Origin of the sequence: Ruminococcus sp. AF17-12, from assembly GCF_003479245.1 — a bacterium.
GTDB classification, from domain to species: Bacteria; Bacillota; Clostridia; order Lachnospirales; family Lachnospiraceae; genus Blautia_A; species Blautia_A fusiformis.
Genome location: NZ_QUGY01000002.1, coordinates 1 through 57,671 on the forward strand (window position 1 = coordinate 1; position 57,671 = coordinate 57,671).

The following is a 57,671-nucleotide window of genomic DNA, read 5'->3' on the forward strand; positions in this document are numbered from 1 at the left end:
AAAATGGAATAGCCGTTCCGCAGTAGCGGAACTGGCATTCCGTTTAAGCATAATTTGCAATTAGTCCAAATCTGGCAAGCATGGAGTCTGTCAGAAAGGCTTTTAAAGAGGCAACTGAAAAATATGGATGTGTCGACATACTGGTAAATAATGCAGGGATTTCAGAAAACACCTCATTTATGGATTATACAGAGGAGACTTTTGATAAAGTCATGGATCTAAATGTAAAAGGAGTATTTAATACTACTCGTGTAGCAGCAGAATGTATGGTGGCAAGAGGCAAGGGGGTCATTCTCTCAACTTCTTCCATGGTGAGTATTTCGGGACAGCCAAGTGGGTTTGCTTATCCGGCATCGAAGTTTGCAGTAAACGGATTGACTGTATCATTAGCAAGAGAACTAGGACCTAAAGGTATTCGTGTTAATGCTGTTGCACCTGGAATTACAGAAACTGATATGATGAAGGCCGTGCCAAAGGAAGTTATCGAACCTATGATTGAAAGAATTCCATTGCGTCGTCTTGGACAGCCAGAAGATATTGCCAACGCGTTTGTGTTTCTTGCTTCAGATGAGGCGAGTTACATTACAGGTGTTATATTAAGTGTAGATGGTATGGCAAGAAGTTAAGTTAATGAGGTATGGTGATGTAATCACGGAAAATAAATGAAATTAAGACTATAATAAATCTACAAAAAGAGAAAGATAAGGAGGACTGTAAAATGTCTGCTATTAATATCAATAAAAATAATTTTCAGAACGAAGTACTGAATTCCGATAAACCCGTTCTTTTAGATTTTTGGGCATCTTGGTGTGCGCCTTGCCGTATGGTAGTACCTATTGTAGAGGAGATTGCAAGTGAGCGTAGAGATATTAAAGTTGGAAAGATTAATGTAGATGAAGAGCCTGAACTGGCAAATAAGTTCAGTATTATGAGCATTCCAACTTTAGTGGTTATGAAGAATGGGAAGATTGTACAGCAGGTTTCAGGGGCGAGACCTAAGAATGCGATTTTAGAAATGCTTTAGGGGGGGTGTGCTAATGGGATTTTTTGATCTCTTTAAACAGTCGAATATTAATCAAGGCATAGAAGAATATAAAAGGACTGATGATGCAGTTCTGCTGGATGTACGTACACCGCAGGAATATCAGGAAGGACATATACCAGAAAGTAAAAATGTGCCGTTGCAGCAACTTGACAATATTGCTTCTGTAGCGAAGAATAAGGATATCCCACTGTTTGTATACTGTTATTCCGGTTCACGAAGCCGCCAGGCAACTGGGATACTGCAACGAATGGGATATTCTAAAGTAAATAATATCGGTGGCATTGTAGCTTACTCAGGAAAGGTGGAAAAATAAGATGAAGGTAATAATTGTAGGAGGTGTAGCCGGAGGAGCTACAGCCGCAGCAAGAATACGCAGACTGAATGAACATGCTGAAATTACTGTGTTTGAAAGATCCGGATACATATCCTATGCAAATTGTGGACTTCCATATTATATTGGAGACGTGATCACAGACCCGGAAGAACTTACACTACAGACACCAGAGAGTTTTTTTAAACGCTTCCGTATTAACATGAAAATTCATCATGAAGTTATCTCCATACATCCGGAACGTAAAACGGTTTCAGTGAAAAATTTAGAGAATGGTGAGATATTTGAAGAAAAATATGATAAGCTGATCCTCTCTCCAGGTGCAAAGCCAACACAGCCGAGACTTCCCGGAGTAGGTATTGATAAACTTTTTACACTTCGTACTGTAGAAGACACTTTTCGGATAAAGGAATATATAAATAAGAATCATCCAAAATCGGCTGTATTGGCAGGTGGTGGTTTTATTGGTCTGGAACTGGCAGAAAATTTGAGGGAGCTTGGCATGGATGTTACGATTGTCCAGCGGCCTAAGCAGCTGATGAACCCTTTTGACCCGGATATGGCATCCATGATCCATAATGAAATGAGAAAACATGGGATAAAACTGGTACTGGGCTATACAGTAGAAGGATTTAAAGAAAAAGACACCGGAGTGGAGGTCCTGTTGAAAGATAATCCATCCCTTCAGGCTGATATGGTAGTTCTGGCAATCGGAGTCACACCAGACACAGTATTAGCAAAAGAAGCCGGTCTGGAACTTGGCATCAAGGAAAGTATTGTAGTGAATGACAGAATGGAAACCTCTGTACCGGATATTTATGCTGCAGGTGATGCAGTTCAGGTAAAACATTATGTTACGGGTAATGATGCGCTGATTTCTTTGGCAGGACCAGCCAATAAACAGGGCAGAATCATCGCTGATAATATTTGTGGCGGTGATAGTCGTTACCTGGGCAGTCAGGGAAGCTCCGTTATAAAAGTGTTTGATATGACAGCAGCCACTACAGGTATCAATGAAACCAATGCCAAAAAGTCAGGATTAGAGGTAGATACAGTAATTCTTTCTCCTATGAGTCATGCCGGTTACTATCCTGGTGGAAAAGTGATGACCATGAAGGTGGTTTTTGAAAAAGAGACCTATCGTTTGCTTGGTGCTCAGATTATTGGATATGAAGGAGTTGATAAACGTATTGATGTGCTGGCAACAGCAATTCATGCAGGGCTGAAGGCAACCCAGCTGAAGGATTTGGATCTCGCATATGCACCGCCTTATTCCTCTGCCAAGGATCCTGTAAATATGGCAGGATTCATGATAGACAATATAGCAAAAGGTACCTTAAAACAATGGCATCTGGAAGATATGGATAAGATTTCTAGAGATAAAAGTGTTGTGTTGCTGGATGTGAGAACTGTAGGTGAATTTAACAGGGGGCATATGGATGGATTCAAAAACATTCCTGTAGATGAACTGAGGGAACGTATCAATGAAGTTGAGAAGGGAAAGCCTGTTTACCTGATATGCCAGAGTGGGCTACGCAGTTATATTGCAAGCCGTATTTTGGAAGGAAATGGATATGAAACATACAACTTTTCAGGTGGATTCCGCTTTTATGATGCAGTGGCTAATGACCATGCACTGATTGAAAGATCATATGCATGTGGTATGGATTATTAGAAATAAATAAAATATTTTTATAGTTTGATTGTAATATAAAAAGATCCCCCATTTATTAGAATGACTTCCATAATTCTGATAAATGGAGGATTCTTCTTTATATGTTACAGAAAAACAATTTTATGACCTTTGGAGTGTTTCCAGTCTTTTTGGATCAAGGATTGTGATTTTGCCGCGGGAGAGTTTGACGAGACCCTCGCCTTGAAAGTATCGAAGCATTCGAGTGATAACTTCCCTGTGGGAACCAAGATGATTAGCAATCGTCTCATGAGTGATTTTCAGCTCGTTTGTTCCTTCGATAGAGGTCTCTTCTAAAAGAAATGAAGCAACACGCTTATCCAAACTCTTCCACATGATTTGTTCAATCAGCCACATGACATCAGAAAAACGGGTGGCCATTAACTCATTGGTATAGTTTGCGACGGGAGCAGATTCCTTCATAATGTCCTTATAGATTTCAGCAGGGATGATCCAAAGATCAGTATCTTTTTCTGCTTCAATGGTTACTTCAAATTGAATGGAGCGTATGATACATGAGGCGGATAAAAGACACATATCCATATCGAACAGACGGTAAAGTGTAATCTCCCGTCCTTCATCTGAAAGTATGTAAGTTCGAAGCTGCCCGGATTTAACCAGTAATAATCCAGTACAGTCCAGGTTTCCATTGTGAATGATTGTCCCTTTTTTTACATACTGTGTGATTAAATTGTCTGAAATTATTTTTTTCTGTGTTGTATTTAAGTCATTCCATAGTGGAAAACAATTTTCGAAGTTCATAACCGTTATCTCCTTTACGAACATAGTATACTTGCTTTTTTTAGATGCGTCAATTATGTAACTGGCATATGCCATAAATAGAAATAAAAAGAAGTGTAATAAAGTAAATTATCTTTTCTGTGATATCATCACAGAAGCAAGATCTTTTATGCGATATATTAAGTTCAAATAGGAGAAGGAGTTGAAAAATATGACATCTATAAATATAAATAAAGAAAAGTTTGGACAATTAATTCATAAGGAAAAACCGGTTTTGGTTGATTTCTGGGCACCGTGGTGTGGTTATTGCCGTAGAATTGGAGCGGCTTATGAAAAAATAAGTGAAGAATACAGCGATATTCTTATTGCTGGAAAAGTAAATATTGATGAAGAACCACAGATTGCAGAAGCTGAAAAGATTGAGATAATTCCTACGCTGGTTTTATATCGGGATGGAAAGGCAATAGATTCTATTGTTGCACCTGAATCAAAAATAATGATAGAGAATTTTATTAATGAAGCATTGGAAAAATAAAAGGAGGACTGCTGTATGAATGAAAATCATGTTTACGATATGATTATCGTGGGTGGAGGACCTGGAGGGTATACTTCAGCATTATACGCAGCCAGAGCAGGACTTGATACAATTGTTATAGAAAAATTATCTGCAGGTGGTCAGATGTCATTGACCTGGCAGATTGATAACTATCCTGGTTTTGAAAATGGAATTGACGGATTTTCATTGGCAGAGAAAATGCAAAAACAGGCGGAAAAATTTGGCGCTAAAAGTGAATATGCTGAAGTTTATAATATGGATTTAACAGGAAAGCTTAAGAGAGTAGAAACTAGTTCGGGAATTTATATTGGGAAAACAGTAGTGATTGCTACTGGAGCAAATCCAAGAGAACTTGGTCTTGCTAAAGAAAAAGAATTGATAGGTCATGGGGTTGCTTATTGTGCCTCCTGTGATGGTATGTTTTATAAAGATAAGATCGTGGTGGTTGTTGGTGGTGGAAATTCTGCTGTATCAGATGCTGTTCTTTTAAGTCGAATTGCTAAGAAAGTCATCATTGTTCATCGAAGAGATACATTACGTGCAACGAAAATCTACCATGACCAGCTGATGAAAACTGAAAATATAGAGTTTCGATGGAACAATACAGTAAATGAACTGATTTATGGAGAACGATTGACTGGTGTGCGGTTGAAAGATACAGTTACAGGAGAAGAAAACATTATAGAATGTGACGGCCTGTTTGTGAGTATAGGAAGAAAACCGACAACAGATTTTTTAGATAATCAGATAGAACTGGATAATAAAGGATATATTGTGGCAGGTGAAAACACTGAAACGAGTATTCCGGGTGTTTATGCTGTAGGAGATGTCAGAACAAAGTTACTTCGTCAGATAGTAACAGCAGTGGCAGATGGTGCTATGGCAGTACATATGGCAGAAGAGTATGTGGAGAAATAACAATCAGAATTTAATTGTTTAAGAAATTGTTCTTTGGTTAATGGCATTTTTATGTATCCTCTAGTTTTACTAAAATTCAATATGTATTATGTATATAAATAACAGATAATCAGGTATTATCCTTCAGCTATTTGAAAAAATATATATCTACTGCAACTGTTCCGTAATATCTATAGTTTAAAAATGTACAAGAAGCTCGGTTGTCTTATTTGGGACGATTAAGAGGAAGAAATAAACACTATATAATAAAACAATTACATATGAGATGGAATTTTCTATAAGGACACAGGAATCTGGCAGTTCTTAGTGTTACCAAATCCTTCTGTCGTACAGGCTTCATAAAAGGAACTAATATGCGACACTATTGCAATCGAGGTAATATTGACATAGAATTCCATGTATTATAGAATGGTATCTGTAAAAAGAAGGCATGAAGAAAGCAGCTTTAAACGGGCTGCTTTTTTTGTGTCTTCTTTTGTCTTTCCTGAGTACCGGAGGAGTTTTCTGGATGGAGCAGAGAAGACAAAAAATAAATAAGAACAGGAGGAAATATATGGAGGATACCAAAAAAACAGTTTTGGCGGGAAACGGGGAAAAAGATGTTCCGCGTGCAGTCTACGATGGTGTTTTGACAATCGATGTAGACGCGCAGGTTGAAAGCATGGAGGAACAGGAAGAAGCCAGATGGCATCAGCTTTTGAATGCACATCGTACCAGAAAGATTCTGACGGGCCAGCTCGGGGGCATTGAAAAACTGGAGAGTGGATGGATGGTTGCTGTTACATACTTTAATGGCTTCCGGATTATTATCCCAATGAATGAAATGATGATCAACCTTCAGGGAGACGGGCGTGAAAACGCGGATACCTTAAACCGTCAGGTCCGTATTGCTAACAACATGCTCGGCTGTGATATTGATTTCATCATCAAAGATCTGGATAACAAGAGCCGGAGCGTTGTAGCATCCAGAAAAGATGCAATGCTTAAAAAGAGACAGACTTTTTACCTTGGGGAAGATACAGAAAAACCAATGCTCTATGAAGGCAGGATCGTAGAAGCAAGGGTGATCGCGGTAGCTCCCAAAGCAGTCCGCCTGGAAGTCTTTGGTGTAGAAGTATCTGTCCGGGCCAGAGACATGGCCTGGGAGTGGATGGTAGATGCCGGAGAAAAATTCCAGGTAGGTGATCTGGTGCTAGTCATGGTCAATAAGGTGGAAGCAAGCTCTGTTGACCAGATCATTATAGAAGTGGATGCAAAGAGTCCGACAGCCAATATCAATAAAGATAACCTCCGGAAATGCCATAAACAGGGAAAATATACAGGGATCATTACGGAAGTCTATAAGGGAACCTATTTTATCCGCCTTGATATCGGAGTCAATGCCGTGGCACATTCCTGCAATATGTCCGCACTTCCGGGAAAGAAAGATAAGATCGGATTTGTGGTGACCCGCATCAACGACAACTATGAAGTGGCAGAAGGCATTATCACAAGGCTTATCAAAAGAGCTTCCTGAAAATGTTTTTATGATTTTCAAAGAATTCTGTTGACACAGAAAAAGGGATTTCTTTAACATCGGAGATAAAGATGGAAAGGAGTGACGTCAGATGGCAAAAAAGAAGAGAAAACAGATGCGGGAAACCTTGTACTGTCCATATTGCAAAAGACCCGGGGTACTTAGGCCTGCAGCCTATGTCTATGGGGATAACAACCTGGATCCGGAGAAATACCTGTATGTATGCAGCGGCTATCCTTCCTGTGATTCATACATTGGGGCACACAAAAAAAGTATGCGTCCCATGGGAACCATGGCTGACAGCAATCTGCGTAATAAGCGGATCGAAGCACACAGAGCTTTGGATGCAATCTGGAAAAATGGTTATATGACCAAACATAGCACGTATATCTGGCTTCAGAACCGTTTGAATCTCCGGGAAAAGGACACACATATCGGGAAATTTTCTTATTACCTGTGTGAACAGACCATCCGGGAATGTACAGACTATATAAAAAGCCGAGAGGAAAAAAAGAAATCCCCGGATAAAATAAGCGTGGCATGACGGAAAGGATGGATGCCCTTGAGACTACAGGCGACAGAAGATGATGTATATCATCTGATGGACCTTAAAGAACAGTATTTTATTATGACAGCAATATGCAGTGTGGCAGAGGGAATCAGCGCATACTTTTTCATATACCAGAAAAGATGCTGGGATCTTGTATATTTGTGTACTGCACTGACGCTTGCGATAATCCTGCTTCTTCGTCAGGCCATAAAAATCAGCCGGAGGATCATGGAGGCAGAAAACTGTTATATGGCACTTGAAGAGGACAGCCTGGCAGTCTGCCAGCCGGAAAAAAACGGAAAATATGAGTCCTGCAGGATCTTTTACGATGAGATGGATAAGATCGTAGAAGGAACCAGACGGGGAATTCCGGAATTTTATATCGTGATCCGAAAAGAAGGGAAAGAACAGAAAAGCTTTTTCCTTTTGGATGAAGAAGAACAGGAACGGGATGTTTTCTGTGTACGATCCTTTGGCTTTGACAATCAGGGATTTATGGAGTTTTATCGGAAACTCAGGTGGATCGTACCGGGAAGAACAAGGATTATCGGGACCAAAACACAGGAAGTATGGAAACTGCGGCGGCCGAATATCGGAATCTGTACGGCAGCAGGCATGCTTTTGGGGTATGTACTTCCAAAACTCCTGGAAATGATGTATGGGTAACAAGTTATATGAAAGAAAACAGATCAGAAGCAGAGATTAGAAAGAGTGAAAATGACAAGGAGGAAATGTCATGAGATGGTATACAGCAATCGGAATGAAAAAAGATGATGCAGATGGAAGGTTTTGTGTCTGGGTAGATGGGGAAGAAAAAGTACTTACAGAAATGGAAACTATTTTGTGGGCTGCGCTCACCTGGTCTTTCTGTGAAGAGGATAAGGTCCACTCCCAGATGCATCGTCTTCTTGTATTTAGTCTTGGAGAAAAACAGGCACAGGAATGGGCGGACAAAGAGGATTTTCAGTTTTGCCTGAACCGTCTGGTAAAGCGGGGCCTGGTTGTGCTGACAGAAGGATGTACCAGAGAGGAAGCTGTATACAGCATTATCAGCCGGTCAGTCATGGCTCCCATGGCCTTTTCACGGACAGAACGCATGAAGCATTTTATGGAAGCCCTTTCCATGGGAAAAGGACTGAAGTTTTCACTGAGGGCTTTTAAAAAGCCGCTGCTTACAGAAGAGGAATACCAGCTACTTTCCTATCTTCAAAGAGAAGGGGATGTTTCCTGCCACCTGAAATGTTTAAAAGAAGAGGCAAAAAGCAGGGAACCCAATTTAACAGATTCCCTCCAGGAACAGATACAACGGGAATTTATAAGCCGTGTAGCGCAGCTTTACTATAAGAAACAGCTTGTGATCGACAACATAAGAAGGGAGGACTGCCTTGAAGCAAACGGAACATCCGTATTGGCACAGGCTGTATAGATGCTTGGAAGATTTTGGAACACGTTATCAGAATATACCGGATTTTTTTAAGGACAGGATCCAGCGATATGGTATCCTGTCTCTTTTTATCCTGCTTTTCGGATCATTTATGGGAACATGGATGAAAGACAAAACTTTTATTTTCTGGTCTTTCCTGCTTGGGATTATCGGGTTTATAAGAACATATCTTATTTTCTGCACCGCGGATAAAAAGACCTATGAAATCGTGGAAGGGCTGGTAACCGGGATAGACGGGAAAAATCCCTTTGCAAGATTACGGAAGATCCGGGTAAGTGATCCGGCCGGCCGGCAGAGTGAACTTTTGCTGGATAAAAACGTAAAAGTTTTGGAGGGAAAACGTTACCGGTTTTATTTTGGCATAAATGAAAAGAAGCTGGTAGGAATCCGCCGGGTGGATGCAGCACTCAATAACGGGACTTTTTTGGGAAACGAAGAAATATAAGAGGAAGAGATCCATTTTATAGCAGGGAGGGGAGCACCAGGCATGGTTCGATTCCATGCTGCCCTGTTTCCGCAAAAGACTATTGCGGGAAATACAGCAAAGGAGAGAAGGATATGTCAGAAACACTACAGGGAACCGTGAAATGGTTCAGCGCACAGAAAGGATACGGCTTTATCACCGGTGAAGACGGGATTGATTATTTCGCCCACTTTTCAGAGATCCAGATGGATGGATACCGGAAATTAAGCGGTGGCCAGCCGGTCCTTTTTGAAGCAGGGACGGATGCCAACGGGCGAAGCCTTGCCAAAAATATTTCCACGGCGGATCCAAACGCTGAGTAAGACGTTTTCATAGTGCATGTACAGATTACCTATTCCCCTCAGATACATGCACTTATGCAGACGGATGAAACAGACAGGCGGTATCATGCCGCCTGTCACAACATGTAGCAGAATAATAAAGACAACTCACGCAATAACACAATATATAGTTAAAATTAATTGACAACCACAAAATGTTGTGGTAGTCTTTAAATGAAAAATAATTTAACAGTCTATAAAAGACTGTGGTTATTCTTTAGTTCCGGACATTCCGGAAGAAACACTTTGGGGCGGTCTTGCCCTTAATGAGAAAAATGGATATGCAAAATATAAGGAAGATGCAAGAAGGAAAGAAGATTCTTTTTGTGTCTTTTTTTATTGCATAAAAAGCAGAAAGGAGGAGCACGAATGAAACTGTCAGTTAAGGAAACTGCAAAAAGAAATACCTTAAGAACATCAAAAAAAGAAAACACATTGTAAAATCAGGAGGGTCGATTATGGAGACAATTAAATGGGAAAACGCAAATGCACTGGAAATTGGAATGCTTATGGAGATGGCAGAAGACGGCTATGTATTTTGCATCGAAGATGGAAAGATACAGGCTGTTGAAGTCCGGATTTTCAGCTAGCATGGAAAGGCGGACATTATGTATTATAAAGATGACTTTTATAAGGAGTTCCGGACAGAAAAGGAACTGTGCGAGTATCTGGAAGAGATAGACAGCCGGGCAGAATGGATCCGGATCACCAGTAAGAAATTAAAGGTGGCAGCTGCAGGAGAGGAAACCTGTACAGAGGTTCAGGGCATTTCCCTGGAAGCACTGGAAAAAGATACCTTATCTCATTCCAGGCTGGTTCTTATCCTGCCCGAGAGGATCTGTTATATAGGAAATTCAGCAATCAAATCGTTGAAAGGACGGGCCAGGATTGATGGCAAAGCCCTGGCAGATGTCGATAAGAAAACACTGGCAGAGATCTTGAATAAATGCCTGAAGGTTGCAAGAGGAAGAGCACTGATCCGTTTCTGTGAAGGAAAAATAAGGGCAGTCCTGTCTGGTGATGAAAAAGATTATGCCATCATATCCATGCCGGATATGTACATGGTTACCTCGGCATATATCCATGGGGACTATGAGAAGGCAACGTTTTTAAACGGCTATGCAGATCATTATTCTGTTACGGCGTCCTGGCAGCTGGAAGATACGAAACTTACAGATGTTTATAAGGAACTGATGCAGAATTATGGAAGAAAGACTGATAAGGACATAAAAGCAGTTGTACGGATCACTACGTCAGACGTCGGTGTGTCCGGAGCGAATATTTTTTATTCCCTGCAGGAGCCGACAAGAAATGTGATCCTTGGCAATGCCCTGAAGGTTACGCACAAAAACTGTAAAGGAATGGAAGATTTCACGGAAAACATAGAGTCGATCTTTGATTACTACCGGGAAGTCTTAAAAGGGGTCATGCGGCTGTGTGATATCTGGATCGAGCATCCGGCAAATGCCATGGCAGGGATCATGAAGCAGGCGGGATTTGGAAAAAAACTGCTTGCAGAAACCGTGGAGCAGTTTAAGGCTACTACTGGGACTGAGCCATGCAGCGCATACGAAATCTACTGCGGGATCTGTGAATCCATTACCATTGCAAGGCAGGAAAAGACGAATGAGAGAGGCCTTTTAGCTCTGGAAGAAAAAATTGCCGGCTGTGTGTCAAAACGCTGGCATGAATATGATATTCCTGGCACTGTAAAATACTAACAGGATTTAAAAGAATGGAGACAGCATGGACTGTCTTTTTTTGATGGGAGGAAAACATGAAGGTTACGAATGGAAAAGATGTGGCAAGGCTGCTGGTAGATGAATACTTGAACTGCCATCCCACCGGACACAAAAAATTTATGGAGTCCATGGCAAAAGAGCAGCAGGAAATAAAAGACAATTACACTTATCTTGGGTTTGCCTGGCTAAAAGGTCTTTCAGAGGTCAGATATTACGACCTTCGAAACGAAGCATCGAAACTGATGGCCGATGATCTGTGCCTGCATGTAAAGGAACAGCCAGAGAGGGTGCGCCTGGTGTATGACGGCGCAGAGGAAATGGAGATCAATCCTTCAGATGAAGAGCAGATGGCAAAAATGTTTACCTGCTACCTGCTTGCAGGAAGTATGGACGGATATGGGGAATTTGTGGATTATGCCCTTGATACCCACCGGACACTGCAGCAGAACCTGACACGTTTTTTTGTGGAATGGTTTGCAAAAGCAGAAAAAGGCTCTGCATTTTTAAAACGGGCAAAGATGGTGTATTCCAGGTATTCCCTGCCATATATCTAAATTACGGAGGTATGTGATGGATAGAAAACTTCCGGACTGGTTAAAAGAGAGCAGGGAGGCAGAAAAACTGATCGCATGGCTGAAATCGCCGGATTGTGAAGTAAAAGAATTTTCCGGACAGCTGTTTATAAAGGCAAGATATGGAAACTGTTTCTTTTTCTTTGACTGTTTAAAGGAAAACAGAAAAACAGACCGGAACTGGTGTGCCGTGATCCACATGCCGGAGTATTCCCTTTATGAAGCAGAAGATCTTTTTCTGAAGCCGATCGGGATACCGGATGATTTTGGTTTTCCTGTGCGTGAGGATCTGATCCCGAAACTGGAAACACAGATAAGCCGCATTGGAAAGAAACTTATCCGGGAACAATGGGATGAACTTTTGTTAAAAGGCGGGTATGCAGCTGCACAGATGATCCCGGAGATCAGCAGGGTTTATATCCAGCTAAATGCAGACCGTTTTATTAAAAAAGGAAAGCGGCCGGAGGATCTGATCTATCAGCCGCAGTTTCATTTTGCGGATATGAAGTGGGAATTTTCTGACTGGATGTTTTTGGAATATTTAAGCAACCCACAGCGGGCAGCAGAGCTTTTCGCCCAGAAGTGGCTGCTTGAAAAACTTCCGGAGATCTCAAAAAAGAAGATCTGTATCGGATGTATCCGGGAGGAAATGGAAGAAATGTTAAAAAAGACTGGGACAGGGCCGGAGGTAAGCCTTCCGCGTTCTGCTTAGTATAAAAAATGAAAAAATCAGGAGGAAACGAATAATATGGGTAAATACAATTACATGAATCTGAACCAGAAGATGATCAGGATTAGAAAAAAGGTGCCGAAGCTGATCCGCAAACGGTACAGTGAGGACGTTACTTATGATTTTGTAAAACTGGATGATATTTATGAATGCCTGACACCGGCCCTTAATAAATACGGGGTCGATTTTGACATCTTAAGTGAAAGGCCGACACAGATGGACGAACAGGGCAATTCCGTGTTTTTAAAGGAAATGGGAGCGCTCTGGAGATATGAGGCTGACCTGGAGCTGTGCTGGACCAATGCAGACCGTCCGGGAGACAAGGTACGGAGCTTTTTGCATGTCATTGGAACCAATGAAGCACCGGATAAAGCAAAAGGTGCGGCATGGACGTATGGCCTGAAGTATTATTTCTTAAATAAATTCAACATCATGCAGGCATCTGGAATAGACGATCCGGACATGCGTGGGACGGAAAAAGAAGAAATGCCGAAGCAGGAAGCTTCCGTAAAACCGGAAAAACCGGAAAAGAAACAGGAAAAGGCAGAAAGAAAAGAAACCGCAGCAAAGCAGGAGCAAACGGAACCGGTCAGGGAAAAGAAAACGGACCGTAAAAAACTGCGTGATGGAAATGCCATATCAGAAAGTCCTGTAAAAGTGGAATATGCAGTGACGGATACAGAAGAAAACCTTCCTGGACAGATGACTTTTGGAATGGAAGAAAGTGAAAGCGGACTGGAAGAATTTTCCGATGAAGAAACCAAAGCGGAAGATCCGGTTCAGACCGAGGAAATCTCCGTAGATGAGGAAATTACTGCCGAGACGGATGCAGACGGTTTCCGTGCAGTAAAAAAAACGGATGAAGTTCCATTTGATGAAGATGATGAGATTTCTTTTGATGCAGAAGAAGAGGAAGAAACACCAGAAGAGACTGCAGAGGAAGTGTTGGAGGATATGGCTCACGAAGAGGATGCAGAGGATGAAGTGAAATGGGCAGAAAAGGTTATCTGCAATTTTGGTGTCTATGCCGGAACCCCTCTTGGGGAAATGATGCAGGATGCCAGAGGTTACCAGACGATCAAATGGCTGGTACAGCGTTACAAAGGCCAGAATCAGGAAATACAGAAAGCTGCGAAGATTCTTTTGGATCATGAAAAGGAAATGCAAAAAGCAGCCTGAAAACAGAGAAATAGTTTGAGATGGCTCCGGGAACGGGGCCATCTTTTATGAAAAGGAGGAAGGCATGTATGCCAGAGAATCGTTTACGATCGCAGAAGTAGCAGATCTTTTGTCAATCCGAAGACTGAGTGATTCTTACCAGGACGAATTTCCGGTGGAATGTCCTTTTTGCGGGGATTTAAGAGGAAAATGCAGTTTTTGCATCCGCAAAAATGGAGAACTGAAGAATGTTTACCATTGCTATCATTGCGGGGCAGCCGGAAACATGCTGACACTGTATGCGGAACTATCCGGCATTTACGGGAGAAACCGGTATAAAGAAGCCTACCGGGAGATAAAGCAGGCACTTTCTTTTTCTGGAAAGGATAAAAGACAGCAGTCCACGACACAAAATGGGTTCGCTTCTATCGTTTCTAAAAAGAAACGCATTTCCCTTACGGAAGAGGAATGGGATTACCGGGACCATGTATATAAGGAAATGCTCACTTTTCTTAAGCTTAAGGAAACACACCGGAGGAACCTTCTCCTGCGTGGGCTGACGTTAAATGAGGTCAGACAGATGGAAGAACGAGGTTTTTTAAGTACGGATGAGGAGAATTCCGTGACCATTGCCAGAAAGCTCTTAAAAAAGGGATTTCGCCTGGATGGGGTTCCTGGATTTTTCATCAACCGGGATGGTGACTGGGAAGCTGCTTTTTATAGGAAGAATAACGGGTATCTTTGCCCGGTCCGGGATGGGAAGGAACGGATCATAGGATTCCAGATCCGGCTGGATGTTCCTTTAAAAGAACGGAAGTACCTCTGGTTTACCAGCAGCGGCTTAGAAAAAGGCACATCAAGCGGCAGCCCGGCAGGAATGTTTGGGAAAATAAAGGATGGCACGGTTTACGTAACGGAAGGGATCTTAAAGGCAGAGATCGCATGGATGTGTACAGGAAATCCTTATATCGGAGTCCCTGGAGTTTCCAATCATAAAGGACTGGAAACTGTCTTGCGAAAACTGAAAGAGCAGGGGTTAAAAAGAGTTTACGAATGTTACGACATGGATAAAATGATGGAATTGTCCTGTAAGCACGATGAAAAAAGTGCGTGCCGGCAATGTGAACATGGAATTTATCTGTATCATGGAGAATGCCCCAGAAAGCGCAGAAAGCGGGACATGATCCGAAAAGGCTGTATAAAACTATATGAGATCTGTGAGGAACTGAATGTATCCTGCAAAAGAGTCACCTGGGATACCGATGCATCCGGTACCTGGATGGAACACTACAAAGGCGTGGATGACTGGATCCTTCAAAAAGAGGAAAAAGGACACAGGAAGACGGCATAAAATGTTTGGTCAGATAAAAGGGAAACTGGAATTTTTTTCAGTTTCCTTTTTATCTGGCTGAAAAAGCCGGAAGAAAGGAGAAAGCGATGCAGATAAGAGACGGACCAAAAGAAAACTGCAGGGAAAAAAGCGATCATGAAAGGAGAACGTGCACTTGGAAAAAAACTGGAAGAAAAGATGGATGGCGGGTGCGATGGCTTTTGCTCTGTGCTGCACTACGCTCTTGCAGACGGGAGCTTCTGCAGTATCCGCCGCTGAGGTGGGAGGCGTTTCCGCACAGAGCGAGACGCAGATCGAGGTACAGACAGAAACACAGACAGAAACGCAGACGGAGAAAAGCGAGGAGGAACTGATCGAGGAAACCGTTGCTGATCCGGAACTTGCGCTTATGGTTACCGAAGGGGAAGCCTTTGATATCCAGAATGATTTTACAGGACTGAAACTCTCTGACGGAGACCATGTGGAACTGAAAAAAGCAGCAATGGAAGACGGGACTGTATTTGATTATAACCATGCGGGGACCTATAAATGCGTATATCTTGTTACGCCCGCATCCGGGGAAGCCTATCTGGTTGCCAGAAACATCACGGTGACACCAAGGGAAGCAGAAACAGACGGATCCAATGGCGGCCAGGAACAGGAAAGCGGCGATGACGAACCGGAGGCAGACCCCGTCCTCCCGACCATAAGCCCGGAAGATGCCCCGGAAACTCAGGAAGAGCCGGAAGAAACGGAGGAACCAGAAGAAGAGGAAGCAGAAGGATTTTCCGATGAGGAAACAGAGGATGGAAGCCATCAGGTTGACATTGTACAGGGAAATGAATTCAATATTGAACTGGACCACGAGGACGGACGTTACCAGACGGGGGAGACGGTCAACTTTTCCGGTGATATCCCGCAGGGAAGCCTGATCGCAGTGGGAACAAGTCTTGTCGAAGCAAACCAGACAGAGAATACCGAAGATCTTCTGTATGCAGAAGTAAGCTACGATGAGGGAACAAATTCCTTCAGCTTTGAGATGCCGGAAGATGATGTTGCATTAAGTGTGCTATATGACCAGGCTGAGGGCGGTATTAGTACCGTGGCAGCTTCCGATGGAGACTTGTGGGATGATTCAACAGACATTGAAGCTAATACCTATTACTATTATTCAGATGGAAAACTGCATCCTTTTGATTCTGTTATGGGACAGGGCGGAAATGATTCCTATAAGTATATCCGTTACAAAGCAGGCGGAAAGACTTATACCGTCTATGCATACTGCATGCAGCACAGTAAACAGTCCCCGCCAAGTGGAACGACTTATAAAAATATGGTCGAACTGGATGAAGGCGGCGATGACCGTTATTTAAGGAAGGCCATGTTTTACGGATATGGCGGTCCCGGATGGGGCGGCACATTCAACGGCTATAATATCAAATCCATCATGGAAAAATACGGCTGTTCCTCCGAGACCCGTGCAATGCAGCATTATCTGGTCGATTATTTATATGACGGGGAATCCGGATTTGGCGGCTCCCTTTCGACAACTGCCAAAAACATGTTAAAAGAGATCAAGGCAGCCCTTGCAAAGATGCCGGATCCAACGACCATGGAACTGACACCAGGGCTCAGTGCTTCTGCAAATGGAAACCAGAGCCCGACCTTTACATGGAAGGCAAATGCAGCTTTTGTGATCACGGTCCATCTGGAAAACGGGGTCTCCCTTGTAAATGAGACGACAGGGAAAACCGGGACCGGAAATGTGAGCGTAAAGGGCGGTGAAAAATTCCATCTGGAAGCAACCACCCAGAATATTGGAAGCCTGAAAGGAAAATATGCGATCACATCCAACTATCCGCTTAATTTCCATGCCATGCTCTTAAAGCTGGCGAACAGCCAGGATATCGGATTTGGATATTATACAGATACACTGGAGCTGAACCTGGAGGTAGACTGGCCGGATGAAGCAACGGTCAAGATCATCAAAAAAGATAAGGGAAGCAACGCGCTCCTTGCAGGTGCCGTTTACGGCATCTATGCAGATGAAGCCTGCACGAAACTTATCAAAAAAATGCCGGCAACAAATGCAAAAGGGGAATCCGAAGTAAAGATCACCAAAACACAGGATACCGTTTACCTTCGTGAGATTTCAGGCCCGTCCGGATACGTGCTGGATACGAAAGCCTATGGGGTAAAGCTGGTCGTAGGGCAGACCGCTTCCAAGAACTTAACGGATAAAGAGCAAAAGGGTGCACTCACCATTTATAAAGAAGGAGAAGTGCTTACCGGAGCGACCGTCACGGAAAATGGTGTGACATTTACCTACGAAAAACGGAAATTGAAAGGAGCCGTTTACAGTGTTTATGCAGGTGCAGATATCAAGGCGGCAGATGGCACCCTCATCTATAAAAAAGGTGCACTTGTCAAGGATAATCTGGTTACCGGAGATGACGGAAGCGTTACGTTAAAAGACCTCTATCTTGGCACCTACACAGTAACCGAGACGAAGGCTCCGGATAATTATGTATGTAAAGGAGAGTCCAAGACTATTGAGCTTGTGTATGCAGGCCAGACCGTAGAAGTGCAGACTGGCAGTGCAACATTTTTAAATGAACGCCAGAAGGCAGCAGTCCGTGTGGAAAAACAGGACGAAGAGACCAAAAATCCGCTTTCCGGAGGTATTTACGGGCTGTATGCAGCAGAAGATATCAAAGTTGATGGTAAGACCGTTGTTCCCAAAGGAACACTGATTGAAAAAGCAACGACCGGAGCCGATGGAAAAGCTTCTTATAAAGCGGAACTTCCGATCAATTACAGCTACAGCATCCGGGAGATCCAGGCACCGGAACTTTACCTTAGAAACAGTGAGGATACTTACACCTTCACTTTTAAGTTTACCAATGATAAGGAAGAAAAGGTAAACTTTAGCCATACCTTTACAAATAAGCGTGTAAATGCAACGATCGACCTGGTAAAAGAAGACAGCGAGACAGGAAACAGCGCACAGGGAGATGCAGTATTTGAAGGAGCCATTTACGGGCTCTATGCAAGAGAAGACATTAACCATCCGGATGGCAGGAGCGGAGTCCTTTATAAAAAGGACGAGCAGGTAGCTACCCTGACGACCGATAAAGAGGGAAAAGCAAGCGTAAGCAATCTGTATCTTGGAAAGTATTATTTGAAGGAGATCACGCCTCCAGTAGGTTATCTTCTGGACGAAGAGGAGCATGATGTAAACTGTGACTACGAAGGAGACCAGGTAGAGACGGTAAAACGAAATACCGTTTCCAAAGAAGACGTGATCAAACAGCCCTTCCAGCTGATCAAAGCAGCGGATAATGATAAGACCGATGCGGATCTTTTAAAAGGTGCCGGATTCTCTGCTTATCTGATCAGCAGCCTGACTGTAAAAGACGATGGAAGCTATGACTTTACAAATGCGACCCCGATCGTTCTTACGGAAGACGGAAAAACAGAAATGTTTACCGATGAACGCGGCTATGCGTGCAGCATCCCGATCCCTTATGGACGCTACATTGTCCGTGAGACTACAACACCGCATAATTTTATGCCGGTAGATGATTTTATCGTAACCGTAACTGAGAACAGCACCACACCGCAGGTGTGGAGAGTCCTTTTGGACGATGAGTTCAAAGCAAAGCTTAAGATCGTGAAACAGGATGACGAGACCAAACTGCCGGTCCTCCTTGCCAATACAGAATTCAAAGTGTACGACCTGGATGCGAAAAAGTATGTGGAACAGGTAACGACCTATCCAAATACGGTTGTCCATAAATCCTATTTTACGGACGAAAATGGTTACCTGATCCTTCCGGAATCCTTAAAATGTGGAAATTACAGGATCGAGGAAGTGAGCGCGCCGGATGGCTACACCCAGAATACCCAGTATGTGGAGATCAAAGTTGACAAAAATACAGCTTATCAGATGGATTCTGTCAGCGGGGATGCCATCATTACCGTGACCTATGAAAACCATCCGGTCAAGGGCAAACTGGTGATCCATAAATCCGGTGAAACCTTAAAATCCTTTAAAAAGGATTTTGTATACGAAGAAACTTCCCTGGAAGGGGCAGAATTTGAAATCTACGCAGCAGAAGATATTTTCACACCGGATCATCAGGTGGACGAGCAGGGAAACCGTCACGTGATCTATGCAAAGGATACCCTGGTAAAAACAGTGACCACCGATAAGAATGGAGAAGCTGTGATCAAAGACCTTCCGCTTGGAAAATACCGTGTGAAAGAAACAAAAACACCGGCCGGATTTGTCTTAAATCCAGACAGTCAGGAAGTATCCTTTATCTATAAGGATCAGAACACACCGGAGATCGAAGAAAAACTGGAATTTTCCAATGAACGCCAGAAAGTAGAGCTAAGTGTGGAAAAACAGGATGCCGAGACCGGAAAGGCTTTAAAAGGTGCAACCTTTGGATTATACAATAAAGAAGCAATTTCTTCCGGCGACAAGGTGATCGTAAAAGCAGATACACTGCTTCAGGAGATCACAAGCAACGAAAAAGGTAAGGCAGCGTTTACGCTGGATCTTCCGCTTGGCAGATACTATGTGAAAGAACTGCAGGCGCCGGCGGGTTATGTATCTTCCGATGAGATCCTGGAATTTGATGCCACATACCAGGGCCAGGACGTAAAAACGATCAAATTAAAATCCGTGAAGAAAAACCAGCCGACAACGGTAGAAGTAACAAAAGCAGATATCACGACCGGAACAGAACTTGACGGGGCTTCCATGAGTGTACTGGATAAGGATGGCAACGTGATCGATTCCTGGACATCCGTAAAAGATTCCCCACATGTGATCAAGCGACTTCAGGTTGGAAAAACTTACATTCTGCGTGAAGAGCTTGCACCATATGGCTACTTACGTGCAACAGACGTAGAGTTTACGATCTCTGATACTGCAGAAGTACAGAAAGTCAAAATGGAAGATGAAGTCCCGGTAGCAAGACTTCTGGTAAACAAGAAAGGGGAATTCTTAGACAGCGTATCCCTTCTTGACAATGCAAAAGGCATGATCGAGCACCTGTTCAACTATGTGACTGGAAACCTGACTGATGTAACCTTCAATGTTTACGCGGCAGAAGCCATCCGTGCAGCAGACGGGGTAAGTGCAGATTATTATGCGGCAGATGAACTGGTCGGCTCCATTACAACAGATGGAAATGGCATCGCCCAGATGGATAACCTCCCGCTTGGACGCTATTACATCGTGGAAAAAGAGACCTCACATGGCTACGTTCTGGATAATGAACCAAGATATGTGGATCTTACATACCGTGACCAGGATACACCTCTGGTTACTTATAGTGCCGACTGGCAGAATGCGCGCCAGAGGGTACAGGTGGAAGTCCTGAAAAAAGAAAAGGACAGTGACAAAGTACTTTCCGGGGCAATCTTTGGCCTCTATGCAGCAGACGACATCGTATCTTCTAAAGGAAAAGTACTCCTTGCGAAAGACACCCTGATCGAACTGAAGACCACAGATGAGGATGGAAAGATCCAGTTTGTTGCAGATCTCCCGGTTGATAGCAGGTACTACATTAAGGAACTTGCCGCCCCGGATGGCTATGTGACAGATCAGGAACCGCAGGAATTCACTTTTGAGTACCAGGGCAGTGGAACCAGTGTTGCAGAGTATGCGTTCACCTTTGAAGATGAGCAGACTACGGTAGAACTTTCCAAAGCAGACCTAACGGACAAAAAAGAACTTCCGGGAGCATCCTTAAAGGTAACAGATGAGGATGGGAATACGGTGGATGAATGGGTATCCAAAGAGGAAGCACATATCATCAAGGGTCTTATCGTAGGAAAGAAATACAAGATGACAGAAACAAAGCCGGCAGATGGTTATGTGACTGCGGAAAGTATTGAATTTACCGTCGAAAACACAAAAGAAGTACAGAAACACCAGATGCTTGATGATGTGACCAAAGTGGAAATCAGCAAGAAAGACATTGCGGATTCCAGTGAGGTACCGGGAGCAAAACTGATCATCCTAGATAAAGATGGAAAGAAAGTTGAAAGCTGGACGTCCACGGATAAACCGCATATGGTCGAAAAACTTCCGGTAGGCAAATATACCCTTCGTGAAGAGCAGGCCCCGGATGGATACCTCATTGCGGAAGATGTGAAATTTACGGTAAAAGATACTGGAAAAGTCCAGAAAGTCAAAATGAAGGACGCACATCCGTATGGAAAACTGGTCATCAAAAAGACCGATTCCACCAGTAAGGCAGCCCTTCCAGGAGCAGAATTTGAACTGCGTGAAAAGGAAAACGGAAAAGTCGTAGAAAAACTGGTAACGGATAAGACCGGAACAGCGACAAGCGGCAAGATTCCGATTGCTACTTATAAAAATGGAAAAGTAGAGAAAACCGTGGAATATATCCTGGTAGAGACCAAAGCACCAAATGGTTATGAATTAAGCAACAAAAAAGAAGAGATCCGCTTTGAATACAAAGACGGAAAAACCAAAGTGATCGAGATCGTAAAAGAGATCAAAAACACCAAATCCCCTTCCGGCAGCACACCGACAGGAAACAGCCCGAAAACAGGGGACAGCACCAACATCTGGCTTCCGATCCTTCTGGCAGTCCTTTCTGCCTGCGGCATTGGCGGCGTGATCTGGTATAAGAAGAAAAAAGGAAATTAAGGAATACGGTTCAGGGCTGCTCGATTTACCGGCAGCCCTTTTTCCAGGAAGAATAATCGGAGGTTTGTATGAGACACATAAAAGAAATCATGATCGTGGCAGTCTGCCTGATGGTACTCAGCTTTTGCGTATGTACCGGTCTTGGCATTTACTTTATGTACCGGGAAGGTGTGCAGGAATATGAAGACCTGCGTACATACGTCAAGGAAACAGATGAGGATGACCACACAGAAGGAACAGACGGAAGCGATGGGAAACAGACCGTGGTTGATTTTAGAGCATTAAAAAAGATCAATCCGGATATCGTTGCATGGATCCGGATCCCGGATACCAGCATTGATTACCCGGTAGTCCAGGGAAATGATGACTCCTATTACCTGACACATACTTTTAAAAAGGCAGAACATGTGGCAGGGGCCATTTTCCTGGATTCCGATAACAATGCCGATTTTTCTGATGACAAGAACATCATTTATGGCCACAATATGAAAGATGGCAGCATGTTCCACGGACTCCGGAATTTCCTTGACGATGAATTCTTAAAAGAACACCATATCCTCTATCTGTATCTTCCGGATGAAGGGGTATGGATCTTTGTGATCGTAAAATGCGAGTATACAGCGGCAGATGGAGATGCTTTCTTACTTGGAACGCAGGAGGAAGTTCCAACGCTTCTGCTTTCTACCTGTGGAACAGATGCCTCCAAACGTCTGGCCGTATGGTGTGAAAGGCAGGAAGAGAAAGGTGGGCAGATAGGATATTCTGACGAGGAAGCAGAAGTACAGGAAGCCGGAGATGATCTTGCTTTCTTAGATGGGGAGTTTGTGGAAAACGAAACCCATGATTTTATTTAAAAGTTTGCAGAAATTTAATGGATAATTTCTAAAAAATATAACATTTTAATTTTCAGGTCTTTCTGGATGGACAGGAACAATAATAGTCTATCCGGGAGGACCTTTTTTTTATTGCAAGAATGGCGTAAAATGGCACTTTTGATGGAAATACGATTGCAGAAAAATGAAAAAAGAAATATTAGTTCTGACTATCATGTCCAGTATGCCGCAAATCATTTGGAGAAGGCGAAGGACGTGTTTATGAAAGCGATGAAGATCCTCTGGATTTATATAGCCCAGTGGAAGGAAAAATAGAAATTAAACTGAGATGATAAAAAAATATAGAAAAAAGAATTGACAATTGTATTCTACAGTTGTAGAATACAATTAACTTCTACAGATGTAGAAAATAAAATTCTAGGAGAATCCACGATGAAGACAAAATTTATGACACTTATGACGGTAGCAACACTTGGGATTTTTTCAGCTGCAACGGTTATGGCAGCAGGAAATAACGATTTCTATACACAGCCGCCGGCTGGATCTGAATGGGAAAAAGCAGATACGGAAGGTACCTATGCAAGCTATACGAACGGAAATGATTATGTAAATATCTATAAATATTCACTGGAGGATGTCAAAACAGGGATTGCCAAATGCAATGACACATACGATGCCTGCTATCAGACAATTTATTCAGAGGGAAACAGCCTGTATATGGCAGTGGGATATGCAAAAGATGCAGATGACATCAGTGACGTCAGAAAATTTGTAGAATATATTTCGTATCCTGGAAATCCTTCACTTACCAGACAGGAGAATGAAAACCAGACCGATGATTCTTCTGATGATTCTGATAAGGCAACTACAGATACTGCCAGTCAGAAGTCAGGAGGAGATTCAGATTCCTCCGATACAGAAGAAAATGCTTCTGCAAAATCCTCGGACAGCAATGATGATTCCGATATCCTTTCTACCTCACCAATGACATTAGTTGACAGTGATGGAAATACCATTGAGATTAATTACATTCTTCACAAAGATTATTCTTGTGAATATCGTGGAGATGATGGAATGAACTATACCGATAATGGGGATGAGACTTATACCGACGAAAATGGAAATACCTACTCATCTCTGAATGATGATACTCATCATCTGGGACATACGTTGGAACAGCATGACCTTCAGGATGCAAACGGTAATACTGTGACGGTTACGGAAACTACAAATGGTGATTATTATTTCCAGGACGAAAATGGTACAGGATTTACGGACAATGGAGACGGGACATGGAGTGATGAAAATGGCAGCAGTTATACAGAAATAGACTGATAGTGGTCAGTAGCTGCAGGAATGGCAAGGGCATTTGCAAATTGTGCAAAAGCCCTTGCCATTTCCGTGAACCGTGGTAAAATAGAGTTATTCCTACATTTGTAGAAAATATGTAACAGGAGGTATGAAAAAGTGAAAAAAACTTACCAGAGACTTCCGGAATCAGAGCTGGATATTATGCTCGTTCTTTGGAATAATACTCCGCCGATGACCAGACCGGAGATTGAGAAAGTGATCACTATGAAGAAAAAACTTGCATCAACAACAATTTTGTCATTGCTGACCAGATTGGAGAACAAAAATTTCGTGGAAGTGACGAAACAGGGAAAAATGAATCTGTATACACCCCTGGTTTCGCAGTCAGATTATCAGGCACATGAAAGCCAGAGTGTTCTTGAGAAACTTTATGGGAATTCACTAAAAAAGTTTGTAACTTCACTTTATCATGGAAAGAAGATCAGCTCGGAAGAAGTCCAGGATCTCAGTGAATTTCTTAAGAACCTGGAGGACAGGGAGGAATAGCGAATTATGGAGGTTTTCATTCTACACATTCTGAAACTGAATGTTATTGCAGCAGTAGTAATTTTACTGGTAAAAGTGCTTGCGACTCTGTTTAAAGGACGTGTATCAGCGAGATGGAAGTACCTTATCTGGCTGTTGATTACGATAAGCCTTTGTGTTCCGGTGCGCCTTCCGGCGAATCTGGCACTGGTGGATTTCAAAGTACTTAGAAGCAGTCAACAGAATACGCAAAGCCCGAAGATAACGGATTACGCAGTCAGACCAGAGGAAAGTCAGAAGATAACAGAAAACGTATCATCTGCGAGCAAAGACATGAAAAATCTGACAGAAATCCCGGAACAAAAGAGAACTGTCAGGTACGAATCAGATAAATGGCTGGGAATTGTGGCTTTGATTTTTGCTGCTGTCTGGCTGAGCGTAGCGGTACTTAAACTGACGGGAGAATTGCTGGCATATTATTTTTCTATAAGGAATCTGGAACGGATGAGTCTGCAGGTAAGTGATACGGTGAGTATTCAGATGTACCGTGCAGCGTGTCAAAAGAAGCACGTACGCAGAATACCGGAACTCAGGCAAAACGCAGGTCTTACCACACCGCTTCTTGCAGGACTTTTACATACAAAATTGTATCTACCAGCAACCGGGTATTCAGCAGAAGAAAGAAAACTTATCTTTTACCATGAACTTACACATTATTGCCATCGGGATCTCTGGTATAAGATGCTCCTTCGAATCTGTGCATCGATATACTGGTTCAATCCCTTTCTTCTTATCATGCTGAAAGAAGCGGATAAGGATATTGAGAATCTGTGTGATACAGCAGTTGTTCGCAGAGTTAATAAAAAGGAACATAAATTATATCGACAGCTGCTTCTCAGGACAGTAGCCATGGAAAATCAGATTCCATATGTGACAGCAAGTCTTAATGACAGCGAAATGGTGTTTAAAGATCGGATTCTGTATATGGTGAACATTCGGAAACTCCGCAAAGGAATTCTTCCGGGAATTCTTGTGACGCTGCTGCTTGCAGGCGGTAATCTGGTATTTAATGTCTCTGCCGGGACAGATACAGTTTCAGTAGAGACGGAGAAGTCTGGTATTGAAAAAAATGCAGATCCAGAGAAAAATAATGTACCGGATTATGCACCATTTTCTGAAATGGTAACTATGCAGAAAGCTGCTGAAACCCAGGACGAAGGAGGAGTGACAGAGAATACAGATACAGAGGATTCTGTAGACGAAGAGGAAAAAGCAGATGCGGAAACAAACGATGAACCTGCCATGGAAAACAGCGGACAGGTAAGTGAAACGACCGATGATGGAATTACCTCTGACAACAACGGGTCTGTTTCATCTTATGAAAATCTGCCAGCAGGCGTACCATATACCAGTGGATTCAGTACTACTTCCGGTGTAGCATCAATTGTAGCACCGGGTGGAGGAGATGAAGAATCCAGAGTTCTTTACGATAACGGAGATGGGACCTATTCTGATTATTATGGGAGCCGATACAGTTATCAGGGAGATGGAAACTGGGCAGATGCCAATGGAAATTCATATCGTACCTGGAATGACGAAGGTTATCATTTCGGAAACCAACTGGAACAGCATGAACTCCAGGGCAGTAACGGTACTGTTAATGTAATAGAAACAACAAACGGAGATTATTATTATTGTGACGCAGATGGGGTCGGATACACAGACAATGGTGACGGCACCTGGACGGATGAGAATGGGAACATCTATACAGAATAAAGGATTTGTCCGATCGATGCATATTCAAATGATATTATTTCAGAAGAGGTATTGTATATGACCTACAATTTAGTAGAAATTCAGAAAAGACAGGAATCTACTGACAAATTTGTTCAGAAAGTTGGTAAAACTTTATGGCATTACACTTCTTTTCCAGCCTTGGATGGAATTTTAAGGAAAAAAAAGATTTGGTTTGGCAGCGCAACGAATGTGAATGATGCAAAAGAAGTGATTGGGTTTATTGATAACCTGAAGCAGAACATTGAGAACGGTCTTACCCAAAACAATATAAAACCCAAATGTGATGTTGATAAAATATTTAAAGAAATATATGACAGAACATCGCAAAAACACCTTTTTATGTTCTGTTTGTCACAGGCATTAGACGATGCAGCTCAATGGGACCGCTATGCCGATCATGGACGTGGTGTTGCAATAGAATTCAATACCGAAGCATTGCACAACCTGTTATATTATCATGGGATGATCATTGGCGAACAGTATTATACTCAGGAGACCAGGGATCATGAATTATACAAATTATTGTCTTCATATATTTCCACTGGAATTCTGGAAGGATTTTCCAACTTAGATGGATTCATTGATAATTTAGCATTATGTGCCCTTATTCACAAACATCCTACATTTACTGCTGAAAAGGAAATCCGAATCGCACCATATTTTGTAACGGACAACGATCCTCATATCGAATACAAAACATTCAATATAATAAAAGAGTTCTACATTTTAGATTTACAAAAAGTCTTAGAAACAGAAAATATGCACAGGGAAGATATTATCAATTCAATTATTATCGGACCACGTTCATCCCAGAATCCAAAAGATTTGGAAAACTACTGCAGACATCTTGGGTTGCATAAACTGGCTCAAAATATAAAAGTATCTGATTGTCCATTGCGTTAATAGATAAGAGGTTCCACTTACAGTGTGGAATCTCTTTTTCTGTCGAAACTCATTTAATGATTTTTGTTGTTGTCGGTTGCTTCATATAGTACACTGTCGTTATAATTATTAACCGGCAATGGAAAGAATGAGGAAATCGTATTGGATACCACAGATTACACTTCATGTGCAGAGATCGAAGAAGCAAAGAAAGCGTTTTTCGAAACCAAAAGGAATCGAAAAACGCTTTTTCATATATGACATATAAAAAAATGGGATCATAAACGATAGCATATTATTTGCGAATATCTACTAGTCCCTTTTTCAGTATATATTCAGAGAACTCATATGAAGCTCCGTCTCCAGTCACATTCAGATACAGATTTTTGAGGTCGCTTTCATTTACGATCCAGGCCATGTTCAGCTGTACACTTTCGCCTGGTTTTATAGAGGAAATGTAGTTTCCACCATTGCCATAATTTTCAGAGACACTATAATATACCATTCCTCCAGTCTTTGCCACGCCGTCCCAGCTAATGTAGTCATAGCCATCGCCGGCCTGTTCTGTTGGAATGTAAAGCTGTACTTTTCCATTTTCCTTAGTCAGGGTCAGTAAAGCACCAAGATAAAGCATATGGTCGATTTCCTCATTTGAATGATTGGTATAGGTAACTGTAACATAGACCAGTTTCTGATTCACTTCCTCTGACTTCACAATTTCATCCAGGGAATCGATTCCGTCGCCAGATTTCACATAATTCAATGTGTTTGTAGCTAGCTTTCCATCAGCATCAATGGCTTTCGCCCATTCTTGTGGTATTTTGTCCGGATCGAGAAGCTGAAGATCATCAGAAATTTGAACAGAATCTACCTTTACAGAAATCGTTTTTTCCAGATATTCACCATTTGTGTTTTCACCAATCACATCCAGATCAAAGGTGTCACCAATTTGGTAAATGGGTAGTTTTTTCTCATTTACAGAAGTACTTATTTCATCATTATCATCTTCTGTCTTTTCAGATATCATCTCTCCGCTCCATGTAGGTAATCCGGCGGTCTTTACCATAGTCGTGTTTCCCTCAATCACCAGATTTTCTGCAACTTTTATGGCTTCATCCTTTGACACATCATCTCCGATGTAGATCATAAGCACACGATATAAATCCGGGCAGATAATATAAATTCTCTGGTTAAGAGCCCCGTTTTCGGTAATGCTATTATATTTGAGATATATCCCCTGGTATTTTCCAAATGTACGCTCTTCACTATCAATAACATTCTGATCCTGTACTACCTGTCCCAGATCATTTTTATCCAACAGGACAAATGAAAAACTGAACCCGCCAGTCATGTCATGCTCAGGATATTGGAGATGGTACTCGTCAATCCAGCTCATGCCCTCCGGAACATATTTAGTAGACAGATCTACCTCTGGGACCTCATCTGGAAGTACGGTCTTCTTTGCTGCATCACCAGCATCAATTTTGACTGAAACACCATAAGAACCCTGTTTTTCCAAAAACCAGTGATACAGATTTACTCCTGCATATACTGCCGTGGAAACTGCCAGCACACACGCAGCTGCCACTGCGGCAACTTTCGGAGCTGTCCATCGTTTTCTTCTTCGCAGATTCGCCACTTTATTATCCGCCAGCTGCTTTGCCACCTCATTTTGAATCATATTATGGATAAAATCCGGTGTTTCGGGAATATCGTTTTTCATATCTTCTAATCTCATATTGACACCTCCTGTAATTCCTGCCTTAATTTTCCTCTTGCCCTTGCAAGTCTCTTTTGAACGGCACCTTCCGATATTTCAAGGATCTGGGCGATTTCTTTTACACTGAAATCTTCTATATAGTATAGAATAACGGGTAAACGCAGTTCCTCTTTTAAGGAATTTACGGCTGTATATAATTCACTGTAATTCTTTGTTTTTTCTAATTCCGGTTCCTGTCTGTCAGCTAGATTTTCCAATGGGATAAATTTACTGGATTTACGCACAAGACTGTAACATTCGTTGATTAAGATACGGATTAACCAGGTCCGGGCATAGTTATCGTTTTTTAATGTGCCGACGTTGGAAAAAGCCTTCACAATTGTTTCTTGAATAGCATCTGCACAGTCATAGTCACTAAATAAAATTGTTTTTGCAGTTGAGTATAATTGTCTTTCTGAATCTAGGATCAGAGATCCAAGTTGTTCCTTTGTCATTTAAACACCACCTTTTTTTTGCCAGCCAGCATTTTCTTTACATCTATTAGACGTGCAGAAATCAAAAATATCCCTAATAATTTATTCTTTTTCTTATAAATGGACAAGTTCGTGGTTTTGCACAAAAAAATGTCTACTTTCGATAGTATTCCATAATAAAAGCAATAAAACAAGCATTTGCAAAGGGACATTGTTATAATTAAATTTGTTCATGGGTGTTATTTGTGATTACTTTCATGCTAATATGCTAATGTGCATTATCATATTAGCATGAAAAAAAATTAGGAAAATCTTAATAATTTCTCATGTAATCCATTGTGAATTTAGATGCTGTATTTGTTATACTTAATCGAGTACAAGCAAAAAGGAGAGTTGAAAATATGTCTGAAAAGATATTGATTATAGATGACGAGCAAGATATAGCGGATCTGTTGGAGGTCTACTTGAAAAACGAAAATTACATCGTTTATAAATTTTATTGCGCAACGGATGCCATGTCGTGTATTGAAAGCGGCGACATTGATCTTGCCATTCTGGATATTATGCTCCCGGATATGAACGGTTTTTCACTTTGCCAGCTTATCCGAAAGAAATACACTTATCCAATCATCATGCTAACGGCTAAAATTGAGGAAACGGATAAAATAACGGGGCTGACATTGGGAGCGGACGATTATGTGACAAAACCTTTTCGCCCACTTGAAGTAATTGCCAGAGTGAAAGCGCAGTTAAGACGTTACAAGAAATATTCGCCCAGTATCATCACAGAGAAAGTTAAGCAAGCAGTTCAAAGACAAAACAGCAGTAAATGATGTCAATCTGACATTGACTCCCGGCGTTTGGGGACTTTTGGGGGCGAATGGTGCAGGGAAAACCACGCTCATGCGCATGATTGCTGATATTATGACACCAACCAGCGGAGCAGTTTACTATGACGGAAAAAACATTCGAGAGTTAGGTGAAGTCTACCGAAGCAAGTTTGGCTTTCTGCCGCAGGATTTTGGGTATCACCGGGATTTTACGGTCAAAGATTATTTGGAGTATATAGCTGCGCTGAAAGATATTCCCACAAGGGCAACTACCAAAAAGATCAATCATTTGTTGGACATTCTTTCGCTCTCCGATGTGAAAAAGAAAAAAATCTCCAATCTGTCAGGTGGCATGAAGCGTCGTGTTGGTATTGCGCAGGCTATGTTGAACGACCCGGAGATACTTGTCATGGACGAACCGACAGCAGGACTCGATCCCGGAGAGCGCGTGCGTCTGCGGAATTTCATTTCCGAGTTTTCGCATGATCGAATCGTGTTGATTTCCACCCATATCGTATCTGACATAGAATATATTTCTACGCGCAACGCAATTATGAAAGCCGGAGAAATTGTTGATGTCGGAACTACCGCAGAACTTGTCAAGCAGATTGAGGGCAAGGTTTGGAATTGCACAATTCCGGCCTCAAAGCTGCCGGAATGTGAAATGCGGCTGCACATTATCAATCAGCGAGGCGAAGATCACAATCAGGTTTCTATTCGTTATCTGTCCGAACACTCGGAAATTGATGGATCTGTTACAACGGAGCCACGATTGGAAGATCTGTATCTGTGGTTGTTTCCGCAGACAGACTTGGAAAAGGAGGAGAGATAATATGCGACTCTTTAGACTTGAAATAAAACGTATTTTGAAGTCACGGCGCACCCTGATTATACTTGCAATCGCACTTTTGCTTTCCGTAGCCATGGCATACCTGCCTATTTCATTTGAGGGTATTAACCGTCCAAACGAAGATGGCACGGTTACAGAATTAGACGGCTTGGCAGCGATCAAGTACAAACAAGATTTATATAAAACATCCGCTGGTGAAGTGACCCCGGATAGGATCAAATCGGCTTTGGAAACTTATCAAAGCTGCGTTCGAGAATATGGGCCAGTCGAGGAAGAGGGCTTTCCTCTGGCTGTATTTATTGAAAAAATCGTCCCGTTCCGTCACTTGCTGATGGGTCTGCCCGAAGCGTTTGCTGATCCATTAACAGGCATTGGTGCTGATTTAATGGATATTGACCCGAATGACATTGACGGAGCCTATTATGAAAAGTGCGCAGAACATTTACAGGATGTCATGCGGAATGAGCAAAGAGAAAACGAAACCGCACAACAGAAAGCTCTTGAAAAATATTCAGAACTTGATACGCCATTTTATCTTCATTCTGGAATTTCTAAAGATGCATTTGATTATATTGAGTTTTATATTTTGTTCCTTGCTATTTTGTGTGTGGCAATCGCAGCTCCTACTTTTGCCGGAGAATATCAAACGGGCGGTGACTGCATCCTGCGAACCACCAAATACGGGCGTAAACAATTAGCAATTACCAAAATTCTGGCAGCATTTACACTTTTCGTTGTTACTTTCCTTGTCGGGATCACGGTACACATTCTGATTTTAGATGCAGCGTTCGGGACGGATTGCTTAAAAACATCGTTTCAGATGCGATACTCTATCATTAACCTGCCAAACATCAATCTGGGGCAGTTGCAGATCATTCTCGCAGCAGCGGGCTTACTTTCTGTATTAGCAACGGTTAGCTGTACGTTGTTCCTGTCTGCAAAATGTAAAGACACATTGACAGTTTTGCTGATCTCTATTGTAGTTCTTCTCATGCCGTTTTTTGCTTATGTGGCGATGGGAGCAACATGGCTCTCTACCATACTTCCATCTGCCGGAATTGGTATGCAGAACAATTTCCTTTGTCAGCTTGCAAATTTCAATTATCTGAATATCGGTGGGATGAGTTTCTGGACACCGCATATTATTTTGCTTTCGGCAGGAATTGAATTATTTGTGTTTACATTCTTGGCGATTCATTCCTATTGCAGACATCAGGTAGCATAAAAGAAGTTCAAAATAGAACGAATTGATTATCTGCCGCACGACGGCAAAAGAAAAAGCAGACAATTTGGAACGACGGCTTTGATTTTCAGAGCCAGCGTTTCTTTGTGGCAACACAAACCTATGATGAATTTTCTGGAAATATTGTAGTTAATAGCATTGTTTATGCGTTGAAAATATCTGAAAAATTGATGATAGTAGAAATATAATATTAAAATAAAAAATAATATAAAAAATTGTTTTACTATAGAAAAATATATAGTATAATACAACCATAAGAAGTGATAAAAAAATAACAAGTTGACCTAGCCAAACATAATAAGTTTTACTGTTGTGTTTGGCTTTTTTTATTTGATAGCCAGAGTGGGAAGTGAGGTGTCTACAATGATAATCTGTGTTATCTTTGATTTGGGAATGGCAGTGATTATGTTTTTATTTGGAATCAGTTTTGTAAAATCAAATGGAAAGGCCGCTGCATTTTTGTCTGGCTATAATATGAAATCTACGGAAGAACGAAAACAGTATGATGAAAAAGAAATGTGCAGAGTATATGGAAATCGGATGATGTGGATGGCACTGCCATTTGTAGCCGGTGCAGCCATAGATTTATTATACAGTGGAATCGGATGTTTTGCAGCGTGTGTAATATGGACCGTTCAATTTGTTTTATTGATGAAAGAACGTATGAAACGAGAAAAAATAGAAAAGAACATTTAGGCAAAAATTATATTCGAAAGAAGATATACAAGCTATCCAGGAACAGGATAATTCTCGGGAACAAGAGGAACTTTAATTACTTAAAGGAGATGACGTGAATATGAGATGTCCATATTGTGAAGGAAAAATGCGAAAGGGTCAGTTGCATGCGGTTGGCGCAGGGGCAGGACTGGAGTGGAAAGAAGGCTCTGAGAGTTTGCGGTTAAATACGGATCCAGAGTTGGCAGCAAGGATATCTGGAGACCGCATAGCTGCCTATAATTGTGATTTTTGCAGAAAGATTATTGTCTCTTACGAATATTGAGATTTTCAATTCTTTGAATTGTAATGACCGTAACGGGAAAGGATAAAAAGAGATAATAGAAAAATATCCAGAGGGCGAGGAAGGCCGGACATTTGGCTCTCTCGTATATGAGGAAGAAATGTATTCTATTGGAATTCCTACGGTTTTGTATAAGGAACTTCTGCTAATAGCAGAAGGTAAGGAAGAAAATTTACTGGAAAAACTTCTTGAAAAAATTTCTTCTAAGGAAACATATTTACTAGATATCGTTCCAGATGAGGCACTGTTATGGATGGTATAAGCAGCAGGAAATTAACATGGGGAATTTGCATCGTTGGAATTGCGATTGCGATAATAAGCTTCTTTTTCTTACCGGAGATTATTCCCGTTCACTTTGCTGGGAATGGAGTCGCAGATGACTTTGGCAATAAGATAGAAATTTTTTTAATGCCGATACTCCTTCTGGCTGTTACAATCTTGAGTGGTATAAAAAGTATAAAGTATGTTCTGATGCATTCGAAGACTTGGCTAACAGTTGGTCAATATAACCTGATGATTGATTGTGTTTTAGGAATTATATTGATCGCAGAAATTTTTATGATTTATGCTTCGTTTGTTTAAAGGCTGATCTATAAATAAAGAAGCAGATATATGGCAGTTTCTGGTTCATTGGGCAGGCTGTTTTATATCAAAGTGTGAAGAGGAGCTGGTTCATGATGAAAAAAGTAATTCCAATTATTTTATTTACGGTATCAGCAATATTGCTTTCTGCATGTGGCAGAAAAGAAGAACTGTACGAGATTCCTGACCTGTCACAGTACAAGACAGATTATGTAGGAGATTCTTCGAATGTTATAAATATTGTAAGTGGGCAAGAGTATCCGGAAGGATATTCTTATGATAGCATACAGATACAGTCTGAAACGAAGCCTTATGGATTAACAGTATTTCTAAAAGTTGAGCCGTCTGCAGTTAAGATTGAAGATGAATTGCAAGTTAATGCGGATATGACATTTGATTTGATTGGTAATTTGGAAACACTTGATTATAAAATAGCGGATAGCAAGGAAATCATTGCATCGTATGAACGGTAGATCATTCAGTGGTTAATATTTTGTCTGCTATTATGTAGTAAGAAAAATAGGAAAGCGAAATATATATTTGGAGGACAGCAATGAGAAAATGCGAAAAGTGTGGAACAGTCATGAGAGCGGATTTAAGACTTAAAGTTAATGGCGGTGGCTATGGGATCGTTGTAGATGTAGATGAAAAACAAAAAACGACAACTATAGATGATGTTAAAGTTGCAGTCTGTCCAGAGTGTGGACATACAGAAATGTATTTAGAGGATTTAACTAAATTGAAGTAAAATTAGATATGATTGAAACAGGATAAAAAATTTTGATGGAATGCTTGTGGAGAAAATAAATATGAAAAAACTTAATTATACAGAAGATTTATTGAGAGTTATCTTCTTTTGGATAGGAACATTCTTTCTTGTTTCCGGTATCTTAAGTTTTCTTGGGATATTAAAACCAGCAGTAAACTCAGGTATTCAGAATCCAGATATGTTGGGAACTGTGTTTTCTATAACGGGGGTGCTTTTGTGTATAATAAGTGCTGCTCTTGGAATTTATACTGCAAAGCTTGATAAATTACATTTACAATTAATCGAAAATGGTACAAAAGTGAAGGGCTTGGTAGAAAAAGTATATTTGCAAAAATACACAAGATATAGAAGACAGATTCCATACAGGATTCTATATAGTTTTACATATCATGATAAAGTGTATTATCATAAAAGCCGTTTGGTATGGGAAAAGCCGGATCTTAAGAAAGGCGACTTGATTACCGTATATGTAAATAATCTTGGTAAATCAACAGTTTATAATTGCAATGAAGCGGTCTGATATCTAGCCTCTATATTTCGGAAAAATACTGCACGATTTGTGGTTTACAGAAGAGCAGCTTCAAAGAATGCTGAGGATGAAAAATGCAAATCCATCAGATGTATGGAAATTCAGAGATTATTAATTGGACAAATTGAAAGCTGAAAGGAAAACTGCCTATCCGTTTTCAGCATTGGCGGATCCGTCTGCTAATAAGTGGTTTAAAAATCAAAAAACGTGGTAAGAGTATTTTCATAATTCTGTTCAATTTTGTCTATGTTTTCGAGAATCCTGTTCATGTACAAATGCAACTAAATTAGAGTATAATAAGGGAAACCATTGAAACTGGGTTTCCGTAAAGGACATTCCTGTGATGGCAGGAATGTCCTTTACATATAGCGGTAAATTCTGAAGTAGTTGGCATAGAAGTTCATGAGGTAGTTGACGTATGCTTTAAATCTTTTCATTTCGTTTTCCTCCTTTCTTTATCTTACAAGCACATTATAATATCAGAAGACGTCTATTACTTGCCAAATGGGAAGAAAAAGTAGACAAAACTTGCAGGAGATTAATTGGAATGTACTGGTAAGAGCATCACAGACATTTGCCTGGATGCAGGAGTTGAGAGCCAAAGGACATTTAACCGGGTATCTCGTGAAAGATATAAAGTAACGTCAAGGGAATACCGGAATTTTTATCGTGAACAACATATAAGTCAGACCCAGGATGAAATATCTGGAATGGAGAAATAGGATGGCATTTATAATCTGTGTAGCAGCACTCATAATCATGATGTTTGTATTTACCCAAATGTTGTTAAGTTTCAGCAATAATAGTAGTGCGGCAGTTGAATCTGTTGATGCGACTGTAGTTGAAAAGAAGCAAGGAATCTATACCCATATGCAGTCTGAAGCACATGTACCTTGGTTTCGCGTTGTATTTGAGATGACAGATGGAAGTTTGATGGAATTTCAAATGCAACAGGGAGATTTTCGTGAATTGGAAAAAGGCGATCGAGGTATGCTGACTTATCAGGGAAATCGGTATATATGTTACCAAAAATATAAATTTAAAAGTGAAGCACAGGAGGAAGAAAAATGTTAAGTGAAAGCATTGCAAAACTGGTACAGTATGGGATTACAACAGGTCTGACACCGGAATGTGAAAGAAACTACACAACAAATCTTCTGCTGGATGTTTTTCATGAAGATGATTATGAAAAACCGGACAACATTGAGGAACCTGTTAATCTTGAAGAAACATTGGACGAATTGCTGGATGAAGCCGTAAAAAGAGGTCTGATTGAGGACAGTATTGTATACCGGGATTTATTTGATACCAGATTGATGAACTGTCTGATGCCACGTCCGGGTCAGGTACAAAAAGAATTCTGGGACAAATATGCAGAAAGCCCGAAGAAAGCTACTGATTATTTTTATAAGCTGAGTCAGGACAGCAATTATATCCGCAGGTATCGTGTAGAGAAGGATCAAAAGTGGAAGGTAGACAGTCCATACGGTGAGATTGATATTACCATCAATTTGTCCAAACCGGAAAAAGATCCAAAAGCAATTGCCGCGGCAAGGAATGTAAAATCCGGAAGTTATCCGAAATGTCTTCTTTGCCCGGAAAATGAAGGATATGCGGGACGTGTTAATCATCCGGCAAGGCAGAACCACAGAATTATTCCGATCACAATCAATGATACTCCTTGGGGATTCCAGTATTCTCCGTATGTGTATTACAATGAGCATTGCATTGTGTTTAACTGCCAGCATACTCCAATGAAAATCGAGAGAAATGCATTCATTAAACTGTTTGATTTTGTAAAACTGTTTCCGCATTATTTCCTTGGATCTAATGCAGACCTGCCGATCGTAGGTGGTTCGATCCTAAGCCATGATCATTTCCAGGGTGGACATTATACATTTGCAATGGCAAAAGCACCAATTGAGCAGCACGTGGTACTTCCGGGATTTGAAGATGTAGAGGCTGGAATTGTAAAATGGCCATTATCTGTGCTTCGTATTCGACATAAAGATTTCAACCGTTTGGTAGATCTGGCAACACATGTGCTGGAAGTATGGAGAGGCTATACCGATGAAAAAGCATTTATTTATGCTGAGACCAATGGAGAACCACATAATACAATTACACCAATTGCACGTAAAGTAGGTGATACCTACGAACTGGATCTGACATTAAGGAACAACATCACAACAGAAGAACATCCGCTGGGAGTGTACCATCCGCATGCAGAATATCATCATATTAAGAAAGAAAATATCGGTCTGATCGAAGTTATGGGACTTGCAGTTCTTCCGGCCAGATTAAAAGGTGAGATGGAACTTTTGGAAGAGTATATTCTCGAAGGCAAAGATATTTCTTCAAATGAACAGATTGAGAAACATGCAGAGTGGGTTAAGAAGTTTCTTCCGAAATATCCGGAAATCACAAAAGAAAACATCCATGGCATTCTTCAGAAAGAGATTGGAATCGTATTTACCCATGTTCTGGAAGATGCAGGAGTATACAAATGTACGACCGAGGGAAGAGAAGCATTCATGCGTTTTCTTGAAACATTATAAAAACTGAAATAAAAGGATTCTTTGGGAAATGGGAGGTAAGTGAAACCTCCCATTTTTTTAGGGCAGCTACTCTTAAGAAGCATGGATCGGGCAGTTGCATTATACGAAAGTATGGAATTGCGGGGATTCCATGGGGAATTTTATTATGCAGAGAAAGCATATAACAAACTTGCATCCTGGGGATATGTGATTTTCTGGGTATCAGTATTTATTTTGATGAGAACATGCTCAGTCACAGTGCTGCTGGGAAGAATGTTTGTATAGAAAGTGTAGACGAAAATAATAAAATTTGAAAATGTAGTATTTGGATATGGAGAAGAGAAAAATGCCTTGAATTATGTGTCTTTCCATATCAGTAAAGGAGAACAGGTGGGGCTGATCGGAGCCAATGGTGCAGGGAAGTCTACGCTAATGAAGGCAATGCTGGGACTGATCCCTGCAAAGGGAAAGATCACTGTTGATGAAACAGAAGTAAATCAGGAAAATTCAAGTAGAATCCGGCAATGCCTGAGGTATGTGTTTCAGGATTCTGATAATCAGATGTTTATGCCGACGGTTTATGAAGATATGATATTTGGACCATTAAATTATGGTAAGAGCAGAAAAGAAGCAGATCAGCTTGCCAGGGAGGCCTTGGAAGAACTGGACCTTATACATTTGAAAGACCGCCAGAATTATAAGATGTCAGGTGGCGAAAAGAGAATAGCTGCCATAGCCACCATCCTTGCAATGAACCCAAAGGTAATGCTGATGGACGAACCATCAACAGCATTAGACCCAAAGAACCGGAGACGGCTGATACGGATCCTCGCAGAAAAGAGCAGCGTAAAATGTTTTGTAGAAATCAGCTTACTGTTTGTAAAAGAAAATGTTTTTTCCAGCAGCCCTGGTTATTTTTTATTAAATCGGAGATATTAAAATCAGACGATTTAAAAAATATGTCTGAATGCTGTTTATCGTTAAAAACAGGGGGCATGGATGGGAAAAAGAAAAGAGATAACCGGTAAGGATAATGGAAAGCAAAAAATGTGGACAATAATCACTGTCATCATAGTGTTCTTTGCTATGGCTGGCTATGCAGGAATGTCTTATTACTATTCAGACAGATTTTTTCGGGGAACAACGATCAATGGAATTAACTGTTCTGGAAAAACATCGGAAGAGGCAGAACAGGCGGTTGCTAAAAAAGCAGAGGATTATCTGCTGGAAGTAAAGGCAAGAAATCTGAAATCACAGAGTATCAATGGAAAATTGATCGGATATCGTTATGTTTCGGATGGCAGTATTTCCCAATATCTGGATGAACAAAAACTATATAAATGGGTTCGGGGATTTTGGAAAAAACAAAATTATACAGCCAAGGAAAACATGACCTATGATAAAGTGAAGTTAAAAGAACAGCTGGAAAAACTGGAATGTGTAAAAAAAGAGAATCAGACAGCACCAGAAGATGCATATGTAGCTTATAAAGATTCGAAGTTTGAAATCGTACCGGAAACAGAAGGGAATACCCTGGATTTCAATGGAGCTTATCAGGCACTGTCAGAAGCGGTTGCTAGCAAAAAAAGAACGATTGACCTGAATAGCTGTCCGGCTGTTTATGTAAAAGCGGCAGTACTGAAAGATGATCCAGATCTTAAAAATTCATTGGAAGAATGCCAAAATCTGATTCGGACCAAAATCGTATATATATTTGGAGAAGAAACGGTAACATTGGAGGGAGACGAGATCAGAAAATGGCTTATTTTTGATGAGAGAGGACGGCTGCAAAAAAATGAGGATGAACTGAGACAGTGTGTGGCAGAATATGTGGCACAGCTGGCTGCCACACATGATACCGTAAATACAGAGAGGGAATTTTGTACAACAAGCGGACGTACTGTTCAGGTGTATAGTTCCGTTTATGGATGGAAGATCGATCAGGAAAAAGAAATAGAAACCATTATGCAGGAAATGATTGCAGGAGTACAGATAAGCCGGGAACCGGTATACGCTATGCGGGCAAATGCACGGGGAATGAATGATATAGGCAGCACGTATATTGAAGTGGACCTGTCTGCACAGCATTTATATTACTATCAGGATGGTTCTATCATTTTGGAATCGGATATTGTGTCAGGAGATATGCAGTATGCAAAACGGCAGACACCACCGGGAATTTTTCAACTGTATTACAAGAAAAGTCCATCTGTGCTGAAAGGAAAGATGCTGGAAAATGGGAAATATGAATATGAAAGACCAGTAACTTACTGGATGCCTTTTAATGGGGGGATTGGATTTCATGATGCTTCATGGCAGCCATACTTTGGAGGAAATCGTTTCCGAGAAGGTGGTGGATCCCATGGATGCATTAATCTTCCGGCGGACAAAGCGGCAGAACTTTATAATAGGATAGACGAAAGTGTGCCGATTGTCTGTTTTTATTAAAAATGGGCAGGATATATAGTTTTATATAGAGGTTTGTTTATAAAATGGAAGATCTTAAATGGTCTTCTGTTTTTTTTATAATTATCAGCAATAATTTCATGGAAGAAAAGTGTGTATGTTCCGTCCAGATATGGAAAGAAGTCTTTGACCATTTTGACCGGGAACCGAAAAAAATCGAGATAAATGAGATTTATTCGATTGATGAAGATGCAAAGGAAACCTTGCAGGAGAAGATCAAGAGGATGCTGGTTACAGAAGCAAAACGAATGGTAGTGTATAAAATTAGGTGGATGTAATTGAGAAAAAAATATGATATCATGTTAGTAACAAAACGGAAATTATGGAGGAATAGAGTGTGAAAAAATGCAAATATTGTGGCAAAAAACTCAATGATAATTTTGAATTTTGTAACAGTAAATGTGAAAATTATTATGAAAAGATGATGGATAAAGACAGCCATAAAATCAAGTATTTTACATTAGGCATTATTTTGGGATTCTTAGTTATGTTTTATGGCATTATTTCTAACAATAATGTCTTTATAATAGGAATTGGGATTGTAGTAATGGGTATAGATGTTGTTTTATTGCCATTTACAACTCCTGAAACAATTAATTTTCTAGGATATCAAAAGTCAAAATTCGCAGGAAGAATATCAGGCATATTGATTATAGCAGTTGGAGTATGGATGTGTTTTATTCAATGATAAATCCCAGCCTGCAAAATTGAAAATAAATTGAAAGTTACGAAATCGGAGGAGTTAATGATTATGTGGAATGAATTAGGTTTAAGCGGGGGAACCGCAATTATTATTTTGATTGCGCTGTATTTCGTCATCAAATGGGCAGTGAAAAATGGAATCAAAGAAGCCTACAGTGCCATTACTGGAAAGAAAACGGAAGAAGATGTCAGAAACGAAAAAGAATTGAAAGAACTCGGATTTGAGTTAGAAGATAAATAAAAGTTTATAGAGATGATGAAAGCATAATAGAATTAGCTGGCATGTGGGAGTGATCGAATGAGTTGGTTAAATATATAGTACGAAAGTAATTTGAGAAAAAATGATAAAAGGGATGGGATGAAAGCTCTTGCAGTTTACTGCTTAATCATGTGCAGTGCTTTCTGTCAGGGCTGGCTTTATACAACAAATATAAATGTTATTGTGCTGAATTTATCACAGATATGGATCCCTTTGATTTTGACTGCTGGCTTCTTTTTATTTTTTTACTGTAGCAAAGAGAACATTAGAAGTATTATTCAGAGGGTACATACAAACAAGATTATTTGGACTCATAAACAGTCAGTGGATAGTTGGAATAATCAATTCTGTTCTTTTTGCTTCTTGTCCAAAGAGAAAGAAAAGGTAGATTAGAAAGTGTTTTTTACAGGCAGGTGATTAGATGAATGATCAATTCTTACAAGGAGTATTATTCGATTGGAATAGAATTGATAACGATAGTTATTTAACAAAATATAACAAGAATTCTCCTTCCTCTATAGGTGGGAGATGAATTGTAGATCTGAGCATAAATGCTCAAAAGAATTTTATAAACAAAAAAAGAAAACACTTGTTCGCGTGTTGGAATTGTATTATAATAATAAAAAGAGAACATATTGTTCAAAAAACGATGATTGAAATCATTCATATGTAGGAATAAGGTGAGAAAAATAAATCGGGCAGTAAAAATAAGAATCTATCCAAATGCAGAACAACGTGTGCAAATAGATAAAACAATCGGTTGCAGTCGCTTCATCTATAATTGTATGCTTGCTGACAAAATGGAACATTATAAAAAAGAAAAAAAGATGTTAAGGAACACACCAGCCAGTTACAAGAAAGAATATCCCTGGCTGAAAGAGGTGGATTCATTGGCGTTAGCAAATGTACAGATGCATCTGGAAAGTGCATTCCATAAGTTTTTTCGTGAACCATCTGCAGGATTTCCGCGTTTCAAATCAAAGAAGTCATCAAGGAAATCCTATACAACAAACGTGGTGAATGGAAATATCTTTCTGGAAGGGAAATATCTGAAACTGCCTAAGATGACGGCTGTCAGAATAAAGCTTCACCGTCCGGTATCAGAAAAATGGAAACTGAAATCTGTGACAGTCAGCAGGGAGCCATCCGGAAAATATTTTGCCAGTCTTTTGTTTTGCTGTGAAAACCAAACAGCAGAAAAAAGACCGGCAGAAAAATTTATTGGGATCGATTTTGCGATGCAGGGAATGTGTGTGTTTTCTACCGGTAAAAGAGCTGAATATCCGATGTTCTATCGAAATACAGAGAAAAAGCTTGCGCGGGAACAGAGAAAGCTGTCCAGATGTCAGAAAGGCAGTCAGAATTATAAGAAACAGAAGAAAAGAGTTGCACTGTGCCATGAAAAGATCCGAAATCAGAGAAAAGACTTTCAACATAAACTCAGTGCCAGTCTTGCCGAGAGCTACGATGCAGTATGCGTGGAAGATCTGAATCTGAAAGGGATGGCAGGAGGACTTCATCTTGGAAAAGGCGTACATGATAATGGATATGGCCTGTTTCTGTCTATGCTGGAATATAAACTGGAGGAACGCGGGAAGTATCTGATAAAAGTAGATCGTTATTTTGCATCAAGTAGGATTTGCAGTGCATGTGGAAAGAAAAAAGAAAAATTGTCTTTATCTGAAAGGATCTATTACTGTGAATGCGGACACAGAATGGACCGTGATGTAAATGCAGCAGTTAACATCATGAATGAGGGAAAAAGAATCTTTGCAGAATGTGCATGACAGCACAATAAAAAGTCCGTAACCGGACTAATAAAAATCGCGGGGCACGCGAGGATAGCTTGTAGATACTTGGCTCAGTAGAGCCATTGAGCAAGAAGCCCCCACTTCAAAATCAGAGATTTAAGTGGTGGGAGCATGTCACTGTTTGGATTCGTAATGGCCAAAAAGAAAAGGGACAAAAATCTATAATTTCAGTTTTATTGTACTTTTCTAATTCGAGACACACTGTGCCCTGAATTGAGCTGGTCACATTATCGTGCCCTGATACGTATAAATGATGAGAAAGCAAGAACAAATGCAATGTAGACTTGGGATATAAAAAACTATACTATAGAAAAGCGTTAGAGGTGGCAACGGGAATGAAAAATAAAATTTTAGTGATAGAAGATGACCGTGCAATTTCAGAATTGCTGTGCATGAACCTGGAGGCAGCAGGGTATGAGACTGTGGCAGCGTATGATGGGGAAGAAGCCCAGAGGCTGCTCTTATGGCAGGAGGATGCGGACCTGGCAGTAGTGGATATCATGCTGCCGGGAAAAGACGGGTTTGCATTGATGGAGGATTTTAAAAAGAAGGAGCTTCCGGTGCTCTACCTGACTGCAAAGGATGATGTGGCTTCCAAGGTGAAGGGATTAAAGCTGGGTGCGGAAGATTATATGGTAAAACCTTTTGAGATGCTGGAACTTCTGGTACGCATTGAGAAGGTACTGGAGAGGACGGGACGGGCCAAGAAAGTCTTAACGGTCCGGAACATCCTGGTGGACATGCAAAGCCATCAGGTCTACAAAGACGGGCTTCCGGTAAGCCTAAAGCCAATGGAATATGACCTCTTTGTGCTGCTCCTGCAAAATAAGAATATTGCGCTTGGAAGGGAAGAACTGTTAAAACGGGTCTGGGGAGAAGACTACCTGGGAGAAAGCAGGACGGTGGATGTCCATATCGGACAGCTCAGAAAAAAGCTGGAACTTTATGATGAGATCAGGACGATCCCGAAACTTGGATACCGTCTGGAGGAATAAGGATGAAGCTGTGGAAACGAACGGTACTTCTTATGCTGGTAACGTTATTATGTGCCCTGCTCCCAGTGGGAACGCTAAGTCTTTATATCACAGGAAAACGAAGCCTCAATAATGCTGCAGAGACCTACGGAAGACAGCTGGAAAATGGCAAGATACTCCTGGAACAATTTTGGGATAACAGCAAATATGAGCAGATGTCCGAGACTGGAAAGCGGGCTTATATGGGATTTCAGTTCCAGCGATGCTGTGGGGAAGGCATGGCCCTGATCGACCGAAAAAGCAATGCCGTCATTGAAAACCTGACAGATTATAAAGTGGTGGGACTCGAAAATTTAGGCTTAAAGGATGAAGGAGATCCGTATGCCTACAAGATACAGAAACTGGGACAGAAATACCTCCTTCTCCAGCTGGAACCATTATCCAGACCGGAAGGATACGAAGTCCTCTCTGTCCGGGAAGTCACAGGGCTTTTTGCAGAGCTGAGACAGACCGCTGTCTGGTTTTTGGGAATTTATCTGGCTGTGTTCCTGATCGCCGGCCTTTTTATTTATATGATGATGCGAAGAACTGTGGAACAGATGGAGAAGCTACAGGAAGTGGCAGAGAAACAGGAGCTGCTCATGGGGGCACTTTCCCATGAAATGCGTACCCCGTTAACGTCCATTATCGGGTATTCGGATACCCTGCGCCATGTAAAGCTGAAAGATGAACAGAAAGACCGGGCACTGGAACATATCAACCGGGAGGGAAAACGCCTGGAGGCTCTTTCTGGGAAGATGCTGCAGATGCTGGGGCTTTATCAGAACCATGCCATACAGATGGAAATGACCATGGCAGGTGACCTTTTAAACCATGTCATAGACATGGAAAAAGAACAGGCAGAAAAGAAAGCGGTGCACCTCAAGATGGAATGTGAAGCCTTTTCCATGAAAATGGATCCGGCCTTGATGGAAAGCCTTCTGATAAACCTGATCGACAATGCCCTAAAGGCTACGGATGCCGGTGGAAGCATTTGGGTAAAGGCTTATGAGAAAGCTGGAAAAAAGATCTTTGAGGTGTCGGATACCGGAATGGGGATCCCGGAGGAAGAACTGGGAAAGATCACAGATGCATTCTATATGGTGGACAAATCACGAAGCCGAAAAGAAGGCGGATCTGGACTTGGGCTGGCACTCTGTGTGAAGGTGGCTGAAATCCATGGCGGATTTCTGAAGATCGAAAGCCAGCCAGGAGAGGGGACCACGGTAAGAGCCATCTTCTGATTTACAATTTGTTTACATCTTGATGAATACATCAGCGAAGCAATATGGTACTCTTTTCTCATAAGAAGAGGGTACCTTTTTTAATACCGAAAGGAAAGGATGGAAAAAGGATGAAGAAAATAAAAATGTTTATGGGAGCCGTTCTGTGTATGAATCTTTTGACATTATCCGGATGTGACCGTATTGTCCAGTCTGCTGTTGTGGAAGAAAAGGATCAGACAGAACAGAAAAAAGAAGAGAAAAAGGAGACAGTTCAGAAAACCGTTGCCGAACAGGTACAGGCACCGGAAACATACCAGACAACGATCCAGGCAGATCTAAGATCAGCGGGCCGGGAGGATAAAGAAACCCCGATGAATTTTACCCTGACAGCGGATGCACCGATAAAAGTGCCGGATGTAGATGCAATCTGTTTAAAAAAAGTAAAAAGATTGGCGATTCCTGAAGAAGAACAGAATAAAATAAAAGACACATTCGGAAAAGGACAGTCCATGCAGGAAGAGAAGAATGAGAACGAACAGGCGGGGACGTATACAGTAGATGGACTGACCTATCGGTATTCTTATGTACAGAGCGAGCAGGTATCGGATGTGGAGGAACTTGGATTTCAGATAGCGAAGTTTAGCTTTGATGATTGTGGGGACATGACCCTGGCATCAAGTGAGAAAAAAGAAAGGGAAGAACGCTTTCAAAATTATATAAAGGCAGGAAGCGGGAAAGTATCTGAAAAGGAAGCAAAGGAGAAGGTTTCAGGTCTTGTGTCCGGAAACTGGGAGATATTTGAAAGTTCCTCAAAAGCACTTACTGAAGGAAGCACTACCCTGGAAAAAGATGATTTCATTTTTGAACGGATGATAGACGGGGTTCCGGTTAATTATGTGAGGGAAACCTCTCTGCCTGTTAATGAGCAGGCTCTTGAATGGGAAAATGAGGACGGAACACTTCATGAAGGACAGTCTGAAGGATGGGAAAATGAAGTACTGACGATGGACTTTTGCAGTGGGACACTTCAGAGTTTTCTGCACCGAAATCCCATAGAAGCATCGAATGCTTCCGATGAGAGGCTGTTCTTACTTCCTTTTGATGAGGTCAAGGATATCTTTGAAAAAACGATCACTTTGCAGGTAATGACAGAAGACAAGAATCGGCTGATCTCTGTCGATGGAGGAAGCCACTACCGTTATCCGTCCATTGATGCACAGAGTGCGGAGATAACCATAACAAAGGTACAACTGGGTTATATGTGCATGCCAGACAGTGAAGGCAGCGATACCGAAGCAGTCCTGATCCCGGTGTGGGATTTTTATGGAACCTGGACATCCAAAGAGCCAGAGTATGAGTACGGAAATGGGGAGGATGGACCGGTCATGGGAGACGTGACGATGGATGCTGCAGGTGTTCCACTCCTTACGATTGATGCACGGGATGGAAACGTAATACAAAGGATTCAGGCTGGATGGGCGGCTTCTATGGGTTCCAAGGATATAAAATAGAGTGTGAATTTCAATTTCTAATCAATGATGACCGAAAGACCTGGAATTTCAGGTCTTTCTGCTTTACAGGAAAAAGAAAAATACGTTATACTTTTCCTATAGAAAAAGGTTGGAGGAATATGTATGGCAGAAAAAATGGCAGAGCAGATTGCAGAGATTTTAAAAGGACCTAATTTTCAAACGGCAGAGAAAGCACTGACAGATTTCTGCGGAACGATGGATGGGGAATTCAGGAATCTTCTGGTGGATATTATTGTGGAACGATGGATTGATACGCCTAAAGACGTACCGTTTTCCTATGCCCGCAGCATTTGGAATCGGAAAGATATAAATAGAGAAGAGTATCAGGCATTGCTGGAGGAAATCCGAAGCTATCCCATCGCACCGATCAACAAGGCAAAGATATCAGATTTTTTATGGGTTGTGAAAAATGATTTTTCAAATGCTAAAATAGCAGAAACGGCTTATTGCGAACACTTGAAGAACACCGGTGCATTTGCAGATCATATCATGGCTATAAACCGGATCTTGTTTATCTCTAAAAAAATCCGAAGCAAGGAAATCAATGAAGAGGTGCGAAAGAATCTGCTGATAAAAGTATTAGAAGAGTATGATAACAGCAGCCACGCAAAAATTGGATATTTGATAAAAACTGCCATGGAGGAAAAAGTGGATACAGGATATCTGATCCCTTATGTGGAAAATATCTTGAAAACTTACGATGATAATAGCTGCGATGCACTGCTCATTGGTAAGTTTTGTGATCTGTTGGAAGAACTCTATTGCAGAAAAAATAACTGGCTGAAGAAAAAGTGTATTACTGAACCTAAACTGATTGCGACACGAAGACGTAAGATTCAGGCTGTCCGGATGGAGGCTGAATATGCCGGGGCCTCTTCCAAAGGAAATTCAATGAGAAAGATTCACAATTTGAAAGAGGTTATTCAGTTGTTAAAGACCATACAAGGTACGGAAGAAGAAAGAAAGGCACTGTTGCAGGAAATAGCACAGATAGAAGAAGCTTCCCTTTCGGAGATGATGGTATGGAGTGATAAACAGGATGCCAGCGGCATTGTAAAAGAACTGTTCCGCCAACTGGAAGATCTTGATAAAGAAGAGGCATTATGTTATTTTGCTTCATTTCTTCCGATTCCGGAAAGAGAAAGGGTAAAGAATCAGGTATTAAATAGGACTGGGATCCTGCACACGATATTTCCAGCGGCAATCCTTGGAAAAGGAGGAAAATTAATTGCTAAAAGCGGGCCTGTGAAAAAGCCCGATGGAACAATCGATGAAGGTGCGCTTAAGGATAATATGGAGCGGACAGCAACCATGGAGATGGATTATTTTGCACAGATCCTGGTGAGAAATACGTTTGAATATATTCGTTCCAGATTTGTGATCGAAGAGAGTGATGTAAAAAAGATTGTAGATGTAAGTTGTGCGATTCCGGAGGGGAGAAAAGAATCGTATACCAAGGGTCTTATGTTTGGCTTTTCAGGAGATTTTTTGACGGCGCTAAGTATCCTGATTCCACAGATAGAAAATGCAGTAAGATATCTGGCAGTGGAATGTGGAGAACCTGTTTACAACATGAATGAAGAAGGGATTGAAGAAGTAAAACCAATGCACGCTGTCTTAGAATTGGAAGGAGTAAAAGAAAGCCTGGATGAAGACCTTATATTTGCTTTAAATACGATTTTCTGTTCAAAATTTGGATTTAACATGCGCAACAATGTGGCACATGGAATGCTGGATGATCAGGCATTCCAGAGCTTTAAAGCTTTGTATATCTGGTGGTTTGCACTGAAATTTTGCTATCTATTCTGCGGAAAATTACAGGAGGAGAATAGAAGTAAAATAAATAAAAAGCTGAAACAGCTAATGGAGAAGAACGATAATACGGATGAGAATTAATATAAAATGGTTGGACGGATGGTATGGTTTCCTTAAAAAGTGTTTGGAAGTACCCGGCAAGCATATCGTTTGGATATCAAAACGCACTTTGGGGACGCCCTCAACCCCCGGAATGTGTAGCACTGAGAGTAAATCTATAAATATAATATGAATTATAAAAACACTCCAACTTATTAGTAGTCAGAGTGTTTTTCATAAACATATATTTTTAAATAAAAAACACAATAAAAATCTGATTATCCGCTAAAATACAGTATCTATCAGCATTTTCAAGGAAACAAACTCATCAATTTACTACTTATTTACTACCAACGAATGAGCCTTGATACGCAAGTTTTCCTAGATATGCAAAGATATGGTACAGCACATCAGTATTGAAACAAGAAAAAATTGAATATTTCATAGACTATGGAACGCCTAAAATGACGTTCCTTTTCTATTTTCAGCCGTTCTTATTGGACGGCTATTTTATTACCCAAAATGAAAGGAGCATTAGATTTATGAAAAAGATATTAAAACGATTGTGTACGGGCTTCTTAGCTCTTGCAAGCACTTATCAAAATGATTTTAGGTTTTGATATTGAAGATATGGACTTAGAACCAGAAGAATAAGCAGTTTTTAGCGGAGCATGATTTAATATCCCCCTCTTTCCTGCTCTGCCACCTGCTTTTATATGAAAGCAACACGCTTTCACCACAGCTCTTTGACAACTGAATAAAGCAGACAGATACGTTTGTGAGATGGCGAGCCACGGGGACTGTACGCCACGACCTTTTCAAAAGAAAGCGAGCGACCCACGCAGTGATCCGAGAGCGACTGTTGGAAAAGTTGTTTTGCCACGACCTATCCTCACAGAATAATGATACGTCCGCATGGTGCGGTTCTGCCCACAAGAATGGGAATAGTTGAGATACTAATGGAGCTTTCCAAAGCCGTCTGCCTGCTTGTAAAAAACGACACACAGTAAAGGGGGGTGCATAGATTATGAACAATACTGATGTGCCTATTTGGGAAAAATATACGCTGACGGTTGAAGAAGCGTCCAAATACTTCCGCATTGGCGAAAAGAAATTGCGTAAATTAGCCGAAGAAAATCTTGACGCTGGCTGGGTTATCGTGAACGGTAATCGTATTCAGATTAAGCGAAAACAATTTGAAAAAATCATAGATACATTGGACGAAATCTAATGTCATTGAGCCGTAGATATGGTATAATAAGGTATAGCGTATCACGGCTCATTCCATGACGGAAAGGAGCTTTACACTATGTCTAATGTAAAACGAAAAGACAGTAAAAATCGCAATTTGCGTAATGGAGAGAGCCAGCGAAAAGACGGAAGATACGTTTATAAATATACCGATATATACGGAAAGCCACAGTTTATCTATTCTTGGAAACTTGTACCGACAGACAAGACACCTGCTGGAAAGCGTGATGATATATCGTTGAGGGAAAAAGAAGCACAGATTAAAAAAGACCTTAACGACGGTATCGATACAGCAGGCGGTAAAATGACAGTCTGCCAGCTCTACGACAAGAAGAACAGCCAAAGAAAGAACATCAAGAGGGCTACTGAAAAAGGACGACAGTATCTTATGAACGCTCTGAAAAATGACCCATTGGGTATGAGGGCGATTGATACTGTTAAGCAGTCGGACGCTAAAGAATGGGCTATCAGAATGAGCGAAAAAGGATACGCCTATAAAACGATTGATAACTACAAGCGTTCCTTGAAAGCGTCATTTTACATGGCGATACAAGACGACTGTATCAGAAAGAACCCGTTTGAATTTAAGCTAAGTGATGTTCTGGAAGATGATACGGAGCAGAAAGTTATCCTTACACCAGAGCAGGAAGAACGCCTGCTTGCCTTTATGGAAAAGGATAAGATTTACAGCAAGTATTATGATGAGGTTGTGCTTCTGCTGGAAACGGGACTTCGTATTTCTGAATTTTGCGGACTAACGACGCATATTGATATGCAGAACAGAATACTCAATATAGACCACCAGTTATTGAAAGACAGCGAAATCGGCTACTATATTGAAACGCCAAAGACCAAAAACGGAAAACGAGAACTTCCATTGACAGAACGGGCTTATCAAGCAATCCAAAGAATACTAAAGAACAGAGGAAAGGCACAACCGTTGATTGTAGGTGGTTATAGCAATTTCCTATTCTTGAACCGTGAGGGCTTACCTAAAGTTGCAGGAAACTATGAGGGCATGGTGCGAGGACTAATTAAGAAGTATAACAAGTATCACACGGACAAGTTACCGAACATCACACCACATTCATTCCGACATACTTACTGTACGAATATGGCAAACAGAGGAATGAACCCAAACACCCTGCAATATCTTATGGGACACGCTAACATAACCATGACACTTGGCTATTATGCACACGGTACATTTCAATCTGCAAAAGCAGAACTGGAAAGACTGGCTTGTTAATATCGGAGCTTATATTTACTACTCATTTACTACTTTTGGTTGCATTTTCATGCTGGTAAATGCCAGCTTATGCAAGGTATCTTCCAAAAAGAAAATACCGATAAAGCCCTAAAATACGGGATATATCGGCATTTACCAACTTATGAAAAGATAATCAGAAATTTAGTAAGTTTTTTAGAAAAAATATAGAGAAAGTATTTTGGTAGTTACGGATTTAAGAAAAACCAAAATTCATGTCCCTGGCATACAATATAGCGCTCCAACCACTCATTAAAAGGAAGGTTAAAACGATCGGTGTCAGGAGCTGGATAACATAAATAATCTTCTCTACCTTCTAATACAGCTTGTAAATCCATGGTTATATCACCTATATCTTGCAGAAAAAGAATGGGAAGATGATAGGTGAATTCTGGATCAGATAAAATGGGTGTATTATTCCAAACCTCTTTTTGATTAAGAGCTTCTTTTAAAGAGTAGATGGTACAGCTGACTAGAGAACTACCCTCTTCTCCACAAAAAAGCTCCATTCCATTTGAACAAGATAAAAAGGCTTTATACGAAGCGGGAAGTTTCATGTTGGGAAAATATTTTTCAAATAACTGAATTTCTTCGGAGGATACAGGTGGGTAAAATTTATGAGTTACTTTTATAGGCTCATCACCTAAATGCCATTGATAGACCCAACCATTATTATCCATCTCATATTTTAAATTTTTGAAAATTCTGTGTATTGCATTTACATCTTCCATTATGTACTCTCTCCTTAATAATTTCTAAACCAAGAAGTTATTGCTCTATGGCTTTCGGTTTTGACGGGCATTAAATTATTAAAATCATTTAATGCACCTCCATATTGTCTTGGGCGTATATGATGAATTTGAACACTTGACCAGAAGGAAGAAGGCTGTTTTCCATATTTTTCTTCATATTGTTTTATATACTTTGATCTTCCATTCCATGTAGGAGATTTCGCAAGCTTTTTCCAAGTGGTGCTAATTGTAGATTCAGCATCTTTTTTAGATACGGGATCAACATATTGAGGGAAGATTTGTCCTTTTTTATTTGTTAAAATAGGAGTTATTTGTCCGTTTGCACCAGGATTAGAAGTGCCATCAGCCATAACCGCGTTAAAGGAAGTATTTAATTTCCAAAACATTGTATTAGCAGCGGTAGTAACATATTTAACCTGTCCCTTTCTTATTTCACTACTTTTAAAAGTTACAGTTCCTAAATTTGTATTAGCTGTTACTTGTTTTATATTGGATCCATGACGTAGTGTGAAATGAACAGTGAGAACTTTAGGTTTTTCTCCAATCATAGAGTCTATAACAAAACCATAACGTAATTTTCCGTCAACATAAAGATAATTAGTATGATATGTAAACTCACCGACAACTTCCTGTTCTCTGGAAGCTAAAGAAGAGGCATTTTTTCTATTATGAAGATTTACAGAGTCAGTGCTTAAAGATGTAGCATTTAAAGATAATCCCTCTTCATCATGTAATGAGGATATTTTTATATCAGATTGAGTAATATTTTGATTTGAGGCAAAAACACTAAAATTGACGCTTAATATCAATGTAAGCGATAACATCCACATGAGTATTATTCTTAATTTGTTTTTTTTACGCATAGTTGTCCTCCCGAAAAATATTTAGCTGTCAAATTAGCGCTTTGTTCAACAACGGAGAGCAATTATAGCACGTTTTATGTTTTTTTCAATAGTTTTTTGCGCATTTATAAGATTTGTATAGAGATTATTATGAAAAAACATAATATCACTAGAAAAGTAGTTACAGTAAGAATTGAGTAATTGAACCCAAAAGAGTGTATTTGGAAAGAAAAAAGGTGACGTTGTATATGTTGTTGGTTTTTTAATCTAAATATAAATATAGTATCACTATTTTGAAGTTTTTAGTATAAAATTTTATGAATATATAATAAAATTCATTTATAAACACACTGAATGACAATAAGAATCTTCGGGTTGAAATACAATGTAATTGTCAAAAACGTATGTTCAAATTGAGTATCTATAGTTTTCAGTAAGAAGAGTTCAATAGTAAGTTCAAATATCCATGCAGATAGTAATATCATCAGAAAAAGTGTATAATTACAAGGAAAGAATTCGATGAAAAAATTTATCTATGCAAAAAAGTATTGATGGATTGAGAGGGGATCAGTATGAGGGTTGACAAAACTTGCAAAACTTGTGGATTTGACTCTAATGGTGTGTGTGGTATGTATAGCACATGTAAGGAAGACGAAGAGTGCGATGACTGGGAAGCTTCTTTGGAGTATTATACGGAGATTACGAAAAAAGCACCTTGGTATATTAAGGGACCTTATGATAGATGTAAAATAAGTTATGAAAAATTTCTGGATCTTTTACAACAGGATGAACAGGGAGTCGGTGTAGAAATAAATATTTATGATGCGATTGAAAAAGTATATGAATTAAATTCGGTAGAACTAGCAGGGGTGTTAGATGTGTCTATGGGAGTGTTGGGATATGCCAGCACTCAAAGAACGATACCAAAGAGAAAAAGACAATTTTCAAGCAGGCTACATATTCCGGAAAGCTTCTTTGATGAGTTTTTATCTACACAACTGGATGCATTAAAGAAATGTAGAGAAGAATTTCGTGATTGTTATGGGGACGAGCTGATAGAAAAATTTAAGCAAAATGGTTATGCTGCAATGGAAGCAAAGATAGAAAAACAAAATGCAGTCGATAAAATAAAAAATGAAAAGTATAGGGAAGAAAACCAGAACAGATATCAGTATAAGGAGAAGACAAAAATGTACCATGATCTATCTGATGATTACAAATCCAGGGACTATGTGATTGCGATAACCTTAAAAGAAGGCGATTATTATGGAAATATATTCTATGAATACAGCTCTGGAGGATATGGCTTGTCTGTGGACATAATGGAAGATATTTTGCAATTTATTGAAAATCTGGATTGTGAAGAAATCAATGAGTTAAACGAGGAAGGTCTCTTAAATAATAATATAGCCTTGCAAGCAGACATAAATGGCAAGGATATTCATTTTGAACTGAGAAATGATGCAGGAGAAAAGCTCGAAAAGACAATCCCGGAAGATGAATTGCAAAAATACATTGTTGGTTATGAAATGATCCGGTGCGATGGACGTGGAATGAAAAAGGAACGCAGAAAATGTGGTTCCTGCGAAAATTTTACACCGATAGAAGGCTGTGCAAAAGGAAACTGTTCTGTTAGAGGTGATATCATTCAGAGAAGCAGAATTATATGTTCCCATGATTATGTGTTGAAAGCAGATAAAGTATTATGTTAAAATCGTCTCGTACTATCAATGGAAAAGATGATTGTATAGATTTACTATAGGAATTAGAATATATAAATTGTAAGGATATATTGTGTGATATTGCACTTTATATGATAAAAACAAGATAAAAACGCAATGCATATTTTTAAGATATGCTAGAGCTGGTAGGTAGCCCAGCCGTCCTATGTAAATAGGGTAAGTAACCTGCCCCTCCGGGTTGTCCATTCTTTGTTCAATTCATTTTAGGAGGGATTTTTATGGACAAAACAAATGGAAAACTGACGGTATATTTTGAAGAACCATTTTGGGTAGGCGTATTCGAGCGTATTGAGGATGGTAAATTATCTGTAGCGAAGGTAATATTTGGTGCAGAACCAAAAGATTACGAAGTGCAGGAATATATTCAACAATACTATTTCAGTTTGAAATTCAGTCCGGCTGTTGAAACTGTTGTAAAGGATATAAAAAGAAATCCGAAACGGATGCATCGAGAAGTAAAAAAGCAGACAATAGGGACAGGTATTGGCACAAAATCGCAGCAAGCATTGAAGTTACAGCAGGAACATAACAAACAGGAGCGTAAAGAGAGAAATCGCAAGAAAAAAGAGGCAAAAGAACAGCGAATGTTTGAGTTGAAACAGCAAAAGAAAAGAGAAAAGCATAAGGGGCATTAAAAGCCTCTTGGGCTTTAACTCAAATCGGAATTTGTGGAGAGATTTCCTGAACTTTCCTTATTTTACAGGCTTTTCAGCCCATTAAATAGTGAAATGATATGTATTTTCCCTTATTTTTGCCCTTATGCGGAATCCGCAAGGGAAATAAGGGAAATTTTTAGTTAAGCATTGCTCGCTACTTTATCAAGAAGTCTTGCGGAATCCCGTTTTGCTTTTCTTGTTGAGTGAGCGTAAATATTCATTGTGGTACTGACATCAGAGTGTCCTAACAGTTCCTGTACATCTTTCGGTGCAGCTCCATTGGAAAGCAGATTGCTGGTATAAGTGTGACGCAACTGGTGAAAATGGAAATCTTCAAATCCTTCCAGCTTCTTTGCCACTGATCTGCATACAATGCTGAGTGTACTCGGCAGTTCCAAAGAGCCATCTGGTCGCAGGCAGACAAAGGAGATTTCTTTGTAATCTGTCGGGACTTCCTGTGTTCCGTCAAGATGATAGTATTCATAATATACCCTGTTTTTCACATGCACTTCTTTGTAGTAATTGCGGTGATATAATTCGCCATACTGCATCCGGTTTTTGAGCTGTTCTTTTCTGGCAGCTTTCAGTATTTCAGTCAGCGTATCTCCAAAATCAACAATCCTTACTTTTTTCCGTTTCGTTGGTCCGATAATATTTTTGTGTTTCATGCCGTCGTAGCGGATACTGCGTTTTATGGTCAGGCATTGTTCCTCAAGGTTAATGTCCTGCCATGTAAGACCACAGGTTTCCCCGATACGGAGCCCGGCATAATACGCAATTTGAATCGGAAGAATAGCAGGTGGATTTTTCTTTTCCAGATATTGGATAAGCCGTTCATAATCCTCATGTGAAATCGGCTGTGTACCTTCTTCCACTTCATCATCGGAAAAGAGGTCAACTTCCTCTGCCTGCTTTTTCAGCTTAATATACTGCATCGGATTGAAACTGATTAACTGTTTTGGAAATACTGCAAAACGGAATGACTGCTGTAACACTGCGGAAAAAGAATGGATATAATCTTTGCTGTATCCCTTTTTTACTTTCCCGTCTGGAAACTCACCACCGAATGTAAGCAGATCAAGAAATGCCTGTAAATGTTCGGCAGTAACTGTTTTCAGTTTGCGGTCTGCAATCGGGTGTTTTTTGATACATCGGATTGCACCAAGATAATTTTCCACTGTACCGTTGCTGAGTGTCCCAGTTTTCAGTTCTTCTTCTGCCCACATATCCAGAAGTTCCCCTACGGTAAGATTATCTGCCTTTGCAACAAACTTCTTATCTTCGTAGTCTTCCAGTGCCTTGCGGAGAAGCTTTTCCGTCTCACTTTTACTTTCGGTTCCGGCGTATTCTTTCTGAACCATTTTACCGCTTGCATCTTCTACATAGAAACGATAGTACCATTTTTTTCCTTTTTTTCTAACAGATCCTTTTGCCATAATCGTATGTCTCCTTTCGATATCAGACAATCGGAACTGCTGAAATGCTTCTTGCGTGTAGGCATCTTATGGACAAGTCCATAAGCCAATTCGCCGCTCGTCAAATCTGTAAACAGCTTGACTCGCTTGCGCTCATTGTATCATAACTCCGATTATCTTACTATACCGATTCAGAATCGTCATACATAACTTCGGATAAAAGATTTGCAAGCCTTTGTTCTGCCGCTTCCGGTTTCTTTGAATAGAGCCTTACAACATCTGCCATATCATTAAATGCGTTGACAGTATGTGTGATCTCCCTGAGAAACATAATCTCATTATATTCATCTTTCGATTCAAATCCCATTACTTTGGCAATGTCCGCATCTTTGGTACTGCCTTTGTAATTTTTACAGGCGAACTGAAACGAATCCAGAAACAGTTCATATTGCTTTAACATTAACAGCAGTAAGTCTTTAGAAAAAGCGTCTTCTGTTTTATTGAGGTCAAGAGGAAACTGTTTGAGAATGTCGCCCATCGCATCACGAATCTGCAATTCTTTCTTATCCGTAATATCAGTTTCATATTCATCGGTTTCCCCTTTGAGCCATTCAATCGATACATGAAGTGCTTCCGAAAGACCTTCCAGTACCATCTTTTTGGTATTGTCAATCGAACCATTCTCATAACGCAGGATTGTGGAAGCGGTAACTCCCATCTTCTCTGCGACATAAGGCTGTGTCAGATTTAATTCCAGACGGCGCTGTTTTGCCCTGCTGCCAATCAGCTTGCGTAGTTCTTTATCTTTCATGCTGATGTGCCTCCTTTTTCGGTATGTCATTACTATACCACGCAACAAAATATATTGCAATATGCAATTTTAAGAAAAGCAGAAAAATTTCATAATGCTTGACAAAGCAATATAAACACGCTATACTGACAGCACAAATGAAATTGCATAATGCAATTCGAAAGGAGGTGGTCATATGACGCAAAGAAAGATTGCCTTATCTATTGAGGAAGCTGCTGATTATACGGGAATTGGCAGGAACACCCTGCGAAAGTTGGTAGAGTGGAAGAAACTTCCGGTATTGAAGGTTGGGAGAAAAGTCCTGATCAAAACGGATATGCTGGAACTTTTTATGGAAGCCAACGAGGGC

At 40.6% G+C, this 57,671-nt stretch carries 59 protein-coding genes and 1 pseudogene (1 of these 60 running past the window's edge); 53 read left to right on the forward strand and 7 right to left on the reverse strand.

Features of this window, described 5'->3' with window-relative positions; all coding sequences use genetic code 11:
• Positions 1-59 precede the first annotated feature (59 nt).
• The 4 genes from DWW77_RS02075 (at position 60) to DWW77_RS02090 (ending at position 3,051) form a co-directional block, all read left to right on the forward strand.
• Positions 60-626, forward strand: coding sequence for an SDR family NAD(P)-dependent oxidoreductase (locus tag DWW77_RS02075; protein ID WP_502696221.1), 567 nt, complete (start codon positions 60-62; stop codon positions 624-626).
• Positions 627-718: 92 nt separating this feature from the next.
• Entirely contained in the window at positions 719-1,024 is a 306-nt protein-coding gene (trxA, locus tag DWW77_RS02080) for a thioredoxin (protein WP_005421612.1), read from the forward strand.
• A 13-nt stretch (positions 1,025-1,037) separates the two neighbouring features.
• Complete coding sequence (locus DWW77_RS02085) at positions 1,038-1,358, forward strand: rhodanese-like domain-containing protein (protein ID WP_015524982.1); 321 nt, start codon at positions 1,038-1,040, stop codon at positions 1,356-1,358.
• Position 1,359: 1 nt separating this feature from the next.
• On the forward strand, positions 1,360-3,051 hold the full coding sequence (locus tag DWW77_RS02090; protein WP_059085769.1) for an FAD-dependent oxidoreductase: 1,692 nt from the start codon (positions 1,360-1,362) through the stop codon (positions 3,049-3,051).
• 120 nt (positions 3,052-3,171) lie between these two features.
• Here the strand turns inward: DWW77_RS02090 and DWW77_RS02095 are convergent, their stop codons facing one another.
• Positions 3,172-3,906: a Crp/Fnr family transcriptional regulator gene (locus DWW77_RS02095; protein WP_353615810.1), complete on the reverse strand. Its 735-nt coding sequence runs from the start codon at positions 3,904-3,906 to the stop codon at positions 3,172-3,174.
• Positions 3,907-4,021: 115 nt separating this feature from the next.
• Between DWW77_RS02095 and DWW77_RS02100 the strand changes: the two genes are divergently transcribed.
• From DWW77_RS02100 to DWW77_RS02195, 20 genes are all read left to right on the forward strand, one after another.
• Positions 4,022-4,345 (forward strand): thioredoxin family protein, encoded by a 324-nt coding sequence (locus tag DWW77_RS02100; RefSeq protein ID WP_005330449.1) that lies wholly within the window; start codon positions 4,022-4,024, stop codon positions 4,343-4,345.
• A gap of 15 nt (positions 4,346-4,360) precedes the next feature.
• Positions 4,361-5,284, forward strand: coding sequence for a thioredoxin-disulfide reductase (trxB, locus tag DWW77_RS02105; protein ID WP_059085771.1), 924 nt, complete (start codon positions 4,361-4,363; stop codon positions 5,282-5,284).
• A 553-nt stretch (positions 5,285-5,837) separates the two neighbouring features.
• Entirely contained in the window at positions 5,838-6,800 is a 963-nt protein-coding gene (locus DWW77_RS02110) for a S1 RNA-binding domain-containing protein (RefSeq protein WP_110925766.1), read from the forward strand.
• A gap of 91 nt (positions 6,801-6,891) precedes the next feature.
• On the forward strand, positions 6,892-7,344 hold the full coding sequence (locus tag DWW77_RS02115; RefSeq protein WP_059085772.1) for a zinc-finger-containing protein: 453 nt from the start codon (positions 6,892-6,894) through the stop codon (positions 7,342-7,344).
• Positions 7,345-7,362: 18 nt separating this feature from the next.
• Complete coding sequence (locus DWW77_RS02120; RefSeq protein ID WP_114001686.1) at positions 7,363-8,016, forward strand: hypothetical protein; 654 nt, start codon at positions 7,363-7,365, stop codon at positions 8,014-8,016.
• 70 nt (positions 8,017-8,086) lie between these two features.
• Positions 8,087-8,776 carry a hypothetical protein gene (locus DWW77_RS02125; protein WP_114001685.1) on the forward strand — a complete coding sequence of 230 codons (690 nt, stop codon included), beginning with the start codon at positions 8,087-8,089 and terminating at the stop codon, positions 8,774-8,776.
• A gap of 4 nt (positions 8,777-8,780) precedes the next feature.
• Positions 8,781-9,239, forward strand: a complete 459-nt coding sequence (locus tag DWW77_RS02130; RefSeq protein WP_114001684.1) for a hypothetical protein — start codon at positions 8,781-8,783, stop codon at positions 9,237-9,239.
• A gap of 113 nt (positions 9,240-9,352) precedes the next feature.
• Positions 9,353-9,580 carry a cold-shock protein gene (locus tag DWW77_RS02135; protein WP_114001683.1) on the forward strand — a complete coding sequence of 76 codons (228 nt, stop codon included), beginning with the start codon at positions 9,353-9,355 and terminating at the stop codon, positions 9,578-9,580.
• A 476-nt stretch (positions 9,581-10,056) separates the two neighbouring features.
• Positions 10,057-10,188 carry a hypothetical protein gene (locus DWW77_RS18230; RefSeq protein ID WP_005423021.1) on the forward strand — a complete coding sequence of 44 codons (132 nt, stop codon included), beginning with the start codon at positions 10,057-10,059 and terminating at the stop codon, positions 10,186-10,188.
• Between the two features lie 18 nt (positions 10,189-10,206).
• Positions 10,207-11,319 carry a hypothetical protein gene (locus DWW77_RS02140; RefSeq protein ID WP_114001682.1) on the forward strand — a complete coding sequence of 371 codons (1,113 nt, stop codon included), beginning with the start codon at positions 10,207-10,209 and terminating at the stop codon, positions 11,317-11,319.
• Positions 11,320-11,375: 56 nt separating this feature from the next.
• Complete coding sequence (locus tag DWW77_RS02145; protein WP_114001681.1) at positions 11,376-11,894, forward strand: hypothetical protein; 519 nt, start codon at positions 11,376-11,378, stop codon at positions 11,892-11,894.
• Between the two features lie 16 nt (positions 11,895-11,910).
• Positions 11,911-12,624, forward strand: a complete 714-nt coding sequence (locus DWW77_RS02150; RefSeq protein ID WP_110103107.1) for a hypothetical protein — start codon at positions 11,911-11,913, stop codon at positions 12,622-12,624.
• A 36-nt stretch (positions 12,625-12,660) separates the two neighbouring features.
• On the forward strand, positions 12,661-13,821 hold the full coding sequence (locus DWW77_RS02155) for an ERF family protein (protein WP_114001680.1): 1,161 nt from the start codon (positions 12,661-12,663) through the stop codon (positions 13,819-13,821).
• A gap of 64 nt (positions 13,822-13,885) precedes the next feature.
• Positions 13,886-15,151 carry a DNA primase gene (locus DWW77_RS02160; protein WP_114001679.1) on the forward strand — a complete coding sequence of 422 codons (1,266 nt, stop codon included), beginning with the start codon at positions 13,886-13,888 and terminating at the stop codon, positions 15,149-15,151.
• Positions 15,152-15,305: 154 nt separating this feature from the next.
• Positions 15,306-21,824: a SpaA isopeptide-forming pilin-related protein gene (locus DWW77_RS02165; protein WP_265190690.1), complete on the forward strand. Its 6,519-nt coding sequence runs from the start codon at positions 15,306-15,308 to the stop codon at positions 21,822-21,824.
• 68 nt (positions 21,825-21,892) lie between these two features.
• On the forward strand, positions 21,893-22,678 hold the full coding sequence (srtB, locus tag DWW77_RS02170; RefSeq protein ID WP_114001678.1) for a class B sortase: 786 nt from the start codon (positions 21,893-21,895) through the stop codon (positions 22,676-22,678).
• Between the two features lie 411 nt (positions 22,679-23,089).
• On the forward strand, positions 23,090-23,992 hold the full coding sequence (locus DWW77_RS02180) for a hypothetical protein (protein ID WP_114001677.1): 903 nt from the start codon (positions 23,090-23,092) through the stop codon (positions 23,990-23,992).
• Between the two features lie 132 nt (positions 23,993-24,124).
• Positions 24,125-24,514, forward strand: coding sequence for a BlaI/MecI/CopY family transcriptional regulator (locus DWW77_RS02185; protein WP_059085781.1), 390 nt, complete (start codon positions 24,125-24,127; stop codon positions 24,512-24,514).
• 6 nt (positions 24,515-24,520) lie between these two features.
• A complete protein-coding gene (locus DWW77_RS02190; protein ID WP_015542764.1) occupies positions 24,521-26,269 on the forward strand; it encodes a M56 family metallopeptidase in 1,749 nt (582 codons plus the stop codon).
• Between the two features lie 57 nt (positions 26,270-26,326).
• Positions 26,327-27,193 (forward strand): DUF2971 domain-containing protein, encoded by an 867-nt coding sequence (locus DWW77_RS02195; protein WP_059085782.1) that lies wholly within the window; start codon positions 26,327-26,329, stop codon positions 27,191-27,193.
• A 274-nt stretch (positions 27,194-27,467) separates the two neighbouring features.
• Here DWW77_RS02195 and DWW77_RS02200 read toward each other — a convergent pair whose 3' ends face one another.
• Both DWW77_RS02200 and DWW77_RS02205 read right to left on the reverse strand, forming a co-directional pair.
• The gene (locus tag DWW77_RS02200; protein WP_114001675.1) at positions 27,468-28,910 is read right to left on the reverse strand and encodes a hypothetical protein; all 1,443 of its coding nucleotides are present in this window, start codon (positions 28,908-28,910) and stop codon (positions 27,468-27,470) included.
• Positions 28,907-29,386 (reverse strand): sigma-70 family RNA polymerase sigma factor, encoded by a 480-nt coding sequence (locus DWW77_RS02205; RefSeq protein ID WP_055056121.1) that lies wholly within the window; start codon positions 29,384-29,386, stop codon positions 28,907-28,909. The genes DWW77_RS02200 and DWW77_RS02205 overlap by 4 nt, the downstream gene beginning before the upstream one ends.
• Before the next feature lie 380 nt (positions 29,387-29,766).
• Here DWW77_RS02205 and DWW77_RS02210 point away from each other — a divergent pair.
• The 26 genes and pseudogenes from DWW77_RS02210 to DWW77_RS02345 form a co-directional block, all read left to right on the forward strand.
• Positions 29,767-30,156 (forward strand): annotated as a pseudogene (locus DWW77_RS02210) (response regulator transcription factor); the annotation flags it as partial.
• Positions 30,134-31,027, forward strand: a complete 894-nt coding sequence (locus DWW77_RS02215) for an ABC transporter ATP-binding protein (RefSeq protein ID WP_118607971.1) — start codon at positions 30,134-30,136, stop codon at positions 31,025-31,027. The pseudogene DWW77_RS02210 and the gene DWW77_RS02215, both read left to right, overlap by 23 nt.
• Before the next feature lies 1 nt (position 31,028).
• A complete protein-coding gene (locus DWW77_RS02220) occupies positions 31,029-32,270 on the forward strand; it encodes an ABC transporter permease subunit (protein ID WP_059085789.1) in 1,242 nt (413 codons plus the stop codon).
• A gap of 381 nt (positions 32,271-32,651) precedes the next feature.
• Entirely contained in the window at positions 32,652-32,984 is a 333-nt protein-coding gene (locus DWW77_RS02225) for a DUF3784 domain-containing protein (protein WP_059085790.1), read from the forward strand.
• A gap of 100 nt (positions 32,985-33,084) precedes the next feature.
• Positions 33,085-33,288, forward strand: a complete 204-nt coding sequence (locus tag DWW77_RS18435) for a PF20097 family protein (protein WP_015524992.1) — start codon at positions 33,085-33,087, stop codon at positions 33,286-33,288.
• Between the two features lie 118 nt (positions 33,289-33,406).
• Positions 33,407-33,568 carry a hypothetical protein gene (locus tag DWW77_RS17910; protein WP_173722117.1) on the forward strand — a complete coding sequence of 54 codons (162 nt, stop codon included), beginning with the start codon at positions 33,407-33,409 and terminating at the stop codon, positions 33,566-33,568.
• A complete protein-coding gene (locus DWW77_RS02235) occupies positions 33,556-33,888 on the forward strand; it encodes a DUF1648 domain-containing protein (RefSeq protein WP_055056115.1) in 333 nt (110 codons plus the stop codon). Before DWW77_RS17910 ends, DWW77_RS02235 begins: the two co-directional genes overlap by 13 nt.
• Before the next feature lie 92 nt (positions 33,889-33,980).
• The gene (locus DWW77_RS02240; RefSeq protein WP_055056114.1) at positions 33,981-34,361 is read left to right on the forward strand and encodes a DUF4825 domain-containing protein; all 381 of its coding nucleotides are present in this window, start codon (positions 33,981-33,983) and stop codon (positions 34,359-34,361) included.
• 80 nt (positions 34,362-34,441) lie between these two features.
• Positions 34,442-34,636 (forward strand): zinc ribbon domain-containing protein, encoded by a 195-nt coding sequence (locus DWW77_RS02245; protein ID WP_055056113.1) that lies wholly within the window; start codon positions 34,442-34,444, stop codon positions 34,634-34,636.
• A gap of 61 nt (positions 34,637-34,697) precedes the next feature.
• Entirely contained in the window at positions 34,698-35,177 is a 480-nt protein-coding gene (locus tag DWW77_RS02250) for a hypothetical protein (RefSeq protein WP_059085791.1), read from the forward strand.
• A gap of 28 nt (positions 35,178-35,205) precedes the next feature.
• The gene (locus DWW77_RS18440; protein ID WP_179963059.1) at positions 35,206-35,301 is read left to right on the forward strand and encodes a hypothetical protein; all 96 of its coding nucleotides are present in this window, start codon (positions 35,206-35,208) and stop codon (positions 35,299-35,301) included.
• A gap of 427 nt (positions 35,302-35,728) precedes the next feature.
• Complete coding sequence (locus DWW77_RS02255) at positions 35,729-35,908, forward strand: AraC family transcriptional regulator (protein ID WP_021652242.1); 180 nt, start codon at positions 35,729-35,731, stop codon at positions 35,906-35,908.
• A 1-nt stretch (position 35,909) separates the two neighbouring features.
• Positions 35,910-36,260: a DUF2500 domain-containing protein gene (locus tag DWW77_RS02260; protein WP_059085792.1), complete on the forward strand. Its 351-nt coding sequence runs from the start codon at positions 35,910-35,912 to the stop codon at positions 36,258-36,260.
• A complete protein-coding gene (gene galT / locus DWW77_RS02265; RefSeq protein WP_059085793.1) occupies positions 36,254-37,744 on the forward strand; it encodes a UDP-glucose--hexose-1-phosphate uridylyltransferase in 1,491 nt (496 codons plus the stop codon). The genes DWW77_RS02260 and galT overlap by 7 nt, the downstream gene beginning before the upstream one ends.
• Before the next feature lie 339 nt (positions 37,745-38,083).
• Positions 38,084-38,662: an energy-coupling factor ABC transporter ATP-binding protein gene (locus tag DWW77_RS02275; RefSeq protein ID WP_235812414.1), complete on the forward strand. Its 579-nt coding sequence runs from the start codon at positions 38,084-38,086 to the stop codon at positions 38,660-38,662.
• Between the two features lie 60 nt (positions 38,663-38,722).
• The gene (locus DWW77_RS02280; RefSeq protein ID WP_118607972.1) at positions 38,723-40,171 is read left to right on the forward strand and encodes a L,D-transpeptidase family protein; all 1,449 of its coding nucleotides are present in this window, start codon (positions 38,723-38,725) and stop codon (positions 40,169-40,171) included.
• A 44-nt stretch (positions 40,172-40,215) separates the two neighbouring features.
• A complete protein-coding gene (locus DWW77_RS02285) occupies positions 40,216-40,467 on the forward strand; it encodes a hypothetical protein (protein WP_235812351.1) in 252 nt (83 codons plus the stop codon).
• Positions 40,468-40,526: 59 nt separating this feature from the next.
• Positions 40,527-40,877, forward strand: a complete 351-nt coding sequence (locus tag DWW77_RS02290; RefSeq protein WP_059085795.1) for a DUF2116 family Zn-ribbon domain-containing protein — start codon at positions 40,527-40,529, stop codon at positions 40,875-40,877.
• A 63-nt stretch (positions 40,878-40,940) separates the two neighbouring features.
• Positions 40,941-41,132: a DUF6019 family protein gene (locus DWW77_RS02295; RefSeq protein WP_059085796.1), complete on the forward strand. Its 192-nt coding sequence runs from the start codon at positions 40,941-40,943 to the stop codon at positions 41,130-41,132.
• A gap of 698 nt (positions 41,133-41,830) precedes the next feature.
• Complete coding sequence (locus DWW77_RS02300) at positions 41,831-42,937, forward strand: RNA-guided endonuclease TnpB family protein (protein WP_059085798.1); 1,107 nt, start codon at positions 41,831-41,833, stop codon at positions 42,935-42,937.
• Positions 42,938-43,296: 359 nt separating this feature from the next.
• Positions 43,297-43,956 carry a response regulator transcription factor gene (locus DWW77_RS02310; protein WP_118039749.1) on the forward strand — a complete coding sequence of 220 codons (660 nt, stop codon included), beginning with the start codon at positions 43,297-43,299 and terminating at the stop codon, positions 43,954-43,956.
• 2 nt (positions 43,957-43,958) lie between these two features.
• The gene (locus tag DWW77_RS02315) at positions 43,959-45,218 is read left to right on the forward strand and encodes a sensor histidine kinase (protein WP_118607973.1); all 1,260 of its coding nucleotides are present in this window, start codon (positions 43,959-43,961) and stop codon (positions 45,216-45,218) included.
• Positions 45,219-45,328: 110 nt separating this feature from the next.
• Positions 45,329-46,711: a DUF6034 family protein gene (locus DWW77_RS02320; protein ID WP_118607974.1), complete on the forward strand. Its 1,383-nt coding sequence runs from the start codon at positions 45,329-45,331 to the stop codon at positions 46,709-46,711.
• A 123-nt stretch (positions 46,712-46,834) separates the two neighbouring features.
• Positions 46,835-48,628 carry a DUF4209 domain-containing protein gene (locus tag DWW77_RS02325; RefSeq protein ID WP_118607975.1) on the forward strand — a complete coding sequence of 598 codons (1,794 nt, stop codon included), beginning with the start codon at positions 46,835-46,837 and terminating at the stop codon, positions 48,626-48,628.
• A gap of 985 nt (positions 48,629-49,613) precedes the next feature.
• The gene (locus tag DWW77_RS02340; RefSeq protein ID WP_002322728.1) at positions 49,614-49,817 is read left to right on the forward strand and encodes an excisionase; all 204 of its coding nucleotides are present in this window, start codon (positions 49,614-49,616) and stop codon (positions 49,815-49,817) included.
• Between the two features lie 78 nt (positions 49,818-49,895).
• Positions 49,896-51,086 carry a site-specific integrase gene (locus DWW77_RS02345; RefSeq protein ID WP_032684686.1) on the forward strand — a complete coding sequence of 397 codons (1,191 nt, stop codon included), beginning with the start codon at positions 49,896-49,898 and terminating at the stop codon, positions 51,084-51,086.
• Between the two features lie 206 nt (positions 51,087-51,292).
• On the opposite strand, the gene DWW77_RS02350 is transcribed toward DWW77_RS02345, so the two are convergent.
• Together DWW77_RS02350 and DWW77_RS02355 are read right to left on the reverse strand one after the other, a co-directional pair.
• The gene (locus tag DWW77_RS02350) at positions 51,293-51,835 is read right to left on the reverse strand and encodes an SMI1/KNR4 family protein (protein WP_118069966.1); all 543 of its coding nucleotides are present in this window, start codon (positions 51,833-51,835) and stop codon (positions 51,293-51,295) included.
• A gap of 14 nt (positions 51,836-51,849) precedes the next feature.
• On the reverse strand, positions 51,850-52,719 hold the full coding sequence (locus DWW77_RS02355; RefSeq protein WP_118607976.1) for an HNH endonuclease signature motif containing protein: 870 nt from the start codon (positions 52,717-52,719) through the stop codon (positions 51,850-51,852).
• A 551-nt stretch (positions 52,720-53,270) separates the two neighbouring features.
• On the opposite strand from DWW77_RS02355, the gene DWW77_RS02360 reads away from it, so the two are divergent.
• Entirely contained in the window at positions 53,271-54,410 is a 1,140-nt protein-coding gene (locus tag DWW77_RS02360; protein WP_118607977.1) for a hypothetical protein, read from the forward strand.
• A gap of 248 nt (positions 54,411-54,658) precedes the next feature.
• Positions 54,659-55,075: a YjdF family protein gene (locus DWW77_RS02365; RefSeq protein WP_015525019.1), complete on the forward strand. Its 417-nt coding sequence runs from the start codon at positions 54,659-54,661 to the stop codon at positions 55,073-55,075.
• Positions 55,076-55,236: 161 nt separating this feature from the next.
• Here DWW77_RS02365 and DWW77_RS02370 read toward each other — a convergent pair whose 3' ends face one another.
• Together DWW77_RS02370 and DWW77_RS02375 are read right to left on the reverse strand one after the other, a co-directional pair.
• Complete coding sequence (locus DWW77_RS02370) at positions 55,237-56,532, reverse strand: tyrosine-type recombinase/integrase (RefSeq protein WP_009321335.1); 1,296 nt, start codon at positions 56,530-56,532, stop codon at positions 55,237-55,239.
• A gap of 160 nt (positions 56,533-56,692) precedes the next feature.
• Positions 56,693-57,322 (reverse strand): helix-turn-helix domain-containing protein, encoded by a 630-nt coding sequence (locus DWW77_RS02375; protein WP_009243739.1) that lies wholly within the window; start codon positions 57,320-57,322, stop codon positions 56,693-56,695.
• A gap of 175 nt (positions 57,323-57,497) precedes the next feature.
• On the opposite strand from DWW77_RS02375, the gene DWW77_RS02380 reads away from it, so the two are divergent.
• A protein-coding gene (locus tag DWW77_RS02380) for a helix-turn-helix domain-containing protein (RefSeq protein WP_002578307.1) crosses the window boundary here: on the forward strand, positions 57,498-57,671 show its 5' portion. Its footprint extends 57 nt past the window's final position; 174 of the gene's 231 nt are visible here — the first part of the coding sequence; its start codon is at positions 57,498-57,500; the stop codon falls past the right edge of the window.

What these genes read in the sequence shown, in the direction of transcription:
- trxA (WP_005421612.1), top strand. Translation starts at nt 719, where the DNA reads ATGTCTGCTATTAATATCAATAAAAATAATTTTCAGAACGAAGTACTG.
- DWW77_RS02085 (WP_015524982.1), top strand. Translation starts at nt 1,038, where the DNA reads ATGGGATTTTTTGATCTCTTTAAACAGTCGAATATTAATCAAGGCATA.
- DWW77_RS02090 (WP_059085769.1), top strand. Translation starts at nt 1,360, where the DNA reads ATGAAGGTAATAATTGTAGGAGGTGTAGCCGGAGGAGCTACAGCCGCA.
- DWW77_RS02095 (WP_353615810.1), bottom strand. Translation starts at nt 3,906, where the DNA reads ATGGCATATGCCAGTTACATAATTGACGCATCTAAAAAAAGCAAGTAT.
- DWW77_RS02100 (WP_005330449.1), top strand. Translation starts at nt 4,022, where the DNA reads ATGACATCTATAAATATAAATAAAGAAAAGTTTGGACAATTAATTCAT.
- trxB (WP_059085771.1), top strand. Translation starts at nt 4,361, where the DNA reads ATGAATGAAAATCATGTTTACGATATGATTATCGTGGGTGGAGGACCT.
- DWW77_RS02110 (WP_110925766.1), top strand. Translation starts at nt 5,838, where the DNA reads ATGGAGGATACCAAAAAAACAGTTTTGGCGGGAAACGGGGAAAAAGAT.
- DWW77_RS02115 (WP_059085772.1), top strand. Translation starts at nt 6,892, where the DNA reads ATGGCAAAAAAGAAGAGAAAACAGATGCGGGAAACCTTGTACTGTCCA.
- DWW77_RS02125 (WP_114001685.1), top strand. Translation starts at nt 8,087, where the DNA reads ATGAGATGGTATACAGCAATCGGAATGAAAAAAGATGATGCAGATGGA.
- DWW77_RS02135 (WP_114001683.1), top strand. Translation starts at nt 9,353, where the DNA reads ATGTCAGAAACACTACAGGGAACCGTGAAATGGTTCAGCGCACAGAAA.
- DWW77_RS18230 (WP_005423021.1), top strand. Translation starts at nt 10,057, where the DNA reads ATGGAGACAATTAAATGGGAAAACGCAAATGCACTGGAAATTGGAATG.
- DWW77_RS02140 (WP_114001682.1), top strand. Translation starts at nt 10,207, where the DNA reads ATGTATTATAAAGATGACTTTTATAAGGAGTTCCGGACAGAAAAGGAA.
- DWW77_RS02145 (WP_114001681.1), top strand. Translation starts at nt 11,376, where the DNA reads ATGAAGGTTACGAATGGAAAAGATGTGGCAAGGCTGCTGGTAGATGAA.
- DWW77_RS02150 (WP_110103107.1), top strand. Translation starts at nt 11,911, where the DNA reads ATGGATAGAAAACTTCCGGACTGGTTAAAAGAGAGCAGGGAGGCAGAA.
- DWW77_RS02155 (WP_114001680.1), top strand. Translation starts at nt 12,661, where the DNA reads ATGGGTAAATACAATTACATGAATCTGAACCAGAAGATGATCAGGATT.
- DWW77_RS02160 (WP_114001679.1), top strand. Translation starts at nt 13,886, where the DNA reads ATGTATGCCAGAGAATCGTTTACGATCGCAGAAGTAGCAGATCTTTTG.
- srtB (WP_114001678.1), top strand. Translation starts at nt 21,893, where the DNA reads ATGAGACACATAAAAGAAATCATGATCGTGGCAGTCTGCCTGATGGTA.
- DWW77_RS02180 (WP_114001677.1), top strand. Translation starts at nt 23,090, where the DNA reads ATGAAGACAAAATTTATGACACTTATGACGGTAGCAACACTTGGGATT.
- DWW77_RS02190 (WP_015542764.1), top strand. Translation starts at nt 24,521, where the DNA reads ATGGAGGTTTTCATTCTACACATTCTGAAACTGAATGTTATTGCAGCA.
- DWW77_RS02195 (WP_059085782.1), top strand. Translation starts at nt 26,327, where the DNA reads ATGACCTACAATTTAGTAGAAATTCAGAAAAGACAGGAATCTACTGAC.
- DWW77_RS02200 (WP_114001675.1), bottom strand. Translation starts at nt 28,910, where the DNA reads ATGAGATTAGAAGATATGAAAAACGATATTCCCGAAACACCGGATTTT.
- DWW77_RS02205 (WP_055056121.1), bottom strand. Translation starts at nt 29,386, where the DNA reads ATGACAAAGGAACAACTTGGATCTCTGATCCTAGATTCAGAAAGACAA.
- DWW77_RS02220 (WP_059085789.1), top strand. Translation starts at nt 31,029, where the DNA reads ATGCGACTCTTTAGACTTGAAATAAAACGTATTTTGAAGTCACGGCGC.
- DWW77_RS02225 (WP_059085790.1), top strand. Translation starts at nt 32,652, where the DNA reads ATGATAATCTGTGTTATCTTTGATTTGGGAATGGCAGTGATTATGTTT.
- DWW77_RS18435 (WP_015524992.1), top strand. Translation starts at nt 33,085, where the DNA reads ATGAGATGTCCATATTGTGAAGGAAAAATGCGAAAGGGTCAGTTGCAT.
- DWW77_RS17910 (WP_173722117.1), top strand. Translation starts at nt 33,407, where the DNA reads ATGTATTCTATTGGAATTCCTACGGTTTTGTATAAGGAACTTCTGCTA.
- DWW77_RS02235 (WP_055056115.1), top strand. Translation starts at nt 33,556, where the DNA reads ATGGATGGTATAAGCAGCAGGAAATTAACATGGGGAATTTGCATCGTT.
- DWW77_RS02240 (WP_055056114.1), top strand. Translation starts at nt 33,981, where the DNA reads ATGATGAAAAAAGTAATTCCAATTATTTTATTTACGGTATCAGCAATA.
- DWW77_RS02245 (WP_055056113.1), top strand. Translation starts at nt 34,442, where the DNA reads ATGAGAAAATGCGAAAAGTGTGGAACAGTCATGAGAGCGGATTTAAGA.
- DWW77_RS02250 (WP_059085791.1), top strand. Translation starts at nt 34,698, where the DNA reads ATGAAAAAACTTAATTATACAGAAGATTTATTGAGAGTTATCTTCTTT.
- DWW77_RS02260 (WP_059085792.1), top strand. Translation starts at nt 35,910, where the DNA reads ATGGCATTTATAATCTGTGTAGCAGCACTCATAATCATGATGTTTGTA.
- galT (WP_059085793.1), top strand. Translation starts at nt 36,254, where the DNA reads ATGTTAAGTGAAAGCATTGCAAAACTGGTACAGTATGGGATTACAACA.
- DWW77_RS02280 (WP_118607972.1), top strand. Translation starts at nt 38,723, where the DNA reads ATGGGAAAAAGAAAAGAGATAACCGGTAAGGATAATGGAAAGCAAAAA.
- DWW77_RS02285 (WP_235812351.1), top strand. Translation starts at nt 40,216, where the DNA reads ATGGAAGATCTTAAATGGTCTTCTGTTTTTTTTATAATTATCAGCAAT.
- DWW77_RS02295 (WP_059085796.1), top strand. Translation starts at nt 40,941, where the DNA reads ATGTGGAATGAATTAGGTTTAAGCGGGGGAACCGCAATTATTATTTTG.
- DWW77_RS02310 (WP_118039749.1), top strand. Translation starts at nt 43,297, where the DNA reads ATGAAAAATAAAATTTTAGTGATAGAAGATGACCGTGCAATTTCAGAA.
- DWW77_RS02315 (WP_118607973.1), top strand. Translation starts at nt 43,959, where the DNA reads ATGAAGCTGTGGAAACGAACGGTACTTCTTATGCTGGTAACGTTATTA.
- DWW77_RS02320 (WP_118607974.1), top strand. Translation starts at nt 45,329, where the DNA reads ATGAAGAAAATAAAAATGTTTATGGGAGCCGTTCTGTGTATGAATCTT.
- DWW77_RS02325 (WP_118607975.1), top strand. Translation starts at nt 46,835, where the DNA reads ATGGCAGAAAAAATGGCAGAGCAGATTGCAGAGATTTTAAAAGGACCT.
- DWW77_RS02340 (WP_002322728.1), top strand. Translation starts at nt 49,614, where the DNA reads ATGAACAATACTGATGTGCCTATTTGGGAAAAATATACGCTGACGGTT.
- DWW77_RS02345 (WP_032684686.1), top strand. Translation starts at nt 49,896, where the DNA reads ATGTCTAATGTAAAACGAAAAGACAGTAAAAATCGCAATTTGCGTAAT.
- DWW77_RS02350 (WP_118069966.1), bottom strand. Translation starts at nt 51,835, where the DNA reads ATGGAAGATGTAAATGCAATACACAGAATTTTCAAAAATTTAAAATAT.
- DWW77_RS02355 (WP_118607976.1), bottom strand. Translation starts at nt 52,719, where the DNA reads ATGCGTAAAAAAAACAAATTAAGAATAATACTCATGTGGATGTTATCG.
- DWW77_RS02360 (WP_118607977.1), top strand. Translation starts at nt 53,271, where the DNA reads ATGAGGGTTGACAAAACTTGCAAAACTTGTGGATTTGACTCTAATGGT.
- DWW77_RS02365 (WP_015525019.1), top strand. Translation starts at nt 54,659, where the DNA reads ATGGACAAAACAAATGGAAAACTGACGGTATATTTTGAAGAACCATTT.
- DWW77_RS02370 (WP_009321335.1), bottom strand. Translation starts at nt 56,532, where the DNA reads ATGGCAAAAGGATCTGTTAGAAAAAAAGGAAAAAAATGGTACTATCGT.
- DWW77_RS02375 (WP_009243739.1), bottom strand. Translation starts at nt 57,322, where the DNA reads ATGAAAGATAAAGAACTACGCAAGCTGATTGGCAGCAGGGCAAAACAG.